The sequence below is a fragment of the Macrococcoides goetzii genome (genome assembly GCF_002742385.2).
Taxonomy (GTDB): Bacteria; Bacillota; Bacilli; order Staphylococcales; family Staphylococcaceae; genus Macrococcoides; species Macrococcoides goetzii.
In genome coordinates this window covers 576,715-634,385 of the sequence record NZ_MJBI02000001.1, presented here as the reverse complement: position 1 = coordinate 634,385, position 57,671 = coordinate 576,715, and the positions used below count along the sequence as shown (strand labels likewise).

General features: G+C 33.1%; 59 protein-coding genes (2 of these 59 only partly in view). 41 read left to right on the top strand and 18 right to left on the bottom strand.

Translation table 11 applies throughout. The features are described from left to right. Nucleotides 1–323 carry the 5' end (the start) of an oxidoreductase gene (locus tag BFS35_RS03385; protein WP_158554245.1) on the bottom strand. 541 nt of this gene lie to the left of the window's left edge, so only the first 323 of its 864 coding nucleotides appear in the window; its start codon is at nt 321–323; the stop codon falls past the left edge of the window. A gap of 112 nt (nt 324–435) precedes the next feature. On the opposite strand from BFS35_RS03385, the gene panB reads away from it, so the two are divergent. From panB to panD, 3 genes are read left to right on the top strand one after another with little or no spacing between them, the layout of a single operon-like run. Further along, a complete protein-coding gene (gene panB / locus BFS35_RS03380; protein ID WP_275068214.1) occupies nt 436–1,257 on the top strand; it encodes a 3-methyl-2-oxobutanoate hydroxymethyltransferase in 822 nt (273 codons plus the stop codon). 2 nt (nt 1,258–1,259) lie between these two features. Next, complete coding sequence (panC, locus tag BFS35_RS03375) at nt 1,260–2,114, top strand: pantoate--beta-alanine ligase (RefSeq protein WP_099577846.1); 855 nt, start codon at nt 1,260–1,262, stop codon at nt 2,112–2,114. Next, nucleotides 2,115–2,498 (top strand): aspartate 1-decarboxylase, encoded by a 384-nt coding sequence (gene panD / locus BFS35_RS13870; RefSeq protein ID WP_099577847.1) that lies wholly within the window; start codon nt 2,115–2,117, stop codon nt 2,496–2,498. Between the two features lie 26 nt (nt 2,499–2,524). On the opposite strand, the gene BFS35_RS03370 is transcribed toward panD, so the two are convergent. Together BFS35_RS03370 and BFS35_RS03365 are read right to left on the bottom strand one after the other, a co-directional pair. Further along, on the bottom strand, nt 2,525–2,842 hold the full coding sequence (locus tag BFS35_RS03370; RefSeq protein ID WP_099577849.1) for a hypothetical protein: 318 nt from the start codon (nt 2,840–2,842) through the stop codon (nt 2,525–2,527). A 74-nt stretch (nt 2,843–2,916) separates the two neighbouring features. Next, on the bottom strand, nt 2,917–4,356 hold the full coding sequence (locus tag BFS35_RS03365; RefSeq protein ID WP_099577851.1) for an amino acid permease: 1,440 nt from the start codon (nt 4,354–4,356) through the stop codon (nt 2,917–2,919). Between the two features lie 263 nt (nt 4,357–4,619). On the opposite strand from BFS35_RS03365, the gene BFS35_RS03360 reads away from it, so the two are divergent. Beyond that, on the top strand, nt 4,620–6,098 hold the full coding sequence (locus tag BFS35_RS03360) for a catalase (RefSeq protein ID WP_099577853.1): 1,479 nt from the start codon (nt 4,620–4,622) through the stop codon (nt 6,096–6,098). A gap of 404 nt (nt 6,099–6,502) precedes the next feature. Here the strand turns inward: BFS35_RS03360 and rpmG are convergent, their stop codons facing one another. Together rpmG and BFS35_RS03350 are read right to left on the bottom strand one after the other, a co-directional pair. Further along, nucleotides 6,503–6,652: a 50S ribosomal protein L33 gene (gene rpmG, locus BFS35_RS03355; RefSeq protein WP_096076614.1), complete on the bottom strand. Its 150-nt coding sequence runs from the start codon at nt 6,650–6,652 to the stop codon at nt 6,503–6,505. A 33-nt stretch (nt 6,653–6,685) separates the two neighbouring features. Continuing rightward, complete coding sequence (locus tag BFS35_RS03350; protein ID WP_099577854.1) at nt 6,686–7,882, bottom strand: GTP-binding protein; 1,197 nt, start codon at nt 7,880–7,882, stop codon at nt 6,686–6,688. 264 nt (nt 7,883–8,146) lie between these two features. Here BFS35_RS03350 and BFS35_RS03345 point away from each other — a divergent pair, with 264 nt between their 5' ends. The 8 genes from BFS35_RS03345 (at nt 8,147) to BFS35_RS03310 (ending at nt 14,093) form a co-directional block, all read left to right on the top strand. Continuing rightward, entirely contained in the window at nt 8,147–9,091 is a 945-nt protein-coding gene (locus BFS35_RS03345; protein WP_099577856.1) for a metal ABC transporter solute-binding protein, Zn/Mn family, read from the top strand. 131 nt (nt 9,092–9,222) lie between these two features. Further along, a complete protein-coding gene (locus BFS35_RS03340; RefSeq protein WP_099578592.1) occupies nt 9,223–10,422 on the top strand; it encodes a GTP-binding protein in 1,200 nt (399 codons plus the stop codon). Between the two features lie 15 nt (nt 10,423–10,437). Next, complete coding sequence (rpsN, locus tag BFS35_RS03335; protein ID WP_099577858.1) at nt 10,438–10,707, top strand: 30S ribosomal protein S14; 270 nt, start codon at nt 10,438–10,440, stop codon at nt 10,705–10,707. A 187-nt stretch (nt 10,708–10,894) separates the two neighbouring features. Then, on the top strand, nt 10,895–11,878 hold the full coding sequence (guaC, locus tag BFS35_RS03330) for a GMP reductase (protein WP_099577860.1): 984 nt from the start codon (nt 10,895–10,897) through the stop codon (nt 11,876–11,878). A gap of 83 nt (nt 11,879–11,961) precedes the next feature. Beyond that, complete coding sequence (locus tag BFS35_RS03325) at nt 11,962–12,972, top strand: CAP domain-containing protein (protein WP_099577862.1); 1,011 nt, start codon at nt 11,962–11,964, stop codon at nt 12,970–12,972. 31 nt (nt 12,973–13,003) lie between these two features. Next, nucleotides 13,004–13,420 (top strand): hypothetical protein, encoded by a 417-nt coding sequence (locus tag BFS35_RS03320; protein WP_099577864.1) that lies wholly within the window; start codon nt 13,004–13,006, stop codon nt 13,418–13,420. Between the two features lie 20 nt (nt 13,421–13,440). Then, nucleotides 13,441–13,821 (top strand): VOC family protein, encoded by a 381-nt coding sequence (locus BFS35_RS03315; RefSeq protein WP_099577866.1) that lies wholly within the window; start codon nt 13,441–13,443, stop codon nt 13,819–13,821. Nucleotides 13,822–13,841: 20 nt separating this feature from the next. Beyond that, entirely contained in the window at nt 13,842–14,093 is a 252-nt protein-coding gene (locus BFS35_RS03310) for a hypothetical protein (RefSeq protein WP_099577868.1), read from the top strand. A gap of 43 nt (nt 14,094–14,136) precedes the next feature. Here BFS35_RS03310 and BFS35_RS03305 read toward each other — a convergent pair whose 3' ends face one another. The 3 genes from BFS35_RS03305 to lexA form a co-directional block, all read right to left on the bottom strand. Continuing rightward, a complete protein-coding gene (locus BFS35_RS03305) occupies nt 14,137–14,919 on the bottom strand; it encodes a metal-binding protein ZinT (protein WP_099577870.1) in 783 nt (260 codons plus the stop codon). 405 nt (nt 14,920–15,324) lie between these two features. Next, nucleotides 15,325–15,534 carry a PspC domain-containing protein gene (locus BFS35_RS03300; RefSeq protein ID WP_099577872.1) on the bottom strand — a complete coding sequence of 70 codons (210 nt, stop codon included), beginning with the start codon at nt 15,532–15,534 and terminating at the stop codon, nt 15,325–15,327. A gap of 405 nt (nt 15,535–15,939) precedes the next feature. Then, nucleotides 15,940–16,557 carry a transcriptional repressor LexA gene (gene lexA / locus BFS35_RS03295; protein ID WP_096076603.1) on the bottom strand — a complete coding sequence of 206 codons (618 nt, stop codon included), beginning with the start codon at nt 16,555–16,557 and terminating at the stop codon, nt 15,940–15,942. A gap of 145 nt (nt 16,558–16,702) precedes the next feature. Here lexA and BFS35_RS03290 point away from each other — a divergent pair, with 145 nt between their 5' ends. The 4 genes from BFS35_RS03290 (at nt 16,703) to BFS35_RS03275 (ending at nt 19,684) form a co-directional block, all read left to right on the top strand. Continuing rightward, nucleotides 16,703–16,924 carry a hypothetical protein gene (locus BFS35_RS03290; RefSeq protein WP_099577874.1) on the top strand — a complete coding sequence of 74 codons (222 nt, stop codon included), beginning with the start codon at nt 16,703–16,705 and terminating at the stop codon, nt 16,922–16,924. An 88-nt stretch (nt 16,925–17,012) separates the two neighbouring features. Further along, entirely contained in the window at nt 17,013–17,249 is a 237-nt protein-coding gene (locus tag BFS35_RS03285) for a DUF896 domain-containing protein (protein WP_099577876.1), read from the top strand. A gap of 97 nt (nt 17,250–17,346) precedes the next feature. After that, a complete protein-coding gene (tkt, locus tag BFS35_RS03280) occupies nt 17,347–19,329 on the top strand; it encodes a transketolase (protein WP_099577878.1) in 1,983 nt (660 codons plus the stop codon). A gap of 124 nt (nt 19,330–19,453) precedes the next feature. Further along, a complete protein-coding gene (locus BFS35_RS03275) occupies nt 19,454–19,684 on the top strand; it encodes a YneF family protein (protein ID WP_099577880.1) in 231 nt (76 codons plus the stop codon). Nucleotides 19,685–19,740: 56 nt separating this feature from the next. On the opposite strand, the gene BFS35_RS03270 is transcribed toward BFS35_RS03275, so the two are convergent. After that, entirely contained in the window at nt 19,741–20,469 is a 729-nt protein-coding gene (locus tag BFS35_RS03270) for a hypothetical protein (protein WP_099577882.1), read from the bottom strand. 196 nt (nt 20,470–20,665) lie between these two features. On the opposite strand from BFS35_RS03270, the gene BFS35_RS03265 reads away from it, so the two are divergent. Both BFS35_RS03265 and BFS35_RS03260 read left to right on the top strand, forming a co-directional pair. Next, complete coding sequence (locus BFS35_RS03265; RefSeq protein WP_099577884.1) at nt 20,666–21,340, top strand: cytochrome c biogenesis CcdA family protein; 675 nt, start codon at nt 20,666–20,668, stop codon at nt 21,338–21,340. Nucleotides 21,341–21,354: 14 nt separating this feature from the next. After that, nucleotides 21,355–21,822, top strand: a complete 468-nt coding sequence (locus BFS35_RS03260) for a CcdC family protein (protein WP_099577886.1) — start codon at nt 21,355–21,357, stop codon at nt 21,820–21,822. A 39-nt stretch (nt 21,823–21,861) separates the two neighbouring features. On the opposite strand, the gene BFS35_RS03255 is transcribed toward BFS35_RS03260, so the two are convergent. Further along, nucleotides 21,862–22,359, bottom strand: coding sequence for a DUF2621 domain-containing protein (locus tag BFS35_RS03255; protein WP_099577888.1), 498 nt, complete (start codon nt 22,357–22,359; stop codon nt 21,862–21,864). Nucleotides 22,360–22,453: 94 nt separating this feature from the next. Between BFS35_RS03255 and BFS35_RS03250 the strand changes: the two genes are divergently transcribed. From BFS35_RS03250 to BFS35_RS03230, 5 genes are all read left to right on the top strand, one after another. Then, entirely contained in the window at nt 22,454–22,657 is a 204-nt protein-coding gene (locus BFS35_RS03250; RefSeq protein WP_099577890.1) for a DUF1659 domain-containing protein, read from the top strand. Between the two features lie 22 nt (nt 22,658–22,679). Beyond that, on the top strand, nt 22,680–22,904 hold the full coding sequence (locus tag BFS35_RS03245; RefSeq protein ID WP_099577892.1) for a DUF2922 domain-containing protein: 225 nt from the start codon (nt 22,680–22,682) through the stop codon (nt 22,902–22,904). A 100-nt stretch (nt 22,905–23,004) separates the two neighbouring features. Further along, nucleotides 23,005–24,120 (top strand): exonuclease SbcCD subunit D, encoded by a 1,116-nt coding sequence (locus tag BFS35_RS03240; protein WP_099577894.1) that lies wholly within the window; start codon nt 23,005–23,007, stop codon nt 24,118–24,120. After that, nucleotides 24,110–27,217: an AAA family ATPase gene (locus tag BFS35_RS03235; protein ID WP_099577896.1), complete on the top strand. Its 3,108-nt coding sequence runs from the start codon at nt 24,110–24,112 to the stop codon at nt 27,215–27,217. The genes BFS35_RS03240 and BFS35_RS03235 overlap by 11 nt, the downstream gene beginning before the upstream one ends. Before the next feature lie 109 nt (nt 27,218–27,326). Further along, the gene (locus BFS35_RS03230) at nt 27,327–27,827 is read left to right on the top strand and encodes an SCO family protein (RefSeq protein ID WP_240628347.1); all 501 of its coding nucleotides are present in this window, start codon (nt 27,327–27,329) and stop codon (nt 27,825–27,827) included. Between the two features lie 170 nt (nt 27,828–27,997). Here BFS35_RS03230 and mscL read toward each other — a convergent pair whose 3' ends face one another. Further along, nucleotides 27,998–28,366 (bottom strand): large conductance mechanosensitive channel protein MscL, encoded by a 369-nt coding sequence (mscL, locus tag BFS35_RS03225; protein WP_099577900.1) that lies wholly within the window; start codon nt 28,364–28,366, stop codon nt 27,998–28,000. 308 nt (nt 28,367–28,674) lie between these two features. Here mscL and BFS35_RS03220 point away from each other — a divergent pair, with 308 nt between their 5' ends. The 3 genes from BFS35_RS03220 to BFS35_RS03210 all read left to right on the top strand — a co-directional run bounded on the left by BFS35_RS03220 (nt 28,675) and on the right by BFS35_RS03210 (nt 33,629). Further along, nucleotides 28,675–30,228 (top strand): glycine betaine uptake BCCT transporter, encoded by a 1,554-nt coding sequence (locus BFS35_RS03220; RefSeq protein WP_099577902.1) that lies wholly within the window; start codon nt 28,675–28,677, stop codon nt 30,226–30,228. Nucleotides 30,229–30,390: 162 nt separating this feature from the next. Continuing rightward, nucleotides 30,391–33,099 (top strand): aconitate hydratase AcnA, encoded by a 2,709-nt coding sequence (gene acnA / locus BFS35_RS03215; RefSeq protein ID WP_099577904.1) that lies wholly within the window; start codon nt 30,391–30,393, stop codon nt 33,097–33,099. Between the two features lie 101 nt (nt 33,100–33,200). After that, the gene (locus BFS35_RS03210) at nt 33,201–33,629 is read left to right on the top strand and encodes an acyl-CoA thioesterase (protein WP_099577906.1); all 429 of its coding nucleotides are present in this window, start codon (nt 33,201–33,203) and stop codon (nt 33,627–33,629) included. 21 nt (nt 33,630–33,650) lie between these two features. Here BFS35_RS03210 and BFS35_RS03205 read toward each other — a convergent pair whose 3' ends face one another. Next, nucleotides 33,651–33,953: a HesB/YadR/YfhF family protein gene (locus BFS35_RS03205; RefSeq protein WP_099577908.1), complete on the bottom strand. Its 303-nt coding sequence runs from the start codon at nt 33,951–33,953 to the stop codon at nt 33,651–33,653. Between the two features lie 8 nt (nt 33,954–33,961). After that, nucleotides 33,962–34,549, bottom strand: coding sequence for a glycerol-3-phosphate 1-O-acyltransferase PlsY (gene plsY, locus BFS35_RS03200; RefSeq protein ID WP_099577909.1), 588 nt, complete (start codon nt 34,547–34,549; stop codon nt 33,962–33,964). 307 nt (nt 34,550–34,856) lie between these two features. On the opposite strand from plsY, the gene parE reads away from it, so the two are divergent. The 3 genes from parE (at nt 34,857) to BFS35_RS03185 (ending at nt 40,943) form a co-directional block, all read left to right on the top strand. Then, nucleotides 34,857–36,875 carry a DNA topoisomerase IV subunit B gene (gene parE / locus BFS35_RS03195; RefSeq protein ID WP_240628346.1) on the top strand — a complete coding sequence of 673 codons (2,019 nt, stop codon included), beginning with the start codon at nt 34,857–34,859 and terminating at the stop codon, nt 36,873–36,875. Then, nucleotides 36,875–39,286: a DNA topoisomerase IV subunit A gene (parC, locus tag BFS35_RS03190; protein ID WP_099577911.1), complete on the top strand. Its 2,412-nt coding sequence runs from the start codon at nt 36,875–36,877 to the stop codon at nt 39,284–39,286. Before parE ends, parC begins: the two co-directional genes overlap by 1 nt. 148 nt (nt 39,287–39,434) lie before the next feature. Next, a complete protein-coding gene (locus BFS35_RS03185) occupies nt 39,435–40,943 on the top strand; it encodes a glutamine transporter AlsT (protein WP_099577913.1) in 1,509 nt (502 codons plus the stop codon). A 72-nt stretch (nt 40,944–41,015) separates the two neighbouring features. Here BFS35_RS03185 and BFS35_RS03180 read toward each other — a convergent pair whose 3' ends face one another. Next, on the bottom strand, nt 41,016–41,990 hold the full coding sequence (locus BFS35_RS03180) for a DUF1002 domain-containing protein (RefSeq protein ID WP_099577915.1): 975 nt from the start codon (nt 41,988–41,990) through the stop codon (nt 41,016–41,018). 135 nt (nt 41,991–42,125) lie between these two features. On the opposite strand from BFS35_RS03180, the gene glcT reads away from it, so the two are divergent. From glcT to mprF, 4 genes are all read left to right on the top strand, one after another. Next, nucleotides 42,126–42,980 carry a glucose PTS transporter transcription antiterminator GlcT gene (gene glcT / locus BFS35_RS03175; protein WP_099577917.1) on the top strand — a complete coding sequence of 285 codons (855 nt, stop codon included), beginning with the start codon at nt 42,126–42,128 and terminating at the stop codon, nt 42,978–42,980. A 162-nt stretch (nt 42,981–43,142) separates the two neighbouring features. Beyond that, a complete protein-coding gene (gene ptsG, locus BFS35_RS03170) occupies nt 43,143–45,239 on the top strand; it encodes a glucose-specific PTS transporter subunit IIBC (RefSeq protein ID WP_099577919.1) in 2,097 nt (698 codons plus the stop codon). Nucleotides 45,240–45,412: 173 nt separating this feature from the next. Next, nucleotides 45,413–46,570 carry an AI-2E family transporter gene (locus BFS35_RS03165; protein WP_099577920.1) on the top strand — a complete coding sequence of 386 codons (1,158 nt, stop codon included), beginning with the start codon at nt 45,413–45,415 and terminating at the stop codon, nt 46,568–46,570. Nucleotides 46,571–46,690: 120 nt separating this feature from the next. Continuing rightward, nucleotides 46,691–49,234: a bifunctional lysylphosphatidylglycerol flippase/synthetase MprF gene (mprF, locus tag BFS35_RS03160; RefSeq protein WP_099577922.1), complete on the top strand. Its 2,544-nt coding sequence runs from the start codon at nt 46,691–46,693 to the stop codon at nt 49,232–49,234. Here the strand turns inward: mprF and msrA are convergent. Further along, the gene (gene msrA / locus BFS35_RS03155; RefSeq protein ID WP_099577924.1) at nt 49,231–49,746 is read right to left on the bottom strand and encodes a peptide-methionine (S)-S-oxide reductase MsrA; all 516 of its coding nucleotides are present in this window, start codon (nt 49,744–49,746) and stop codon (nt 49,231–49,233) included. The genes mprF and msrA overlap by 4 nt on opposite strands. Before the next feature lie 120 nt (nt 49,747–49,866). On the opposite strand from msrA, the gene BFS35_RS03150 reads away from it, so the two are divergent. Both BFS35_RS03150 and imm48 read left to right on the top strand, forming a co-directional pair. Continuing rightward, nucleotides 49,867–50,808, top strand: coding sequence for an LCP family protein (locus BFS35_RS03150; protein WP_099577925.1), 942 nt, complete (start codon nt 49,867–49,869; stop codon nt 50,806–50,808). Nucleotides 50,809–50,897: 89 nt separating this feature from the next. After that, nucleotides 50,898–51,350, top strand: a complete 453-nt coding sequence (imm48, locus tag BFS35_RS03145; RefSeq protein WP_099577927.1) for an Imm48 family immunity protein — start codon at nt 50,898–50,900, stop codon at nt 51,348–51,350. 43 nt (nt 51,351–51,393) lie between these two features. On the opposite strand, the gene BFS35_RS03140 is transcribed toward imm48, so the two are convergent. Further along, on the bottom strand, nt 51,394–51,579 hold the full coding sequence (locus BFS35_RS03140) for a 2-hydroxymuconate tautomerase (protein ID WP_099577929.1): 186 nt from the start codon (nt 51,577–51,579) through the stop codon (nt 51,394–51,396). 48 nt (nt 51,580–51,627) lie between these two features. Further along, nucleotides 51,628–52,632, bottom strand: a complete 1,005-nt coding sequence (locus tag BFS35_RS03135) for a cation diffusion facilitator family transporter (protein WP_099577930.1) — start codon at nt 52,630–52,632, stop codon at nt 51,628–51,630. A 213-nt stretch (nt 52,633–52,845) separates the two neighbouring features. Between BFS35_RS03135 and BFS35_RS03130 the strand changes: the two genes are divergently transcribed. Next, a complete protein-coding gene (locus BFS35_RS03130) occupies nt 52,846–53,238 on the top strand; it encodes a sporulation protein (protein WP_099577932.1) in 393 nt (130 codons plus the stop codon). Between the two features lie 240 nt (nt 53,239–53,478). Beyond that, entirely contained in the window at nt 53,479–54,423 is a 945-nt protein-coding gene (locus BFS35_RS03125) for a LacI family DNA-binding transcriptional regulator (protein WP_158554244.1), read from the top strand. A gap of 36 nt (nt 54,424–54,459) precedes the next feature. Here BFS35_RS03125 and BFS35_RS03120 read toward each other — a convergent pair whose 3' ends face one another. Continuing rightward, nucleotides 54,460–54,990, bottom strand: a complete 531-nt coding sequence (locus BFS35_RS03120) for a DUF402 domain-containing protein (RefSeq protein ID WP_099577936.1) — start codon at nt 54,988–54,990, stop codon at nt 54,460–54,462. Between the two features lie 92 nt (nt 54,991–55,082). Between BFS35_RS03120 and BFS35_RS03115 the strand changes: the two genes are divergently transcribed. From BFS35_RS03115 to BFS35_RS03100, 4 genes are all read left to right on the top strand, one after another. Then, nucleotides 55,083–55,541, top strand: a complete 459-nt coding sequence (locus BFS35_RS03115) for an NUDIX hydrolase (protein WP_099577937.1) — start codon at nt 55,083–55,085, stop codon at nt 55,539–55,541. 18 nt (nt 55,542–55,559) lie between these two features. Further along, a complete protein-coding gene (locus BFS35_RS03110) occupies nt 55,560–56,327 on the top strand; it encodes a hypothetical protein (RefSeq protein ID WP_099577939.1) in 768 nt (255 codons plus the stop codon). An 8-nt stretch (nt 56,328–56,335) separates the two neighbouring features. After that, the gene (locus BFS35_RS03105; RefSeq protein WP_099577941.1) at nt 56,336–57,214 is read left to right on the top strand and encodes an alpha/beta hydrolase; all 879 of its coding nucleotides are present in this window, start codon (nt 56,336–56,338) and stop codon (nt 57,212–57,214) included. A 155-nt stretch (nt 57,215–57,369) separates the two neighbouring features. Continuing rightward, nucleotides 57,370–57,671, top strand: the 5' end (the start) of a protein-coding gene (locus BFS35_RS03100) for a class I SAM-dependent methyltransferase (protein WP_158554243.1). 436 nt of this gene lie beyond the right edge of the window; only the first 302 of its 738 coding nucleotides appear in the window; it begins with the start codon at nt 57,370–57,372; the stop codon falls past the right edge of the window.

Genomic DNA, 57,671 nt, shown 5'->3' with positions numbered 1-57,671 from the left:
GGATGCGTTATTCGCTCTGTTTGAGAGTAACCATTCTGGCAAATGATAATAGTTGTTTCAGGGTGCGTTATATTATCAATATAGGGTATTATGTCTTTTAATGTATAAGCTTTTGTTGTAATAAATATGACGTCGTATTTTTTAGATGATTCTTTTAGCATTTGTGTTTTGTAGGGTAACGATATTTTTTTATTATCTATTTGTAAGTTGATGTCTCTGTTATTTGTCGCAAATATATCGATATTAAGAGATTTATCGTTTGATATTAGATGCAGTAAAATACTTCCGACAGCACCAGCACCAATAATTGCTATATTCTTCATCATAATTCTCCTCGTATAATAAATTATTTCATTAATATATTATTATATTAAACTATACACATACTCAATTACACACTATAATGTATATACTATGAAAAAAGGTGTGAAGAATTTGAGAACAACTCAAGATTTATACAAGATGAAACAGAACGGTGAAAAGATTACGATGCTGACTGCATATGATTTTCCAAGTGCAAGACAAGTTGAAAAAGCAGGTATTGATACGATACTTGTTGGAGATAGTCTTGGTATGACAGTGTTAGGATATGAAACGACAGTGCAGGTTACACTAGATGACATGATTCATCACGGACGTGCAGTAAGACGAGGAGCACCGAATACTTTTGTTGTTGTAGATATGCCAATCGGCAGTGTTGGAATTGATATGGCTCAGGATTTAAATCATGCATTAAAGCTCTATCAGACGACAAATGCCAATGCAATCAAAGCGGAAGGTGCACATTTAACCGAATTCGTTTCACGCTGTACACAAATTGGAATCCCAGTAGTTGCACATTTGGGTTTAACACCTCAGTCTGTTGGGGTAATGGGGTATAGTGTTCAGGCGAAGACAAAAGATGCTGCTGCGCAATTAATTGAAGATTGTAAAGCGATGGAGGCTGCAGGTGCCATCATGATCGTATTAGAAGTGATTCCAAGTGACTTAGCTGAAACAATTAGTCAAACGGTGAATATTCCGATTATCGGTATCGGTGCAGGAAATGGTACGGACGGGCAAGTACTTGTATATCATGATATATTACAATATGAGCAAGATCACCGTGCGAAATTTGTTAAAGTTTATGGTGACTTCTCGACAGGCGTAGATGCGATAAAACAATTTAATGAAGAAGTAAAATCAGGCATATTCCCGAGTGAGGAATACACATACAAAGCAAAAATAATGGATGAATTAAATAAAGGTGAGGTTTAAAATTGACAGTAAAAGTAAAGACGATAAAAGAAATGCAAAGTATCGTTAAGACATTAAAAAGAGAGAATAAAAGTATCGGATTCGTACCTACGATGGGTGCACTACATGAAGGTCATATGACGTTGATGAAACGTGCACAGCAAGAAAACGATATAGTTATTGCAAGCGTGTTTGTTAATCCTTTGCAATTTGGACCAAATGAAGATTATGATGATTATCCAAGACAAATCGATCAGGACCAAGCATTTTTAGCTGAGAACGGTATTGATTATGTATTTGCGCCAGAACCAGAAGAAATGTATCCAAGTCCATTGCAAATACAACTGACAGTAGGTGCGATGGCGCAAGTATTAGAAGGTGCGAAACGACCTGGACATTTTGATGGTGTTGTTACAGTTGTAAATAAATTATTTAATATAATTCAGCCAGATCAAGCTTACTTCGGTAAAAAGGATGCACAACAGCTTGCAATTATTGAACAGATGGTTGCTGAAATGAATCATCCGATAGATATAGTAGGCATTGATATCGTTCGTGAACAGGATGGGTTAGCGAAAAGTTCGAGAAATGTGTATTTAACTGAAACAGAAAGAATAGAAGCTGTGGCACTTTCACAAAGTTTACAGGTTGCAAAAACTTTATTTGATAACGGTGAGCGAAATGTTGAAGTAATTGAAGCTGCAATAAAAGAATATTTAACAGCGCATACAGCTGGTAAGATTGATGAAGTTGCAATTTATAGTTACCCTGAATTAAAACAAGTTGAAATAATTGATACACAAGTATTTATTTCTTTAGCAGTGAAATACAGTAAAGCACGTTTGATTGATAATATTATTTTAAAGGATGATAAATAAGTGATTAGAACAATGATGAACGGTAAGATTCACCGTGCACGCGTTACAGAAGCAAATTTAAATTATGTTGGCAGTATTACAATAGATCAGGACATATTGGATGCAGTTGATATTTTACCTAATGAAAAAGTTCAAATCGTAAATAATAATAACGGTGCGCGTCTTGAAACGTATGTTATTTCAGGAGAAAGAGGAAGTGGTGTTATTTGTTTAAATGGTGCTGCAGCCCGTTTAGTACAAGTTGATGATATTATTATCATTATTTCTTATGCACAATTAAACGAAGAAGAATTGAAACATCACGAACCTAAAGTGGCAGTAATGGATGAGAATAATAAGATTAAGTCATTGTTGCATGAAACTGCACATACAATCGTTTTATAAATAAAGAGACGTCTTTTGACGTCTCTTTATTTTGGAGTATGTGTCCATGTATTGCTTCCGCGTAGTCGTTTTGTATGCGCAAATAGATTATCAGCTGCATAATCTTCATTTGTGTATACTGAAATATCATAAAATACCATATGATCTTCAAATGGTTCAGAGAGATAAGTATCTTTTAAATGTTCAAATAGACGGTGCATTGCTGTACTATCTAAACTTGGATATTCTCTTAATATTTTTTTGATGATTTGTCCATTCTTTTCGTAGACACCTTGTACGACAATAACAAATTTTTCATCTGTTTTTAATACATTATCAAATAGGTTCGTTTGTCCTGCACTCATCCTAATCACTCCTTTGTTACTATAATTATACAAAGAAACCCTTTACAATGTACAGTACATTGTAAAGGGTGATTTTATAGCTGATGTTCATCTAAATTAATTTTTTGAGCTGGGATAACATTAACTTTACGTATAACTTTATAAGAGAAATATACGGCTAACGCAATAATTAACGGTAAGAATGATTCAAACACTTTAACCCAGTTCATTGCCTGAATATCAGCAAATGATTGACCAATCATCAAAAATGCAATTGTTATGAGAACAATTATCGGACCGACTGGATATAGTGGTGCTTTAAATGGTAACAGCTGATCAACACTTTTTCCTTGTGCTTTTATTGCCTGACGTAATCTTATGTGACTGATAATACTAATTGACCAAACAATCAAGACAAGTGAACCGACCATGCTTAGTAGCTTACCATAACCACCCATATTTATATTGGCATATATTAATATGATAATGATAAATGCTGTTGTTACAAGTAACGCATTGAACGGCATTTTATTCTTATTTAAATTCCCTAAGAAACGAGGAGCCTTACCATCCTGACTTAAAGAAAAGAGTAATCTGCTCGTTGCATATAAACCTGAGTTACCAGCACTTAATACAGCTGTTAAGATAATAGTATTCATAACTGACGCTGCAAACAGAATGCCGACCTTTTCAAAGATAATCGTAAATGGACTCATCGCAACATCGCTATTTTGATTTAATAATCTCGGGTCTGTATAAGGAATAATACAAGCGATAATAAATATTGAACCGATGTAGAATAATAAAATTCTCCAGAAAACTTGTTTGATTGCTTTCGGCATTGATTCTTGTGGGTTTTCTGATTCTCCTGCAGTTACAGCAACTACTTCAGTACCACCAAAAGAGAAACCAGCAACAACGAGTACCCCAAGTAAACCAAGAATGCCATTATGGAAAGGTGCATCTCCGATAGTGAAATTTTTAAATCCAATAGGTTCTCCACCGATAATCCCGAAGATTAATAATAATCCCATGATTAAGAAGATAATAATTGTAGTAACTTTAATAATACTGAACCAGTATTCAGCTTCACCAAATGATTTTACTGAAAATGCATTTAATGCAAATAATAAAGCTAAAAATATAAGACACCATATAAAAGGATGAAGACCTCCAAAAATTTTCCAGTAACTTAATACTTGTGAAGCAGTTAAAATATCAACACTTGTTACTAAACTCCAGATAATCCAATATAACCAGCCTACTGTAAACCCGGCAGCAGGATCAATAAAGCGACTTGCATAAGCATTAAATGCCCCAGATACAGGATAAAATGTAGCAAGTTCTCCGAGTGCTGTCATCAGAAAATATATCATAATTCCGATAATTGCATATGCGACGATTGCACCACCAGGACCTGCCTGTGAAATTACAGCACCACTTGCCATAAATAGACCTGTACCAATAGAGCCTCCGATCGCAATCATGGATATATGACGCGTTTTTAAATCTCTGTCCATCTGCTTCTTTTCCATAACAACACCTAACTTTCTTCCGTTGATTTATAAAGATAAAAGTAATATGTTTTATATTGTATGACTATTCTAAAAATTTATCAAGCAAAAGTTTTAATGCGTCTATGCTTTCATGTACTAAAGTATAGATAGATCGCTTAATGCCGGCATTTTCACTATTAAAAAATTCAAGAAATAATTAAATTGCTTTATTATATATTCTAGATTATAATAATTATAAATAAGACTTGTTCTTATCGTTATCAACAAGGAGGAAAAAATATATGACAGAAAATAATAATCATTTAAGAGGTTTGTTTGGTGCACCAGTTGGCGATAGAGAAAATTCTATGACAGCAGGTCCTCGTGGCCCATTAGTTATGCAGGATATTTTCTTTTTAGAGCAGATGGCACATTTTGATCGAGAAGTTATTCCTGAAAGAAGAATGCATGCAAAAGGTAGTGGCGCTTATGGTACTTTTACAGTAACGCATGATATTACTCAGTATACAAATGCTAAGATTTTTAGTGAAGTTGGTAAACAAACACAAATGTTTGCTCGATTTTCAACGGTAGCAGGTGAACGTGGTGCGGCTGAAGCAGAACGTGATATCCGTGGATTTGCACTAAAATTTTATACTGAAGAAGGTAACTGGGATTTAGTCGGTAATAATACACCGGTATTTTTCTTCCGTGATCCTAAGTTATTTGCTAGTTTAAATCATGTTGTAAAAAGAGATCCAAGAACAAATATGCATAATCCGGAAAGTAACTGGGATTTCTGGACATCATTACCTGAAGCTTTACACCAAGTTACTATATTAATGAGTGATCGTGGTATTCCAAAAGGATTCCGTCATATGCATGGATTTGGTTCTCATACTTACAGTATGTATAACGATGCTGGAGAGCGTGTATGGGTGAAATTCCATTTCAGAACTGAGCAAGGCATTGAAAATTTAACTTCAGAGGAAGCAGCACAAATTATTGCTACAGATCGTGAATCAAGTCAACGTGACTTATACAATGCGATTGAAGCGGGTGATTTCCCTAAATGGAAAATGTATATTCAGGTGATGACTGAAGAACAAGCAAGAAATCATAAAGATAATCCATTCGATTTAACGAAAGTATGGTATAAAGGTGAGTACCCATTAATACCAGTTGGGGAATTTGAATTAAATAGAAATCCTGAAAATTATTTTGCAGAAGTGGAACAAGCAGCATTTGCACCGACAAATATTATTCCAGGTTTAGATTTTTCACCTGATAAAATGTTACAAGGTAGATTATTCTCTTATGGTGATGCGCAAAGATACCGTTTAGGTGTTAACCATCATCAGATTCCTGTAAATGCGCCTAAAGCAGTTACAGGGGGATGTCCATTTTCTAGAGATGGTGCAATGCGTGTAGATGGTAATTTAGGTAGTCATACAAATTATTATCCTAATCAATATCAACACCATCAAGATGATGCAAAGTATAAAAAACCTGCATTAGCAATTGATAGTGCAGTATATGAATGGAACTTTAGAGAAGATGATGATAATTATTTCGAACAACCTGGTAGATTATTTAATATATTATCTCCAGAAGAACAAAAACGTTTATTTATCAATACAGCTAATGAAATGAAAGAAGTTTCAACACCAATTAAACACCGTCATATTAGAAACTGCTATAAAGCAGATCCATTATACGGACAAGGTGTAGCAGCTGCCATGAATATTGATATTAATGAAGTTGATTTAGTAGGGGAATAAAAGTATTTTTAAAGCCTGCACCCAATTTGGGTGCAGGTTTTGTTTGTATTAATTGAAAGTGTCGTCAAAAGAAGTTTGAAGTCACTTACTTAGTGAAAATGAAAAAGGGATTTGAGTAAGTGTCGTCAAAAGAAGTTTGAAGTCACTTACTTAGTGAAAATGAAAAAGGGATTTGAGTAAGTGTCGTCAAAAGAAGTTTGAAGCCACTTACTTAGCGAAAATGAAAAAATGGTTTGAGTAAGTGTCGTCAAAAGAAAATTGAAGCCACTTACTTATTAAATCTCTATAATTATGATCAATAATATGTTCAGACAGCATGAATGTAATTAAAATAGGCATCCGCAACCGGATGCCTTGTGTCGTATTGATATATAAACGCAAAAATATTGCACGTTTAACGATAATTATTTAGTTTCACGATGTAAAGTGTATTTTTTTAATCTTGGGCTGTATTTCATTAATTCAATACGCTCAGGATTATTTCTTTTATTTTTCTTTGTAATATAGTTACGATCTCCACATTCTGTACAAGCTAAAGTTACATTTACTCTCATTTTTATACTCTCCTTTAAATTTTATTTAATATTTTATAAAACAACATCGACTTCAACTGGTTCAGCAACTGTGAACTGTGGAAGCGGATCATTAAATGTTGACCAATCTTGTTTCATCTCATCATCAGTTAACAGGCAATCATCTAAATCCTGAATAATTTGTTCTTTATTCATCTCAATGCCAATGAATACGAGCTCAGTTTGACGGTCACCAAATTCATGATGCCATCTGTCTTTCAATGTAGGGTCTTCCTGCATTTCTACTTTAATATCTGCTTCATTATAAGTTGCAATCCATTCACCGGCACCTTGTATTTGCATAGAATTTCCTGCCTGAGAAAGTAAGCCGCACATATTATTTCGAGATGCTAGCCAGAAGAAACCTTTTGAACGAATAATATCTAATGAAAAATGTTCGAGGAAATGCATAAATCGCTCTGGATGGAATGGACGCTGCCTTCTATAAACAAATGAAGCTATCCCGTATTCTTCTGTTTCAGGTGTGTGTTCTTCATTTAATTCTTTTATCCAGCCTGCTGCCTGACTGGCTTTTTCGAAATCAAATAGACGTGTATTTAAGATGTTATCTAGCGCAATATTTGAATTTTCAGTTCGATAAATTTTAGCTTCTGGATTCAATTGATGGAGCAATGCTTCTAATTCTTTTAAATCTTCAATGTGTACGAGGTCACATTTATTTAATAGAATGACATTTGCAAATTCAATCTGATCGATTAATAAATCAATGACTTCACGTGTGTCAGATTCGTCATTCGCCATTTTACGATCAATTAGTGAATCACCTGATGCATAGTCGTCCCAGAATCGGTTAGCATCTACTACGGTTACCATTGTATCTAAAATTGTATTATCAGCTAAATTTATATTGAGCACTTCATCATTTAAAGTTAATGTTTGTGCAACAGGTACAGGTTCTGAAATACCTGTAGATTCAATAACGATATAGTCTAGCTGATTGTTTTTTACTAATTTATCAATTTCGATTAATAAATCTTCTCTTAATGTGCAGCATATACAACCGTTTTGAAGTTGTATCATTTTTTCGTCTGTACGTGACATGTGAACTAAGTCAGCATCGACATTCACTTCACTCATATCATTAACAATTACCCCGATTTTTTTATTTTCGTTATTGGTAAGGATATGATTGAGCAATGTCGTTTTACCACTGCCTAAGAAACCACTTAATACTGTAATAGGTACTTTCAAAATCTTGCCTCCAATTCGTAATCTTTACGATTTATAATGATACGCCTTGAATGAATTTTTGTAAAGCTTTTTTATTAATTTTTTCTTAATACTTTTCTTCAATATAATGGTGATGTTACTTGTTATAATAAATTGTATTTATATAGACCTTTATATTGGATTAAAATGACATAAGGATAAAAAATAAAAAATTAGTGATTGATTTCTTATTGAATAAGGTTTAGAATGTTAAAGCGTAATGATTACGAAATAGGAGATGAACGTATGAAGAAGTTATTTTCATTATTATTAATTGCAACATTAGTATTGATGGCTGCATGTGGTAATAAAAGTAGTGTGAAAGAGTCTGGCGATAAACTACAGATTTATACTACAGTCTTTCCATTTAAAAGTATGATAGAACAAATTGGTGGTGATCATGTCACTGTATCGAGTATCTATCCAAATGGTATCGATATACATACATATGAACCAACACAAAAAGATACGATGCGTATTGCAAAAAGTGACATTTTCTTTTATACAGGTGATGAATTAGATCAGGTAAGTGCTAAAATAGCACAAGTTATTAACAAAAAGGATAAGACAGTTCAACTTGCAAAAGATATCGATGATAATGATTTATTAGCAGGAGAGGAACATGATCATGATCATGAAGCGGAACATGAACATGAGCATGACCATGGCGCACATGACCCACATGTTTGGCTTGATCCAGAAATGAATAAATCATTTGCAAAAGTGATTAAAGATGAATTAGTTAAAAAGGATAAAGCGCATGAAAAAGAATACACAAAAAACTATGAAAAACTTGTAAAAGATATCGATGAAATAGATAAACAGCTAAAAACAATTATAAAAACTAAAAAGCAGGATACAGTATTTATTTCACATGATTCAATAGGCTATCTTGCTAAACGTTACGGCTTTAAACAGGAAGGAGTTTCAGGTATGAATAATGAAGAGCCGTCTCAAAGTGATATTATTAACATGATTAATAATATTAATAAATCTAAAGCAACAGTAATCCTATATGAACAAAATATTCCTACAAAAACAGTTGATATTATCAAAGATAAAACGAATGCTACTGCTGTGCCATTCCACAATATGGCTGTGTTAACAGATAAGGATAAAAAAGATGTAACATATCAGGATCTCATGAAAATAAATATTGATTCATTAGATAAAGCACTTAACAATAAATAATAGTTTTAAAAAGTATATTAATGATTGAAATTTGGGTTCGGTATATCCGAACTCAAATTTTTTATTTTACATGTATAATATGGTATGCTATATTATAAATCGTAATAATTACGATTTAGGAGATGTAGATGATGAAACAAATTCCAGTAACAGTTTTAAGTGGTTATCTAGGAGCAGGCAAGACAACGTTATTAAATCATATTTTAAATGAAACAAAGGATATGAAGTTAGCAGTTATCGTCAATGATATGAGTGAAGTAAATATAGATGCAGATTTAATTGCAAATGGTAGTGAGTTATCTAGGACAGATGAAAAGCTGGTCGAACTTTCTAATGGATGTATTTGTTGTACACTCAGAGAAGATTTATTAATTGAAGTTAAGAAACTAGCGCTAATGGGTGATATAGATTATATCATTATTGAATCAACAGGCATTTCTGAACCTGTACCTGTTGCTCAGACCTTCTCATATATTGATGAGACCTTAGGAATTGATTTAACTGAATTTAGCAGACTTGACACTATGGTAACAGTAGTGGATGCAAATCGTTTTATGAAACATTTTAAATCAGGAGATTCTTTGTTAGACCGTAAAGAAGCAGTAGGTGATGCAGATGATCGTTCTATTGCTGATTTATTAATCGATCAAATTGAATTTTGTGATGTACTTATATTAAATAAAATTGATTTAGTTGATGAAGTTGATAAGGAAAAACTAATCCAGGTGTTGAGAACACTTCAACCCACAGCGCGTTTTATTGAAACAAGTCATTCAAAGGTAGCTCCTAAGGAAATAATGAATACAAATTTATTTGATTTTGAAACGGCTGCTAATTCTGCAGGATGGATTAAAGAACTGACAGAAGGTGGACATCATACGCATACACCAGAAACAGAGGAGTATGGTATAAGTTCAATTGTTTATCATAGAACATTACCTTTTCACCCGAAACGTTTTTATGATTGGTCACAATCAATGGATGAATCAATTGTCAGAGCAAAAGGAATAGCATGGCTCGCAAACTATAATACTGTCGCATGTTTATTCTCACAAGCAGGGCCGTCAGTAGAAATTAATCCTGTAACATTTTGGGTAGCTGCAATGCCAAAAGAAGAACGCGATAGAATTTTAAGTGAACGTCCAGAAGTATTACAGGACTGGGATTTGGAATATGGTGACAGACATACTAAAATTGTGATTATTGGAACTGATTTAGAACAAGAAAGAATAACAGCAGAACTTGATGCATGCTTATTAAAAATGAATGAAATTGATGAAGCGTGGAAAAGTTTTGCTGATCCTTATGGATGGCAAATCAGAAAAATATAAACAAAAGGAGAAATTATGGCTAAAAAATCTAAAATTGCAAAAGAAGCTAAAAGACAAGCATTAGTAGAACAATATAGAGAGAAAAGGGAAGCATTAAAAGCAGCAGGAGATTACGAGGGTCTTCAAAAATTACCAAGGGACTCAGCACCTTCAAGACTTACGACACGTTGCCAAGTTACTGGAAGACCGAGAAGTGTTTATCGCAAATTCGGTTTATCAAGAATCGCTTTCAGAGAACTAGCGCATAAAGGACAAATTCCAGGCGTGAAAAAAGCGAGCTGGTAAGATTAGTATTTAATTAGAAGAAAGACGAATGAGTAATTTTATCTCATTCGTCTTTCTCATTGTATTTAACTTTACTTTTATTTTAAACAGTAGTAAAGTTTCCTTTGGACAAATGATAATAATAAAATTTTTTAATAAAAAATTACTATTATTTGTAAAATATTAAAATTGATTAGAGGTTTTATTTATGCAGGATGTATTTGATTATGAAGATATTCAACTGATACCTAATAAATGTATCGTAAAAAGTCGTTCGGAATGTGACACATCAGTTCAGTTTGGTCCATTACGCTTTCGAATACCGGTTGTACCAGCAAATATGCAGACAGTTATCAATGAAGAACTTGCTGAGATGTTTGCAAAAAATGGCTATTTTTATATAATGCATCGATTTGATGAGGCAGCAAGATTACCATTTATCAAAAAAATGCATGAAAAAGGTTTATATGCATCGATTTCTGTGGGTGTAAAATCAGCTGAGTATGATTTTATTAAAACACTTGCAGATGAGAATATTGTCCCTGAATATATAACAATTGATATTGCACATGGTCATTCTGATCAGGTCATTGAAATGATTCATCATATTAAGAAGTTGATACCGGAAACATTCCTGATAGCAGGTAACGTTGGTACACCAGAAGCGGTTCGTGAACTTGAAAATGCAGGAGCAGATGCTACTAAAGTTGGTATCGGACCAGGTCGGGTGTGCATTACAAAGATAAAAACTGGCTTCGGAACGGGTGGATGGCAAATTGCAGCATTAAGATTATGTTCAAAAGCTGCGCGTAAACCATTAATTGCCGATGGTGGCATTCGTACGCATGGCGATATCGCCAAATCGATTCGTTTTGGTGCTTCTATGGTGATGATTGGATCATTACTTGCGGCACATGAAGAATCACCAGGTGAAACGATAGAAAAAGAGGGTAAACACTATAAAGAATATTTTGGTAGTGCATCAGAATTTCAAAAGGGCATACGTAAAAATGTCGAAGGTAAAAAGCTATTCGTTGAACATAAAGGTTCCTTAAAAGAGAAACTCATAGAAATGGAACAGGATTTACAATCATCAATTTCATACGCAGGTGGAAAAGACCTTAAAGCAATAACAACGGTAGATTATGTTATTGTGAGAAACTCTATATTTAATGGAGATACAGATTATTAAACAATTCGTACAGAAAAAGAATTAAATTTGATATAATTAAAAACATACACGCTGTGTATGTTTTTAATTTATAGAGGTGTTACATGAAGCAAATATTGTCATTATGCTTAGTAATAATATTTATACTTATATTTCCGATTAGTTTTCTTCAATTATCCGATAATATTATTTTGAATATAAAGTCTGAACTACGTGAAATGATTAAAGAAAATCATTTACTGACTGAAAAGCCGGAAAAAGCAAAAAATATAAATGTCGGAAAAATTAAAATGGGGATGACCCAATCACAAGTTAATCGTATTTTAGGTAAACCGCATGAACAATTGTTAAATGAATACCAACAGTACTGGACGGTCTATCATAGAGATTATGATGACTTTATGCTGGTTATGTATTTAAATGGTAAGGTGAGTGGTGTCTATTCCAATCAGAATATGATCGTAACTGATAATGGTTTAAAATATGGTATGACACGTGAAAATGTTGAAAAGAAACTAGGTCAACCATTGAATGTTTTTCAAGGCAAAGATTATCAACTTGCTTTAGACAATAAAGAAAGTGCGATTTACGAGGAAGGACAGTACTTTGTTACAATTTATTATGATAAGTATCGTAATAATACAGTAAGTGGAATAAAAATTATTAATAAGTCAATTGATCAGTTAAAGCAAAATTATTATGCTTATCCAAATGATAATTTAGAGAAAGATTATGCAAGGTTACACTTTGAGTTAACAAATGCAACAAGAAAAATGTTTGGTAAGCAAATGCTGAATTTACATCCAGAAATTGCAAAAGTTGCATCTGCACACGCAAAAGATATGGCAGAACATCATTATTTCAGTCATACCAATAAACAGAATGAAACACCATTTGACCGTATTAAAAAAGCAAACTTAAATTATAGTGTCGCTGGTGAAAATATCGCTTACGGTCAAGTATCACCCATCGAAGCGCATCATGGATTGATGAATAGTTTAGGTCATAGAAAAAATATTCTGAAACAGGATTATATGAGCTTAGGTGTAGGAATAGCATTCAATGACAACAATCAGCCATACTATGCAGAAAACTATATTACGCAATACAAATAAGAACATCATTTATTTAAAAAAGGAGTTTCAAATGAAAGAAAAAATATCTGCATCATTATTAATAACAACTGAAGACAAAATTTTAGTACAGGATTTTGGTAATAAACAGATGAAATTACCGAGTGTCGTAAAATCAGGTCAATCAACAATTAAAGATACTGCAGAACAATTTGCACGTAAATTAAATCACGATATTAAAGTTGGGGGTATATTGTTTGTCGTAGAAGAGAAAAAAGAATTCAAGACATGGTTATCGAAAACGATGGCCAATGATACCGCATTTGTGTTTAACGCTAAAAATAAACAAGAATTTAAAGTTCGTGCACCATATGCCTGGTTAGACTTTGACTATTTAGATCAACTTGATATCGCAGATGAGTTAAAACATTTAATTGTTTCAAACCAAGTGATAAAATCAAGTGTGCCACTTATAAATTTACACAAATAAAAAGAGCAGAGGGAGAATAAATGAAATCATACTGGATTAATGTACCTGTTGCAGATGTGAAAGCATCAACTGAATTTTTTAGAAATATTGGTTTTGAGATTAACGAAGAACGTTCAAATGATGATACATTAGCTGGAATAATGGTAGGGAAACAAGTAATTTGTTTATTTAGAAAAGATGTTCTGGAAGGCTTTATGGGACGTGAAAGTAGAAGAAGCTCTGATTATCCTGAAACGATTATTTCTTTTGGTATGGAGAGTGAGGAAGCAGTTGATGAATTAGCAAGCTTAATAGAACAAAATGGAGGGAAATTATTGAGTCCTCCAGGTAAGAAAAATGGTTATTATGGTATAATGTTTGCAGATTTAGATGATCATTTATTCAATGTTATCGTAATGTAGAAATAAAGGCAGGAATTATTATGTATCGTTTTATCGTAATATTATTATTATTAATGAGTTCTTTATTACTGATATTTACACCATATATACATGGAAGAGGTCAAATTAATTTATACGTACAGATGCTTTTGTATGTCACGACTTTACTTGGATTATATATGAGTGCTTTATTTGGTAATGTAAGTCATAGAAAGTTATTTGTTGGATTATATCTTATCATTGTGATATTAATTATTTCAATGCATACATTCAACTTCTGGATAGCAAAATAAAAACCAGGAACTTATCATATTAGGATAAGTTCCTGGTTTCATATTAATGTGCTAACATTTCTTCTTTTACTTCTTCACCTTTTAAATCACTTGGATAATATGTTGGCCAATTATCCATTTCTTTGAGTAACTGTGCACGATCATTACCCATATATATATGGTAGTGTAATGCTTTTTCAGGTGCGATAATATGGTCGCTAAATTGTATAAATTTTGGTGCTGCTTCATCACCGCTCACTTTTTTAAAGATAAATCGTACACCACGGTTGCCTGCTTCATAAGTTAATATTTCTTTACCATCATATGTGTATTCAGCTGTCGATTTTTCTTTTCCTTTATAAAATGATATTGCTTTTTCACCGATATTAATTCGTGTTACATCAGTCTTATAGCCCTTAGTATAATATGCTTTATATTCCTTAGCAGATTTTGAATCATCTTCTTCTGCTTTATGTTTAAATACATCATCTAGCGTTCCATCTTTTAAATAAGGATATACGGATTGCCAATCGCCTTCCCAATCTGTTAATGGACGATCTTTAACTTGATCATCTTTAAAAATACCTTTATAAATATTTTCTTCTTCTTTCGTCATTGCATGACCACCATGTGAGTGACCGTGATCGTGAGCATGTTCACTTTCTTCATGTTCATGTTCATGTTCATGTACATGTTCTTTTGAAGTCGTTTTCTCATTCGTTGCTTTAGAAGTTGTCTCAGTCTTATGTGCTTGTTCTTTATCATTTTCAGTGTTAGCATCCTGACAACCTACTAATAATACACCTAATGATAAGATTCCTAATCCTTTTAACATACTTTGCTTCATAATATTTCTCCTTTTCGTAATCATTACGATTTAATACTAAAGCAAAGCGATATCATTGTAAATAGGAATTATTACTATTTAAACAAAAAGTTAAATAAATTATGAAAAGATGGTATGATGAACAACATATAATATAGTAAAGAAGGGTTGAAATGTCTAACTATCATATCAAGATACTCGTTTTGTTTATATATGCATTCATATTATTCATATGTCGTTATGGCTTAATGATCATTAATGATAAAATAACGATATTATTGCTCGTATTAGGATTTGGGGCTGTGGCGTTATTAAATAAGAGGGAATAAGTAGCAAATATTAAAAATGAATAAGCAGAAAAAAAGCTTAAGGAAAATGTGCGAATACACATTGTCTTAAGCTTTGTTTAATTTGATAAAATTTTAATTAGTAACGATCGATAACCTCAACGTCTTTTGGCATAAAGAGTGCAAGAATAAGATAGATTGTAAATGTTGGGATATGTACAGTTAAGAATGAAACAAGAATAAAGATAACACGGAGTAGTGTTGAATCCATGTTTAAATATTCAGCAAAACCGCCTAATACACCCGCCAAATATCTATCAGTTGTAGAACGTGTTAATTTTCTTTGCATGTTATTCGCCTCCTTAACTTCATTATATCAAGCATAAAGAAAGTTATAAAATTTCTGAAGTGAAAAAGTGAAATATTTGTATGTTCTCATGAATTGTTGTAAAATATTAGTAGCTAATTTAATATAAATTGTCACTTCCTGTATTAAAAACAAATACATCGATGTTTGATTCATTTCATTTTGGGTATATTTTATAAGTAAGCCTTTTATAATGGTTTGTCATTATAAGAATGAGATAAGGGGATAGTACGATGGAAACAAAATCAAAAGAACATAAAGACATATTAGAACAAGTAAAAGAAATCATTGGACGTAAATAATCGTAATAGTTAAAAAATTATTATCTAAATGTAAAATAATATAAACGAACATAAGAGCGAATGACATTAGTCATTCGCTCTTATTTTAAAATTCTCTAAACAACCCAACAACTTTACCTAAAACAGTTACAGAATCTAAATAGATTGGATCCATTGAACTATTTTCTGGTTGTAATCGGTAACGATTATTTTCTTTATAGAATCTTTTTACAGTTGCTTCGTCTTCTTCAGTCATAGCTACGATAATATCGCCGTTCTCTGCAATAGACTGTCTTCTAACAATCACTTTATCTTTATCATATATACCAGCCTCTATCATACTTTCACCGACAACATCTAAAATAAAGATGTCGCTATTATGACTACTTGTAAAGTGAGCAGGTAATGGAAAGTATTCTTCAACATTCTCTATCGCAGTAATAGGGACCCCTGCTGTCACTTTACCAATAACCGGAACGTGAATGGTTTCTGAATAATCGGCAGGTGTTTCATCCTGTACAATTTCTATCGCACGTGGTTTAGTTGGGTCTCTTTTAATATATCCTTTTTCTTCTAATCGTGATAAATGCCCATGAACTGTTGATGATGAAGCTAAACCAACCGCTTCTCCAATCTCTCGAACACTAGGTGGATATCCTTTAGTTGATACTACATGTTTTAAATATTCATATATTTCTTCTTGCCTTTTTGTTAGTTCTCTCATTTATAAACACTCCTTAGCATTGGTGTTATTTGTATTATAGCATATACGTTCGCATGTAACAAACATTTGTTCGTGTTTTTATTGACATAGAACAAACGTTCTGTTAAAGTATAAATACAAACAAATGTTCTAGGAGGAATTAACCATGACAGTTACTATTTCAAAGGAATTTATGATGTATTTTCTATTATTTATTGTAATTACAGTCTTCGGTCTTTTATATATGACGCAATCTCATTATATTTATGAACAAACTACACCAGGAATTACAGAACACGTAAGCGAACAAAATGATGTTCGTAATGATACAGAACAAACCATACATGATCCAGTACAAAATGGTGAAGTTTTAGGTGTTGTAAATTAAGACGCTATATAATTTTTTACTTAAGCGAGTGCGACCAGTTGGTTTCACGCGCTTTTTTTGGTATCTTTAAAGGGAAAGGAATGAGGATATGCTAGAACAAGAAAAAATGAATAGAATAAACGAATTAGCACAAAAAAAGAAAACTGAAGGATTAACTGAAGAAGAAGGTAGAGAGCAAACGTTATTACGTAAAGAATATCTTCAGACTTTTAGAAATAGCTTTCAAAAAACAATAGAGAACGCAAAAGTAATTGATCCTGAAGGCAATGATGTTACGCCTGAGAAAGTTAAAGAAATTCAAAGAAAAAATAATTTAAGAGATTAATAAATAGTATATTAATTAAGTAATTAATTAATATATTAAGTAATTGAGTATTAGTTTAGTTAAATAATATAAAATACTTTATAAAGGAGAAATAAATATGTTTACAAAAGAAGATCAACTTGCAATTGACACGATCAGAGCATTAAGTATCGATCAGATTGAGGCTGCAAATTCTGGACACCCGGGTTTACCGATGGGTGCTGCACCATTTGCTTATACATTATGGACGCGTCACCTGAACTTTAATCCTAGCTCAATGAATTTCTTCAATCGAGATAGATTTATCCTTTCTGCTGGTCACGGATCAGCATTATTATATTCTTTATTACATGTTTCTGGTGGATTAGCACTAGAGGAACTGAAAAACTTTAGACAATGGGATTCTAAAACACCAGGACATCCGGAATTCCGCCATACTGAAGGTGTTGAAATTACAACAGGACCTTTAGGGCAAGGTTTTGCGATGAGTGTTGGTTTTGCGATGGCAGAAAAACATTTAGCTGCTACGTATAATAAAGAGATTGATATTGTAGATCATTATACGTATGCACTTGTTTCAGACGGAGATTTAATGGAAGGAATATCTCATGAAGCTGCAAGTTTAGCAGGTCATCTTAAATTAAATAAACTGATTGCTTTATACGATTCAAATGATATTTCTTTAGATGGAGATCTTGACAAAGCATTCTCTGAGGATGTCAAAGGTCGCTTTGAAGCATATGGCTGGGAGCATATCTTAGTTGAAGATGGCAATGACTGTGAAGCGATAGATAAAGCGATTACGCAGGCAAAATCTTCAGACAAACCTTCAATTATTGAAGTTAAGACAATTATCGGATATGGTTCTCCTAACCGTCAGGGGACAAATGGTGTACATGGTGCGCCACTGGGTAATGAAGAGAGAATTTTAGCATTTGAAACATATGGATTAGATGCAAACTTAAACTTTGAAGTACCACAATCTGTATATGACATCTTTAATGAAACAATGTTAAAACGCGCAAATGAAGCAGAAGAAGCTTGGAATAAAAAATTTGAAGAATATAAAGAAAAGCAACCAGAACTTGCAGCTCAATTCGAATTAGCAATTAACGGTGAACTTCCGGAAGGTTATGATGCTGAATTACCAAAATATGAAGTTGGTAAATCTGCTGCGACGAGAAGTACATCTGGAGATATGATTCAGGCAATCGCTAAAACAGTACCATCGTTCTTTGGTGGGTCTGCAGACTTAGCGTCATCAAATAAATCGAATGTTAAAGATACTGCAGATTTCTCAGCTGAATCTCCTGAAGGAAAAAATATCTGGTTCGGTGTCAGAGAATTTGCGATGGGTGCTGCATTAAATGGAATGGCAGCTCACGGAGGTTTAAAAGTATACGGTGCGACATTCTTCGTCTTTAGTGACTATTTAAAACCTGCTGTAAGATTATCAGCGCTAATGGGACTACCTGTAACATACGTATTTACACATGATTCAATTGCAGTTGGTGAAGATGGACCAACACATGAGCCTATTGAACAATTAGCAGGTTTACGTGCAATCCCTAATCTAAATGTAATTCGTCCAGCAGATGGTAATGAATCTCGCATCGCATGGAAGATTGCTTTGGAATCAAAAGAAGTACCTACAGCGTTAGTATTAACACGTCAGAATTTAGACGTTACTGATGTTTCTGAAGATGCATTAGAAGAGGGTGTACGAAAAGGTGCTTATATCGTATATCAATCTGAAACACCTGAATATTTACTGATCGCTACTGGTTCAGAAGTTGGTCTTGCAATTGAAGCGGCAAAAGCTTTAGAAGCACAAGGTAAAGGTGTACAAGTTGTTTCAGTACCGAATACACGTGCATTTGATTTACAGGATGATAATTATAAAGAAGAAGTGATGCCAAGACATTTAACGAAACGTGTTGCAATTGAAATGGCTGCCACTGCTGCATGGTATAAATATGTTGGATTAGATGGTAAAGTGATTGGAATTGATAAATTTGGTGCAAGTGCTCCAGGCGAATTAGTCATGGAGAAATACGGATTTACAGTAGACAATGTTGTTAGAGAAATTTTAGACTTATAATTTTAATGATCGTTGTTAAAGAAGACTGAATAAGTTCAGTCTTCTTTATTCATGATAAATAACTATTGAAAATTAGACTTTAATCTAGTAAACTTTTAAAAGAATGAGAAAGTGGGTGAATTGAATGGCTACTTGGATTTGGATATTATTAATTATTTTAGCATTAGCAGCAGGTGCAGCTGGTGGTTTCTTCTTAGCACGTAAATACATGATGGATTACTTAAAGAAAAATCCACCAATCAATGAAGAAATGTTACGCATGATGATGATGCAAATGGGTCAAAAACCTTCACAAAAGAAAATTAACCAAATGATGCAAATGATGAACCGCAATATGAATCAAAATTTAAAATAGTAAGACAGTAATTTATTTTACAATAAAAAGCATGAGGAATTTCCTCATGCTTTTTATTATTGACCTGGCATCGGCTCGATAAATCCATCATTAGATGAAGGTGGCTCAGGTGTAGCCGGTTGTGTTGTAGCCGGTTGAGTCGTCGTCGGTTGCGTTGGTCTTGGTGTTGTCGTAGGTGCTGTTGGACGTGTTGTCGTTGGTGCCGTAGTTGTCGGTGTCGTTGGACGTACAGTCGTTGTCGGTGACGTTGGTCGTGTCGTCGGTGCTTGAGTAGCAGGACGCGTCACTGTTGGTTGCGACGTAATTGTTGCTGGTCGAGATGTCGTTGTATTTGAACTCGTATTAGTGCTAGATGAATTGCTTGATGATGTCGAACTACTTGATGCAGTCGATTTTTTCTTTGATGACGTTTTAGTAGACTCTTTTTTAGAATCGCTTTTACTTTCATAAGTAGCTTTTTCAGTTGTATCATTACTTTCTGATTGTGTTTCTTCATCTGCATCACTAGAAGTAATTTCTTTATTATCCGCTTCCTCAATATCATTTTTACTGTTTTTCTTTTTATTTTTACCGCGTTCTTTTGCGGCCTTTATTTTTTCAAGTGCAGCTTTAGATTTATTTTTATCTGTGACCTTTTTTTCTTCGTTAGTTGAATCTTCTTTTGTTTCAAATGCAACTTTTGCTTTATTGACTTCTGATTCATCACGTGCATCTTTTCCACACGCTGCTAACAAGGATACCGATAAAAGTGAAGTCATCGATAATAAGAGATATTTATTTTTCATAGCAAGTCCTCCTGTTAATGTAAATATAGCATTTTTTTCTTTATTTGAACATGATAATCTTCGAATGTTTAATGTGTATAGTGTGATAAATATTAATGAAATAGACTAGAGATTCTGTGAATGTCACATTTCGTTCAAAATCTTTGCATTAAGATGCGCAAATATTTGATAAAATGATTGAGAATGGAGGTTGATTATGGGGGATATTACGATAGCCGTTGCTTTCGGCGCTGGTATACTTAGTTTTATTTCACCGTGTGTTCTGCCGATTTATCCTGCATTTTTATCTTATATTACTGGTGTAAGTTATAATGATCTAAAAGATAAGAAAATGGATAAAAAAGCTTTATTACACACTGTATTCTTTTTAATTGGTTTTTCTATTGTCTATATTTCTTTAGGCGTGGGATTAGGTTTTGTTTCAGATTTTCTGCAGTCATATGATAATACGATTCGTATGGTTGGAGGTCTGCTATGTATAATATTTGGTTTAGTGGTACTAGGCATCTTTAATCCACAATTTTTAATGAAAGATCGCAAATTTGAATTTAAGAAAAGGCCTACTGGCTTTATCGGAACGTTACTGATAGGTATTGCATTTGCAGCAGGATGGACACCATGTATGGGTCCGATTATTGGAACAATTTTTTCTATGGCTGCTGTTAATCAATCGTTAGCACTGATTTATATGATTGCCTATGTTCTCGGATTTTGTATTCCATTTTTCTTATTGACATTCTTTATCACAAAAATTAATATATTAAAGAAATATAGTCAGATAATCACTAAAATTGGCGGGGTAATGATGATTATTATGGGATTGTTATTATTCTTTGATAAGTTAACAGCAATCACCCAATTTTTTAGTTAGAAAGAAGGATGGATATGTATTTTGCGATATCGATACTCGTAGCATTATTTATGGGTACGGCAGTTATTATAGTTAGAATGAAGGCTCAAAATTATCCCACAAATGTTAAGAAAATTATTCTTCCACCGTTTTTTATGTCTACGGGAGCATTGATGTATGTAGTACCTTACTTTAGATTGACACCGATGGAAATATTAGAAGCGGTTGTCGTCGGAATGTTCTTTTCAATTTTCTTAATCTATACTTCTAACTTTGTTGTTAAAGATAACTTAATCTATATGAAACGTTCGAAGTTATTTCCGCTCATTTTAATTTCTTTACTGATCATTCGTAGTGTGATGAAATTTTACTTAAGTAGTACGATTCATCCAGGAGAATTAGCTGGTATGTTCTTCTTACTGGCATTCAGTATGATCGTACCATGGCGTATTGCGATGTATATTAAATATAAGAAGTTAGAACGCACTTTAGTTAAAGATTGACATAAAAATAAGCCGAGTAGTGAATGATCACTGCTCGGCTTATTTTTGTTTTTCAGTTTTCACTATTTCTGAATGATCAAATATAGAGAATTTTTGTTTCTCATCATCCGCATACTTAAAGTAATCTTCATAGGGCGAATAATCAATTCCTAATTGATTGAGTTTCTTTTTCATAAAAGGGTGATCACGTTTTGGTGTAGCGATGATGTATCCGCGTAATATATGATCAAGTTCTATACTTTCGGCTTGTTCGTCTAAAGCAATTTTTGAGATACGTCCTGCAATACGTTCTTTTGCAACATCTCGAAATAGTTCCGGTACAGGAGAAACCAGTTCATTGAGTAAACTTTTAGCATCATCTCCCCAGAGTGGTAAAGCTTTATTAATGTAATATTCCTGCCAATCAAGCTCACTTTTACCATCTTCTTTTGGCATACGTTTTAAAAATTTACGGAACATAAAGAAACCACCGATTGCCAGTATAGAAATAAAGAATACTGTCCATAAGAAAATAAATATCATAAACCAGTCGTTCATGTCGTTCACCTCTAAACACATTATATAGAACTAAAAAATATGTGTCTATCTAATAATCTTTATTCGATATATAAAGTGTAAAGGAGGTGAGAACATGTTAAAAGAAGTTGTATTAAATCTTATGTATGTTACAGATGTAAAAGAAGATGGTAAAGAAGTATTTAAGACAAGACGTTTTAATCAAGTGCGAATGGATTTGCTTGATAGTGATTTACAAAACTTTGCAACATTAATGTCTGAATTGACTGGTGAAGCTTATGTAAAGATTGATAAAGTTGAAACGAAAGCAGTTATTTAATGATTAAAAAGGGGAAAAAATAATGAAAAGCTTACAAATGAACTTTTTAACGGATACCGGAAAAAACTACACATTTACAGTGAATCAGCCGAAACAGGATTTGACACGTGAAACGGTATTATCTGTAATGGAGAGCATCGTCAATAGTAAATATTTTATTACGACAGCAGGCGTGCCAGTATCGATAAAATCGGCAAAATTAATCGATAAAGTAGAAACAATTCTTTTTGATTTAGAGGAAAAGTAATAAGAGAATATTAATAAATGCATATAAGTTGAATACACCATCGGCACATCCCTATATCAGGGATGTGTTTTTTTGTATAATAAGTGCTGAGGTGAAAAGTATGAAGATAATGCATATCGCAGATTTACATATTGGACGAACAATCAATCAGTTTTCTTTACTGAATGATCAACAGATGATATTAAGTCAGCTCATAGAACGAATTGATGAAGAGGGCATAGAAGTACTAGTGATTGCAGGTGACATATATGATCGTTCAATACCATCAAAGGAAGCAATGCGAGTATATGAGTCATTTTTACTATCAGTAAATGTTGATAGAAAAATTCCGGTGCTTGCTGTAAGCGGAAATCATGATGGTGCTGAACGTTTAGGTCATGCAAGAAATTATTTTAAGCAGTTCCAATATTATCTTTCAACAACAATTGAAGATAGTTTAACACCTGTTATCATCGATGATGTTCATTTCTACTTAGTCCCATATATTGATCCGGCATATGCCCGTCAGTATTTTAATGATGAATCGATAAGGACGCATCAGGATACATATCAGAAGATAATTTCAAACATAGAAAACAATATGAATAAAAATAAGAAAAACATATTAATCAGTCATCTATTTGTTGCTGGTGGTGCGGTAACAGAATCTGAAAGAGAACTCGTTATCGGGACTGTCGAGCATGTGAATAAATCATTATTTGATGAATTTGACTATACGCTACTTGGTCATCTGCATACACCAGACGCAATAAAAGATGAGAAAGTTTTTTATAGTGGGAGTTTAATGCGTTATTCTTTCTCTGAAATTGGCCAACGTAAAGGTTATAGAATATTTGATTTAAATGAAAATGTAGTGCATTTTAAACCTCTAAAATATGAAAGAGATTTAGAGGTTGCACAAGGAACGTTTAATGAGGCGATGCAATTACAGCTTGAGTGTAATCAGCATGCATATTTAAGGCTTGAACTAAGTGAGATGGAAGCGATTAATGAACCGATGGCCAAATTAAAGCAGATTTATCCGAATTTACTCGAATTAAAACCGATATTGAAAACAAATAATACATTTACGATGAGTAAGGATGTTACAAGTCTAAATACAATGGATCTCATAGCGACATTCTATCAAGAAATGACGGAAGAATCGTTAGATGATCAACAAATTGATACGCTTCATTCATTACTGACAGCTGGAGGTGATTCTGATGAGGCCTAACACATTAACGTTAAAAGCATTTGGTCCTTTTAAGGAAGAAACAATTGATTTTAAAAGTCTACAAAATCATCAGTTGTTTCTAATCAGTGGTAAGACCGGTGCTGGAAAAACGACGATATTTGATGGCATGATGTACGCATTATTTGGTGTCGCGTCGACGAGTGATCGTGAGGAATCAAATTTAAGAAATATAAATGCCCAGGATGATGAGCCGACAGAAGTTATCTATAACTTTTATATGCAGGGCAAACAATATGAAATATACAGAGACATACCCTTTATAAAAAATGGTAATAAGACGAAGAAGTCAACCCAGCTCAATGTTTATGAAATCGATGCAAACGAGAAACGATTGCTTGCATCTGGACTAACTGCAGGAAAAGAAAAGATAAAAGATATTATAAAGCTGGATGCCCATCAATTTAGAAAAATATTTATATTACCACAAGGTGAATTTAAATCATTACTTGTCTCGGGATCTAAAGAAAAGTCCGATATTTTACGCACACTTTTCGATACGACGAACATTCAAAAATTGTCTGCACAACTGCGAGAAAAAGTTCAGCAAGATCAAAATGAAATGCTGGCATTAGAATCTGAAATAGGTGTTCAGCTTGCCATGTTCAATGGACTTATTGATCAAAATGTGTCCAAAACTTATACCGATAAACATGATGCAATTCAATCTGCTTTATTGACGATGAATGATGAAATAGAAAAGTCTAAAAAAACACTTGAAATTAAACGGAATTTGTTAAAAGAAAAAGAGAAAGAAGTAAGTGACGCAGAAATTTTAAATGATAGTATCATACAATTAAAGAACCATGAAGCGGAACGTAGTCGTTTAATGGAAAACGAAAAAAATATTACCGACAAGCAAAGTGATTTAAAACACCTTATTCAGTTTGATCATTATAAGATGATTGAAAATGATTTATTTTCTCATATTAATAAAAGTGAAACGGTAGAACAAAACATAAAGCACCTTAACATTCAATTTCAGGAAATAGAAAAAAGGTTGAAAGTATTACGTAAGCAACAAGAAACATTTCAACAAAGTTATGAAGATATCACTGAAAAGAAAAAATATGTTATTCAAAATGAGCGTTATACACATTCAAAATATAAAAATTTACAGCAAGATATTAATGAAAATAAAGAAAAAATAACCACTTTAACAAATAAGATTGAATCATTACAAGAAAAAGTAAACGATGCGCAAAACTATGAAAGAGAAAAACAGTTGATACATACGCAAGTACTTGAAAATGATTCAAAAATTAGCACACTGGACAATACAATTACAAAAGTTAAAATGCAAATTTCTACATTATCAAAATTTACAAAGCAATTAGACCGTTTGCTATCAACTAAGGAATCCTATCAAAATATCGATGAATCAATAAAGTCATTAAAAAGTAAATTAAATGATTTACAAAGTAGTGAGAAGGTACAGGATGTTGAACAAATAGAAAACATCAAATCTCAATTAAATGTTGGGGATAAATGCCCGGTTTGTGCGAATGTTATTCACAATCTAGATGATACATCACATATAGAAGCACATAAATACCAAATAGAACTAGAACAAATGAAACAACGTCAGCAAAAATTGAGTACTTCTATTGAAATTTACATAAATGAACTTGAAATGATCTCATCAATTACTCATATTTATGATGAAGATAAATCGAAATTTAATACAATAGAATTAGGTGCATTAAATGAATGGATTGATAATATAACAATCGAAAATATAGGTAATGCAGCGTATTTGGCATTTTATGAACAGATACAAGCTATATACGTGCAACTTTCTCAACAGCAAAAACGTGCAGATGATGAACTTCAGGAACTAAAAAATGTTAATTTAAAGTATCAAGAGCAATTAAATACGCTTGACGCAGCACAGGATGAAAAAGTTCAACTTGTTGAATCACTTAAATTAATTCAAGAGGAAGTTACAGTGGTCGAGAAACAATATCACAGAGACGCATCTGATTTTTCAAAGTTTCTGCAGGATACGAATACAGATGGTTATATGTCATTTACCGAAAGATACAATAATTATAAAGCTGAAATCTCTACTTATGAATCTTACTTTGAACAATGTAAAGAAAATATCGCACAAGACGAAAAAGAAAAGCTGCTTATTCATCAAAATGTTGAGAGTTTGAACAGGCAAAAAGAAGAACTCGTTCAATCAATTCAACTTTACAATGAAAGAATAGAACAATATCAAATCCCTGAAGCAATTAAATTAAAATATACTGATAAAAATATTAGTGTTATTATTGAACAATTTGAGAAAGAAATTAAAGCGTTCCATGATAAGCGACTCACACTATCCAATGAAATAGAACGATTAACTCAGATTATTGACAATCGAGAATCACCTAATCTGGATACTTTACAACAGGAACTAGAAACAATGAGAGAAATGATAGATGGACTGGTTTCAAATGTCGGTTCTATGCAGGAGAAATATCAAAATTATACAAACCAGTTTATAAAGCTTGAAGATAGACTTACTTATTATGAATCAACAATGAAAGATGTAAGATCACTTGTATTATTGAGCGATGCTTTAAACGGAAATAATGCTCAGAAGATTGATATTGAAACTTATGTGTTAATGTATTATCTGGAACAGACATTATTATTAGCTAATAATCGTCTAAGACAGATGACGGGTAATCGTTATGAGTTACGACGTCGTGCAGAAAAGCGAGGTGGCGGCAGACAAGGACTTGTTATAGATGTATTTGATTATAATGCGAATAACACGAGAAATATATCTTCATTGTCTGGAGGAGAGACGTTTATTGCTTCATTATGCCTAGCATTAGGCTTATCAGATTTTGTGATGCAAATTTCTGGGGGGATTCATCTGGAATCTGTATTCATTGATGAAGGTTTTGGAACGCTGGATGATGAAACTTTAGAAGTAGCAGTTAACGCATTAATCGATCTGCAAACATCTGGTAAACTTGTTGGAATGATTAGTCATGTACAATTACTCAAAGAAAGAATACCAGCAATATTAAAGATTGAGTCGAACGGTTTTGATAGCAGTGCCACATTTATCATTCAATAATTTCTGGAATCTTAAAAATTGTAATAATTATGACAAAACTTTCTTTGTATTCATATACTCATTACACCTATTATTTGTTATATTAATGTTTGATAAATAGGAGGGGCTTATGAAAAAATTACGTATTTTTACAATTATTTTAACGACTTTATTTATTTTTGCGGCTTGTAGTAATTCAAGAATAGTACCAAAGTCTTTATTTGGGAATACCATTACTGAATTTTCAGGGACAAATGAAGAAGGTAAAGCAATTTCTGAAAAAGATTTGAAGGGCAAAGTCTGGTTAGTAGATTTTATCTTTACTAACTGTAAAACCGTATGTCCGCCGATGACTTATAATATGAGTCAAGTTGCAGATGAACTTAAAAAAGAGGGTGTTTCATCTAAAGACTACGGTATTATTAGTTTTAGTGTGGATCCTAAGAAAGACACGCCTGAAAAATTGAAAAAATATATTAATCAGTATAATCCGCCAAAAGGTGTGTGGACAGCTGTTACTGATTATGATGAAAAGTTCATCCGTCAGTTTGCAGAAGAGAATTTTAAAACAATTGTTGTTCCACCGACTGCGACAATGATCAGGCAACACATGGTACATCGTTTTATTTAGTTGATCAGAATGGTGTAATTATGAAAGATTATGCAGGAAAAGATACTGGAGATAAAAAGTTTCCGAAAGCAGAAATTGTTGAAGATGTGAAGACGATGATTAAAGAAGGACCTTATAAAAAGTAAAAAAGATAAGAAAAAGAGATTGCGATTGCAATCTCTTTTTTAATATTATTTAGAACGTAATAAATCTCTAATTTCAGTTAATAATACAGTATTTTCTTCCACTGCTTCCTCAACTTCTTCAACATCGCTCTTACGTGTTAATTTATTGATTAATTTAACGAATAAGAAGATGGCTGCGGCAACGATTAAGAAATCAACGATAGATTGAATGAAGACACCATATTTAATACCTTTATAAGCCCAGTTTGAAGCGAAATCTGTATCACCAAAGATAAGACCGATAATAGGCATAATAACATCCGCTACTAATGAAGAAACGATTTTACCGAATGCTGCACCAATAACAACTGCAACTGCTAAATCTAATACATTACCTTTAATCGCAAACTCTTTAAATTCTTTTAATAATGACATGTATAGTCACCTCCTGTAATAATTCTATTTTACAATCAAAAAAATGAAAAATCAATCTCTATTTATTTATTAAATTAATTTTAATTAAATTTTTATCATTTGACAAATAATATCTCTTCCAATTATAAATAATATGTATATTTGAAATGATATGGTGAGAAATAAAATTTTTAGATTATAAAGAAATAGTAATGAAAAACGGTTTAAATTTTTCATTTTGATATTTTCTTAATATTTATTTATTTGAAATTAACTTTTCTCTTTGTTATACTGTAGACTGTTTTTAATAATTAGAGAGGAGTTTTTTGATGAAAGAAGGAAAAAAATTAACGTCAGTTTTTTACATTGCAATAACACTTGTTGCATTAACAGTTTTACTTGGTGTCACGATTCCAAAACAATTTAGTGAAGTGACAGGAGAGATCAATCAATGGATATCTGATTACTTTGGCTGGTACTATGTCATGATAACTTCGATTTTTGTCTTCACATGTTTATTCTTAATATTAAGTCCAATCGGTAAATTAAAATTAGGTAAACCGTCTGACAAACCAGAATTTAATACAATTTCATGGTTTGCAATGCTATTTAGCGCGGGGATGGGGATTGGTTTAGTCTTTTATGGTGCATCAGAACCTTTAAGTCATTTTATTACTTCACCAGTTGCTGAACCAAAGACGGATGAAGCGATGAAAGATGCATTTCGCTATACGTTCTTCCACTGGGGATTTCATGCATGGGCCACTTATGGTGTCGTAGCATTAGGACTAGCATACGCACAATTCAGAAAAGGTGAAGCGGGATTAATTTCTAAAACGCTTAGACCTGTATTAGGTAACAAGGTTGATGGATGGATTGGAACAATCATTGATGTACTTGCAGTATTTGCAACTGTAGTAGGGGTTGCAGTTTCATTAGGTATGGGTGCTCAGCAGATCAATGGTGGTTTACACTATCTTTTTGATGTTCCAAATACTTTTAACGTTAAGTTAATCATTGTTATTATCGTGACAATATTATTCCTTGCTAGTGCATGGAGTGGTTTATCTAAAGGGATTCAAATATTAAGTAATGCAAATATTGTGATTGCAACACTATTATTAATAGCAGTTTTATTTTTAGGACCAACGATATTAATATTAAATATGTTCTCAACATCAATCGGTAATCTATTACAAAATTTCTTAAGTATGAGTTTTGATGTTGCTCCACTTGATAAAGATAAACATGACTGGATGAATAGCTGGACCATTTATTATTGGGGCTGGTGGATGAGCTGGAGTCCATTTGTCGGAATATTTATTGCACGTGTTTCAAAAGGTAGAACGATTCGTGAATTTTTAATCGGTGTATTACTCGTCCCAACTATTATCAGTGCACTATGGTTTAGTGTGTTTGGTGTAACAGGCATTGAAGTATTCAAAGATGTGCCGAAAATTGGTGAAATGGTCGTTGAAACACAATTGTTTGCAATCTTTGAACATTTACCGATGGCGATGGGCTTATCATTGATAGCTTTAACGTTGATTTGTACTTTCTTTATAACGTCAGCAGATTCTGCGACGTTTGTATTGGGTATGCAGTCTACAAACGGCTCTTTAGAACCAGCAAACTATATTAAAATAATTTGGGGTGTTGCGCAATCTGTAATCGCGCTTGTGTTAATTTATGCAGGTGGACTTTCTGCATTGCAAAGCGCAGCGATCATTGCAGCTTTCCCATTCTCATTTGTATTAATGTTGATGTTAGTTTCTGTCTATAAAGACGGAAATAAAGAAAGAATGAGGCTTGGGTTAACGTTGAAACCCGATAAAAAGTTTAGAAATAAAACTTATGATGTCAATCCTCAGAAAAATAAATAATGGTAAAGACAGTTCAGGTTATTTTACTTGAACTGTCTTTTTATCATAAGTAAAACTTATAAACCGGTATAGCTTATTTGGAATGTGATAATATTTACTTCTCATTCTATTTTGATTAAAATAGGGATGTAAAGGCTTTAATAATCTTTAGGGGGAACGAAAATGAATTCAAATTTACAACAAACTGCAAAACAGACATTTGAATTAAATGGTAAATCGTACACGTTTTATAGTTTAAAATCTTTAGAATCATTAGGTTTAGGTGAAATTAAAAATTTACCTTATTCTATTCGTGTATTACTAGAATCAGTGTTACGCCAATATGATGGTCGTGTAATTAACGAAGATCATATTAAGCATTTAGTAAAATGGGGCAAAAAGAATGATCCAAACGCTGAAGTGCCTTTTAAACCTTCACGTGTTATTTTACAGGACTTTACTGGTGTGCCTGCGGTCGTTGACTTAGCATCACTTCGTAAAGCGATGGATGACGTTGGTGGGGATGTTACGAAGATTAATCCGGAAGTACCTGTAGATTTAGTAATTGACCACTCTGTACAAGTAGATGCCTATGGTAACGAAACTGCATTAAAACGTAACATGGAGTTAGAATTTGCACGTAACAAAGAACGTTATCAATTCTTAAACTGGGCGACAAAAGCATTTGATAACTATCGTGCGGTTCCACCAGCAACAGGTATCGTACATCAAGTAAACTTAGAATATTTAGCGAACGTTGTTCACGTACGTGACGTAAATGGTGAACAAGTTACTTTCCCTGATACATTAGTAGGTACTGACTCACATACAACGATGATCAATGGTATCGGTGTACTTGGATGGGGTGTAGGTGGAATTGAAGCAGAAGCGGGTATGCTTGGTCAACCATCATATTTCCCTGTGCCGGAAGTAATTGGTGTAAAACTGACGGGAGAACTTCCTGAAGGTGCAACTGCCACTGACTTAGCGTTACGTGTGACTCAGGAATTACGTAAAAAAGGTGTTGTCGGTAAATTTGTTGAATTCTTCGGCCCAGGTGTAGTGAACTTACCACTTGCAGACCGTGCGACAATTGCTAATATGGCTCCTGAATATGGTGCTACGTGTGGTTTCTTCCCAGTTGATGAAGAAGCTTTAAATTATATGCGTTTAACAGGTCGTGATGAAGCACATATCCAGCTTGTAAAAGAATATTTAGTAAAGAATGACATGTTCTTTACAACAGATAAGGAAGATCCTACGTATACTGATACATTAAATTTAGATCTTTCAACAGTGGAAGCTTCATTATCAGGACCGAAACGTCCTCAAGATTTAATCAAACTTAGCGATATGAAAAAAGAATTCGTGAAATCAGTTACTGCTAAAGCGGGCAATCAAGGTCATGGATTAGATAAAGCTGAATTTGATAAAACTGCATCAGCTACACTTGCTGATGGTAAATCTATCACATTGAAAACGGGAGATATCGCAATTGCGGCGATTACATCTTGTACAAATACATCAAACCCTTACGTTATGTTAGGTGCTGGATTAGTTGCAAAAAAAGCTGTAGAAAAAGGATTACAAGTGCCTGCTTATGTGAAAACTTCATTAGCACCGGGTTCTAAAGTTGTTACAGGATATCTTGAAGATTCAGGATTACAAACTTATCTTGATCAATTAGGATTTAATACTGTAGGTTACGGATGTACGACATGTATCGGTAACTCAGGTCCGTTATTACCTGAAATTGAAGAAACAATTTCAAAAGAAGATTTATTAGTAACATCTGTATTATCAGGTAACCGTAACTTCGAAGGTCGTATTCATCCATTAGTGAAAGCAAACTACCTTGCTTCACCACAACTTGTTGTGGCATACGCGTTAGCTGGTACTGTTGACATCGATTTACAAAATGATCCGATCGGTAAAGGCTACGATGGTAAAGATGTATTCTTAAAAGATATCTGGCCAACGATTGATGAAGTTAAAAATGAAGTTAATGCTGTTGTAACACCAGAATTATTCAGAAAAGAATATGAAAACGTCTTTAATTCAAATGAAATATGGAACCAAATTGAATCAACGGATCAACCTTTATATGATTTTGATCCGACTTCGACATATATTCAAAATCCTACATTCTTCCAGGGATTATCTAAAGAACCAGGAAGTATTGCACCACTTAAAGATTTAGCGGTTATGGGTAAATTTGGTGACTCAGTTACAACTGACCACATTTCTCCGGCAGGTGCTATCGGTAAAGATACACCAGCAGGAAAATACTTAAGAGAAAATGGCGTTGAAATCCGCGACTTTAACTCTTACGGCTCTCGTCGTGGTAATCATGAAGTAATGATGCGTGGTACATTTGCAAATATCCGTATTAAAAACCAAATCGCACCAGGTACAGAAGGTGGATTTACAACGTATTGGCCAACGGGTGAAGTAATGCCGATTTTCGATGCTTGTATGAAATATCAGGCAGATGGTAAAGGATTAGTCGTGTTAGCTGGAAATGACTACGGTATGGGTTCTAGTCGTGACTGGGCTGCAAAAGGTACTAACCTTTTAGGCGTAAAAACAGTAATTGCTCAAAGTTACGAGCGTATTCACCGTTCTAACTTAGTGATGATGGGTGTATTACCTTTACAATTCTTAAAAGGTGATTCTGCAGATAAATTAGGGTTAGATGGCTCTGAAACATTCTCAGTTGAAATCAATGAAGGGATCAAACCACGTGATGAAGTGAAAGTAACAGCAGTGAAAACTGATGGAACTGTTGTTGAATTCAATGCTTTAGCACGATTTGATTCAGAAGTAGAATTAGATTACTACCGTCATGGTGGTATTCTACAAATGGTTTTAAGAGATAAGTTGACGCAATAAAAATAATTGACCTATGAATATTTAATTCATAGGTCTTTTTTTAGTACCAAGTACTAAACATTTGGTACAATAGAACTATCATTTATAAGAAGGTGGACAATTTGTATTATACAGAAAAAGAAATAGAAGTGCGTTATGCAGAAACAGACAAAATGGATGTCGTTTATCATGCAAATTATTTAATATGGTTTGAAGTTGCTCGAACAGATTTTATTGCAAAAGCTGGATTCAGCTATGCTGATATGGAAAAAGATGATCTAATTTCTCCTGTATTAGATATAAATGTAAAATATAAACGTTCAATTACTTACCCTGAAAAGATAACAATCAAAACATGGATACATGCTTATTCAAAGTTAAAAACTGTCTATGCTTATGAAGTGATTAAAGAGAATGGGCAGATTGCTGCCACAGGAAAAACGACGCATGTCGTACTGAAAAAAGGTAGCGATCGACCAATACGATTAGATCGCTATTATCCAGAGTGGCATGCCAAGTATATGGAGTTTGTTGCAATGGGTGAACTTTAAAATATACAAAAGTAAGCCGGGTCAAGATTGACCCGGCTTTTTTGGAGCTATTCTATATTTAATTTCATCATTTACTGCCACAACATTCATCGTGTCATCTTTGTAATACCATAGATCCGTTTCTTCAACAAAGTAAACGAGTCCACCTTTTTCATCCTGATAACCTACATTTTGTAGTTTATCAACCATAAATCCTGGTGAATAGCCTTGTTTTAATTGAAATGAACCGCCGTAACGAATAAAAAACTTTAAACCTGAACCATCTGGAAAATCAAATTCTGATTTAAACCACTCAACTGCTGCATCATTTAAATTTATCTTCATGATAAACCTCACTTCTTCTTAAAATTTATTTTAGGTTCTGAACCGTTTATGATACGTTCTATATTTGATTTATGTCTAACGATAATAACAATCATAATAATAAACGATACACCCATTAAAATTTTATCATCAAAAAATAGTGAACCGATAAAATTTGCGATACTTGTTAGCATACTCGTAAGTGACACCATTTTCGTTGTAAACAATAAAGTAAAGAAGATAACAGCAATGATTAAGAATAGTACTGGATTTGTACCAAGGATTACACCTGCACTTGTAGCAACAGCTTTGCCACCTTTAAATTTTAAGTATATTGGATATACATGTCCGATAACTGCTGCAACACCGATAATAATGGGGTGAACACTCTGATTAAATATAACTGGGAAGAGTGCGGGAATCGTACCTTTTAAAACATCAAAGATCGTTACGAATATTCCTGCCTTCTTACCGAGTATTCTAAATGTATTCGTTGCACCTAAATTCCCACTGCCATGTTGTCTAATATCTATATTGTAAAATAATTTACCAATAATTAATCCTGTAGGGATACTACCGATTAAATATGCTGCGATTAACATCATCGCGATAATCATAAAATCTCTCCTTATATTAGTAGGTACTAATAGTTATTCATAAAATTATACTATTATTATAGCTCATTCAGAGGAAATAGAAAATAATTATCGAAATTCCACCACTATTATTTTATTTAATCTATGATAGTCCGTACCGTTTATATAATGTTTATGATAAAGTTGAATAGAGCACTACTATTTACTACTATAAATATATTATGTAAACTTTATTGTTTTTGTATAAATACTTGCAAAAATATAGGGATTAGATAAAATAGTGAATGTGTATAAATTAAACGAACGTATGTTTGTAGGGGGTAATATTTTGCCGAAAAATCAATATAATGATGAATCGATACAAGTTTTAGAAGGGTTAGAAGCTGTTAGAAAAAGACCTGGTATGTATATCGGTTCGACTGATACGAGAGGGCTTCATCATCTTGTATATGAAATTTTAGACAATTCTATCGATGAAGCGTTAAATGGGCATGGTAATAAAATAGATGTGATATTGAATGAAGATGATTCTGTAACAGTAACAGATAATGGGCGTGGGATGCCGACAGGTCTGCATAAGACAGGTAAACCGACACCTGAAGTAATTTTTACTGTATTGCATGCCGGTGGTAAGTTTGGACAGGGTGGATATAAAACAACTGGTGGTCTTCACGGTGTAGGGGCCTCTGTAGTAAATGCTTTAAGTGAATGGTTAGAAGTAACAATTCATAATAATGGTAAGATTTTTAAACAACGCTTTGAAAGTGGTGGTGTGCCTGTAACTACTTTAGAAGAAATAGGGTCATCCAAAAAAACAGGAACGAGTGTAACATTTAAACCGGATCCTTCAATTTTTAAGCAAACGACGAAATATAATTATGAAACATTAAGCGAGCGTCTACGTGAGTCAGCATTTTTATTGAAGGACTTACATATTTCGATCACGGATAATCGAGTAATTCCGGAACGTCACGATGATTTTTATTTTGAAGATGGTTTAAGTGATTTCGTAAAATTCGTTAACGAGGGTAAAGAAACCTTACATGAAGTGGCGCACTTCAACGGTACATCAAATGAAATTGAAGTAGAAGTTGCCTTCCAATATAACGATCAGTATTCAGAGACAATACTTTCTTTTGTTAACAACGTTCGTACTAAAGATGGCGGGACACATGAAGTTGGTATGAAGACAGCGATGACTCGTGTATTTAATGAATATGCGAGAAAAATTGGCGAATTAAAACAAAAAGATAAAAATCTGGACGGTAATGATATTAGAGAAGGTATGACTGCGATTATCTCCGTTAAGATTCCAGAACATCTTTTACAGTTTGAAGGTCAGACGAAGTCTAAGCTTGGGACAAGTGAAGCAAGAAGTGCAGTTGATGCGATGCTTGCTGAACAGCTACCGTATTATTTTGAAGAGAATGGTAAGCTGAGCCAGGTTCTTGTGAAAAAAGCTGTAAAAGCAGCACAGGCAAGGGATGCTGCAAGAAAAGCACGTGAAGAAGCTCGAAATGGTAAGAAAAATAAGCGTAAAGAAACATTGTTATCAGGTAAATTAACACCTGCCCAAAGTAAAAATACTGAGAAAAACGAACTGTACTTAGTTGAGGGTGACTCAGCCGGTGGTTCTGCTAAACTAGGACGCGATCGAAAATTTCAGGCCATACTGCCATTACGTGGTAAAGTCATAAATACTGAGAAAGCTAAGCTTGAAGATATATTAAAGAATGAAGAAATCAGTACGATTATTCATACGATCGGTGCCGGCGTCGGCAACGACTTTAATATTGAAGATAGCAATTACAATAAAGTGATTATCATGACGGATGCAGATACAGATGGTGCGCATATCCAGGTATTATTACTTACATTCTTCTTTAAATATATGCGACCTCTTATTGAAGCAGGAAAAGTTTATATAGCGTTACCACCTTTATATAAAGTTTCAAAAGGTAAAGGTAAATCAGAAGTGATTGAATATGCATGGACGGACGATGAATTAAAAGATGTACAGAAAAAAGTAGGTAAAGGATTTATTTTACAGCGATATAAAGGTTTAGGTGAAATGAATGCCGATCAGCTTTGGGATACAACGATGAATCCTGAAACACGCACATTAATTCGTGTTGAAATTGATGATGAACTAAGAAGTGCTAAACGTGTATCAACATTAATGGGTGATAAAGTTGAGCCACGACGTGACTGGATTGAACAAAATGTTGAATTTGGTATGCAGGAAGATGCCAGTATTCTTGAAAGTGATGAGTTATTGTTACTTGAAAAGGAAGAGGATGTTGCTGTGATTAAAGATGTAGATTTATCTGAAGGAGGTACAGCGTAATGCAGGAAAATATACAAAGCTTACCTTTAGAAGATGTTATAGGTGATCGATTTGGACGCTATAGTAAATATATTATACAGGATCGTGCGATACCAGATGTCAGAGACGGTCTAAAACCAGTACAACGTCGTATTTTATTTGCGATGCACGCGGAAGGTAATACTTATGATAAGAACTTCAGAAAAAGTGCTAAAACAGTAGGTAACGTTATCGGTAATTATCACCCACATGGTGATACTTCAGTATATGATGCCATGGTCCGTATGAGTCAGGACTGGAAATTACGTCACGTCCTCGTTGAAATGCACGGTAATAACGGTAGCATCGATAATGATCCTCCTGCAGCAATGCGTTATACAGAAGCAAAATTATCTAAACTTGCCAGTGTATTATTACGTAATATTAATCAGGATACTGTTGATTGGGTACAAAACTTTGATGATACTGCGATGGAGCCTATGGTGCTACCTGCAAATTATCCTAATCTATTAGTCAATGGGTCAACAGGTATCTCTGCAGGTTATGCCACTGATATACCACCACATAATTTGAGTGAAGTAATCGATGCCACATTAATGATCATCGATAATCCTAATGTTACTACTGAAGAAATTATGACAGTCATGCCAGGACCAGATTTTCCGACAGGTGGTATTATTCAAGGTAAGTCAGGTATAAAACAAGCATATGAAACGGGTAAAGGTAAAGCGATTGTACGTGGTAAAGTTGAGATTGAAAAATTACGCGGTGGCAGAGAAGAGATTGTTATTACTGAAATTCCGTTTGAAGTGAATAAAAGTACGCTTGTTAAACGTATTGATGAATTAAGAGCAGATAAGAAGATTGAAGGCATTCTTGAAGTTCGTGATGAAACAGATAGAAATGGGTTGAGAATTGCCGTTGAGCTTAAGAAGGATGCAAATGCAGAAGGTATATTAAACTATTTATATAAAAATACTGATTTACAAGTTGCCTATAACTTTAATATGGTAGCAATCAGTGACAGACGCCCAAGTCTTTTAGGCGTCAAAGCGATGCTACAAAGTTATATCAAGCATCAACAGGAAGTTATTTTACGTCGTAGTCAGTTTGAACTAGATCAGGCTAAAAAACGAATGCACATTGTTGAAGGGCTAATTAAAGCATTGTCGATTTTAGATGAAGTGATTGAAACGATTCGTCAGTCTAAAAACAAAAGCGATGCAAAAGAAAATTTAAAAACTAAATATGACTTTACAGAAGCACAAGCTGAAGCCATTGTGATGTTACAGTTATATCGTTTAACGAATACGGATATCGTGCAATTAGAAAATGAACACGATGAATTAAAGGCAACTTTAGAAAAGCTTGAAAAAATCATTAACGATAAAAAGCACTTAATGTCGGTGATTAAACGTGAACTTAAAGCCGTACAAAAAGACTTTAGTGAACCTAGATTAAGTACTATTGAAGACGAGATTCAGGAAATTAAGATTTCTAAAGAGATTTTAATTCCTAGTGAAGAAACGATTGTAAGTATGACGAAAGACGGTTATATTAAACGTACGTCTCCAAGAAGTTTTGGTGCGAGTGGATTATATGAGCTCGGAACAAAAGATGGTGACGTTTTACTTGATTATAAAGAAAGTAATCTGCAGGATGTACTGCTCGTATTCACAAACTTAGGACATTATATCTATATCCCTGTACATCAGTTACCTGATGTGAAATGGAAGGATCTTGGTACACATTTATCACAAATTGTCCCACTCACGCAAAATGAATATGTTGTAGGAATGATCAATGTTACTGACTTTAATCAGGAACAAAGTATAATGATAGCGACACAAAATGGAATGATCAAAAAGACATTGCTTATTGATTTTAATGTGACGCGTTATTCAAGACCGATTGTCTGTATGAAGTTAAAAGATGATGATCAGGTAATTACTGTACAATCTATCACAGGTGAAGAACATATACTTGTAGTTACTCAAAACGGTTTTGCATTACATTATTCCTTAGCTGAAATCAATAATATTGGTATTAAAGCTGCGGGCGTAAAATCAATTAATCTCAAAGATAATGATAAAGTTGTTTCAACTGAAATTCTTTATCCGGAGAGTGATCTCATTATTGCGACGCATCGTGGAGCAATGAAAAAGATGAAAATAGATTTATTTGAAGAAAGTAAGCGAGCGAATAGAGGCGTTGTTATCTTAAAAGAGCTCAAATCTAATCCGCATAAAGTAGTTAATGCATATATCATAACAGATGATTTAAACTTTACATTATCATCTTCAAATGAAACATATCAGTCTAATACAAAAACGATACGTAATGCTGATCGATATACAAACGGTAGTTTTATCGTAGATGAAAAAGAATTTGGACAGATTGATGCATTTAATCTTTTGATTGCTGATGAGTAAGCATTAAATTTTACGGTTAAATATTGTTTTATAGCATATTAATATATAATAAATAATTTTATATATAAAAAAATAAAAATTGAAACCTTCATATTCTATGATAAAATGAACTTTGTATTATTTTTATTAAAGGATATGGAGGTTTTATATGTTTTCGAATGTTGATTTTGATGCAATGATACCGGAGTGGTTTAAATCGATAGTCACTGCTGGTAATGATTTAATATGGACTGAATTTTTAATCGGCTTATTATTACTTGCTGGATTCTTCTTTAGTTTAAGTTCAAGATTTATTCAGTTTAGATGGTTACCTGAAATGTTTAGGGTAATCGGTGAGAAACCTGAAACACTTGAAGACGGAAAAAAAGGTATTTCATCTTTTCAGGCGTTTGCTATAAGTGCAGCGAGCCGAGTAGGTACTGGTAATATCGCTGGTGTTGCAACTGCAATTGTCTTAGGGGGTCCAGGTGCAGTTTTCTGGATGTGGGTCATTGCATTCTTTGGTGCTGCAAGTGCATTTTTTGAAGCGACACTTGCGCAAGTATATAAAGTTAAAGATGAAAAAGGTGGTTTTCGCGGGGGACCAGCTTACTATATGGAACATGGATTAGGTCAAAAATGGTTAGGTACTACATTTGCAATACTTATTACCGTAACATTTGCGTTTGTCTTCAATACGGTACAATCAAATACGATTGCTGCGAGTTTTAAAGAACAATATAATTTTGATCCATTCTGGACAGGAATCATCCTGGCTGTGATTACTGCACTTGTAATCTTTGGTGGGGTACGCTGGATTGCTAACGTGTCAACAACAATTGTTCCTTTAATGGCGATTCTTTATATCGGTATCGTATTGTTTGTATTAATCACACACATTGGTGATGTTATACCGATGCTTATGAAGATTATTAAAGGAGCATTCGGTTTAGAACCAGCATTTGGTGGTGCATTAGGATTTACAATCATGCAAGGTATTAAACGTGGATTATTCTCAAACGAAGCAGGTATGGGTTCTGCTCCAAATGCTGCAGCTACTGCAGCAGTAAGTCATCCGGTTAAACAAGGATTAATACAATCCCTTGGTGTATTCTTTGATACGATGTTAGTATGTACGGCTACTGCGATAATGATTTTATTATATGGTGGTTTAGAGTTCGGTGATAAAGCACCTCAAGGGATTGAAGTTACTCAAGCAGCTTTAAACAGTCATATCGGTTCATTTGGTGGAGTATTCTTGACGATTGCAGTATTTTTATTTGCATATTCATCTGTGTTAGGTAATTACTATTATGGACAATCAAACATCGAATATTTGACAACAAATAAAACAGTAATGTTTATTTTCAGATTGTTAGTAGTACTTATGGTATTTTTCGGAGCTGTAATTAAAGTTGAAACGGTTTGGTCTACAGCTGATTTATTTATGGGATTAATGGCCATCTTAAATATTACAGCGATCATTGGATTAGCACATGTTGTATTCGAAGTTGCAAAAGATTACGGAGAACAACGCAAAAAAGGTTTAAACCCTGTATTTAAGACAAAAAACGTTAAAGCAGATTTATCATCTGTGGAAACATGGGGAGAGAACCCTTATGAATTTCATCCTGAACATGATAATCAAGAAACGAAAGTAATTAAAAAAATTAAATAGTAAATCAATTTTCTAAATAAAGACAAAAAGAATCAGCGAATGAAATCACCCGCTGATTCTTTTTATATAACATTATTTAAATAATCCCATAATCGCATCGATAATGGATTGAATAAAGTTCATAAATTTATCCCATACGCCTTCTTTTTCAAGAGAATTCTGGATACTTTTCCCCATATCTTTTGCTTTATCAGTAGCTTGTTTAAAGCCATCTGAATTTTTAATCTCATTGATATAGTCTTTTGCACCATTGATAAACTTATCTTTATTTTCTCCACTGAATACACCAGAATTTTGTGCATTATTAATGAAGTTAACGATGATGTTAATTTGGTTGTCAGAAATAATATTATTCAGTCCATTGCTTTCAATCTTCTGTACAACGATATTTTTAATTTCAGTCGTATTTAAGTTAGCACCTTGCTTAGCAATTTCTGCTTTTGCTTCAGCGATAGCTTTATTTAATTGTTCTTGAGAGAACCCTTCTTTGCCGGCATTTTCTGCATTAATATTTGAAATTGAATTCAATTCATTTTGAGCGGCTTGCGTCTGTGCAGTGTCAATTGTTTCGCCTTGTGCTTCAAATGCTTTGTATACGCCAGCTAAAGCACTTTCACCGGTAACATCTTCTGCGGCTGCAATCGTAACTTCAGCATCCGTTACACCAGCAGTGAGTAAAGCATTTTTGTAAGTATCTTCGGTAATTTTAGTGATTTTACCTGCTGATTGGTTTATATTTAAAGAAAGACCAGATCCAGCTGATAATTTTTTGATGCGAATACTAGATTTTAAAACACTATCGTTAGATTGTAAGCTTAAATATTTCGTTAAATCTGCAGCATGGACATATGTTGTCTTATCACTATCATCTGTGCCGAGTAATGATTTAGTTTTACTTTGCAGATCACTATTTTGTTCAAGGGCAGCACCGTAAACTGTAACAGCTTCAGACCAGGCTTCTTCAGTAACAGCGTCAGCATTTTCAAATGGAACTACAAGTAGTAATAATGCTATTGAAATGAATAATAACTTTTTGTATAATTTCAACTTAATCCCTCCAATTTTTATTTTATATTAAGTTTTACTATATTTATATATAATATAGCAGCTATATATATAGCTAACATTATTTTACCATGTAACTAAATTGAACACATAGGTCTTTGGAATGAGGTATTTAATATGGGACAATATATTGTCGAAAAAGTGTTGAATAATAATGTATTAATTGCACTTAAAAATAATAAGGAAGTTGTATTGATCGGTAAAGGTATAGGCTTCAATAAGAAAGCTGGGCATACAATTATAGATCAGGATTTAAACAAGATAGAAAAAATGTTCGAACTTAAAACGGAACAGGAACAAGAACGCTATAAAGATTTAATGACGTTAACAGATGACCATGTTATTGCAACAGTAATCGAGATTGTGGAATTTATCGATAAGCGAACAGATGGACAGATGGACGATAAAATTATTTTATCATTAACGGATCATATCATTTTTGCTCTGAAACGTTATAAAGATGGTATTTTTGTTGCAAATCCATTTTTGAAAGAGACAGAAGCACTATATCAGAAAGAATTTTTAATTGCTGAACAAGTTGTTCAAATGTTAAATGATAAGCTACAAGTTAATTTTCCAAGAACGGAAGTAGGTTTTATTGCGTTACATATCCATTCATCCGTTAATAATCATTCGCTTCGTGATATGAATATGATGGCCGAAGTGATTACTAAAGCGATTCATATGATTGAACAGGATTTGAAAGTTAATATAGATAAGGATTCTATAGCTTATTCAAGATTTGTTAGACATATTAGTTTTGCAGTACAACGCGTGATGGCTGATGAACGTATGCCTGAACAAAAAAAGTTAGAAAACCTATTGAAAGTACAATATCCATTGTGTTACAATACGGCTGTAAAGATTGTTAAGATGATGCAGACGCATTTACACAAGCCGGTTTATGAATCAGAGCTTGTATATCTTACAATGCATATTCAAGCATTTAATACTGAAGTAGATAACGTGTAACTGATAAAGCAGGCATGAGTTATTACTGGTACAAAGGGACCAGTATATACTTATGCCTTTTTTGTGTGCTTAGTATTTTATGAATATGTATGTAAATTTGCTTTTATCTTCTTCTTATCTTATCTAGCAATCTAAACAAAACATTTTTAGGAGGAAAAAATTATGTTCAAAACGTTATTCGGTCAATTACAACGTATCGGTAAAGCATTGATGTTACCGGTTGCTTTGTTACCAGCAGCAGGTATTTTACTTGCATTTGGTAACGCGATGCACAATGAACAACTTGTGCAGTTTGCACCTTGGTTGAAAGCTGATTTCTTTGTAATGTTATCAGGTATTATGGAAAGTGCAGGACAAGTTATTTTCGATAACTTACCTTTATTATTCGCGATTGGTACTGCACTTGGTTTAGCAGGTGGGGACGGTGTTGCCGGACTTGCAGCTTTAGTAGGTTACTTAATCATGAATGCCACAATCGGTAAATTCATGGGTATTACGATCGACAATATTTATTCATATGCTGAAGGAGCGGAAACTTTAGGTCAGTCAGCTAAGTTACCTGCACATGCTTTAATTTTAGGTATCCCGACACTTCAAACTGGTGTATTTGGTGGTATCATCATGGGGGCAGTTGCAGCATGGTGTTACAACAAATTCTTTAATATTAATATGCCGGCATTCCTAGGTTTCTTTGCGGGTAAACGTTTCGTTCCAATCATCACTTCAGTGATGGCAATAATTGTGGGTGCGGCATTAGCAATTATCTGGCCACCAATCCAAGACGGATTAAATACTTTATCTGAATTCTTATTAAATAAAAACTTAATTTTAACTACATTTATTTTTGGTATTATTGAGCGTTCATTAATTCCATTCGGATTACACCATATCTTCTATGCGCCATTCTGGTTCGAGTTTGGTAACTATACGAATGCAGCAGGTAACTTAGTACGTGGTGACCAAAGTATCTGGATGGCACAAATGAAAGACGGCGTTCCATTTACAGCGGGTATGTTCACAACTGGTAAATATCCATTTATGATGTTTGGTTTACCAGCAGCAGCATATGCCATCTATCGTCAGGCACGTCCAGAACGTAAAAAAGTTGTAGGTGGTTTAATGCTTTCAGCAGCATTAACATCATTCTTAACAGGTATTACTGAGCCATTAGAGTTCTCATTCTTATTCGTAGCACCAATACTTTACGGGATTCACGTGTTATTAGCAGGTACTTCATTCTTAGTAATGCACTTATTACACGTTAAAATTGGTATGACATTCTCAGGTGGTTTCATCGATTATACTTTATTCGGTTTATTAAACTGGGATCGTACAAATGCGTTATTAGTTATTCCGGTAGGCTTAGTTTATGCAGTTGTTTATTATTTATTATTTACATTTGCAATTAAGAAATTTAATTTAAAAACACCAGGTCGTGAAGATGAAGAAGCGCAATCATCAACTTCTACAGCTGGTGAATTACCATTCAATGTGTTAGATGCAATGGGTGGTAAAGAAAATATCAAACATTTAGATGCTTGTATTACACGTCTTCGTGTGGAAGTTAAAGATAAATCTAAAGTTGATGTACCAGAATTAAAAGCGTTAGGTGCTGCAGGGGTATTAGAAGTTGGAAACAACATGCAAGCTATCTTCGGTCCAAAGTCAGATCAGATTAAACATGAGATGGCACGTATTATGTCTGGTGAAGTTACACGTCCAGAACAAGTGCATATCGAAGACCCAGGTGCTGTAAAAGCAGAAGAAACAATTGAAGCTGTTCCAGCAACATCAAATATTTCAACATCTACATCAACTACAATTTATGCACCAATTACTGGTGAAGTGGTTGAACTTTCAACGGTACCTGATCAAGTATTCAGTCAAAAAATGATGGGTGACGGGGTAGCAATTAAACCAGAAGAAGGATTAGTTGTTGCACCATTTGACGGTGAGGTTAAGATGGACTTCCCGACAAAACATGCCCTTGGTCTTGAAAGTAATGATGGTATTGAAGTTTTAATCCACTTCGGATTAGAAACAGTTGGATTAAAAGGTGCAGGATTTGAAATGTTAGTTAAACCTGGTGATCATGTAACGAGAGGTCAATCTTTATTAAAAGTAGATTTAGACTATATTCGTACAAATGCTGATAGTGATATCACACCAATCATTTTCACAAACTTAACAGACAAATCAATGCATAATATTAAATATGGTCATACAGTTGCAGGAGATGCAATTTTAGATATCAAATAATTATATTGAAACGATTAGGGACTAGCATGCGCTAGTCCCTAATTTGCATTTTTAGGATAATTGTGGTTAAATTTGATATTATATTCACGATTTAAGAATACAATAATTTGATTATGTAAACTTTATTATGTTTATCAAAATTTACAAGAATAAATATAGGGAGGAGCTAACCCATGCAGGATAACAATTTTATGCGCTTTTTAGGTGGTAAAAATCTCATTTTTTCTTTATGTATTCTCATATTGTTAGGGATATTAATCTTTGTATTTTCTAAAATATCATTTATATTCGAACCACTTCTAATTATCTTTAATACGATTATTGGCCCAATCATTTTAGCTTTTATACTTTTTTATCTTTTAAATCCAATCGTAGATTTTCTTGAACGTAATAGGGTCAAAAGACTTTATGCGATTATTATTTTGTTTTTATTGATTATCGGTGTATTCACAATACTTATTACTGTATTAATACCTTTAATTGAACAGCAAATATTAAGTCTAGTAGCAAACTTTCCGGATTATATGAAACATCTCCTTAATAAGTTTAATGATATTGCTTCTAATTCACGCATTGCTCCATATATGCAGGATATTCAGAAGTGGGTGAATACAAATTTAAGTGATCTTCCTAATAAAGTAGGGGATTATCTCGGTAGCTTTTCATCTCGCTTAAAATCTATCATCGGCACAATTGCGAGTGTTGCAGTTGTTATTATGACATTTCCTTTTGTATTATTCTTTTTACTTAAAGACGGTAAACAATTTAAAAGCTATTTGATCAAATTATTACCACCACGCTATCGCAGTGATTTCAATGAAATTCTGGAGAAGATGAATGTTCAGGTAGGTTCATACATTCAGGGACAGATGATTGTTGCTTTTTGTATTGGGGTGTTACTATTTATCGGTTATAAAATTATTGGACTGGAATATGCACTTATCTTAGCATGTATTGCTGCAGTTACAAGTGTTGTACCTTATTTAGGACCTATTATTGCCATCAGTCCGGCAATCATCATCGCACTTGTTGACTCACCACTTATGCTATTGAAGTTAGCTGTAGTGTGGATGGCGGTACAATTTTTAGAAGGTCATTTTATTTCACCGAGTATCATGGGTAAAACGATGAAAATTCATCCGCTTACGATTATCTTTGTCTTACTCTGTGCAGGAAACATGCTCGGTATCATCGGCGTTATTCTAGGCATTCCGCTATACGCAATTATGAAAGTTCTAGTACAATTTTTCTTTCATAAATTTAAAATACGATATAACAAATATTTTCAGGACGTCCATGGGTCTTATGAAATCAAGAAAAATGAAGCATAACACTTGTTTATGCTTCATTTTTTGTGATTTTGCAAAAATATTATTTACATGTACAATAGTAGTATCATTTTTACATAAACAATATTTAAATACAGTTTTTAACATAGAAAGTGGGTTAGTATGAAAGCATTTATAGTGCAGCATCAAAACAAAATAAAAATAGTTTTTATATCACTTCTTTTAACTTTTATATTTTACAAATTAATCGGAGAATTATCATCTATTGATTATAAAGCAACATATTCAGCTTTTAAATCTATGCAATCATTTGAACTCGCTGGTTTGATTCTTTCTGGACTATTTGCTGTAATGTTACTCTCGCTTTACGACTTTGTATTGGCAGGAAATTTAAAATTAGCTATTTCTAAAAGAAAGTTATTTAACACAAGTTTCATTGCAAATGCAATGAACGCCGTAATTGGATTTGGCGGTATAATAGGTGCCGGACTACGTTTACTCGTATATCGAAACTATGCAGAAGACGAAAGAAAATTAATCAAAGTGATTTCATTATTATTATTATCGATGATTTCAGGAATGAGTTTTTTAAGTTTAGGTATCATATTCAATTTATTTAATAACACTCATGCCTTTGATCACTACCCATGGTATAATATCGCATTAATTATTACAGCATTATTTTTGCCATTATTTTTAATTTATACTTTTATTAAACCGATTAATCAGGATAAATTATTAGGATTAAAATTTACTTTAGTTTCTGCATTAGAATGGATTGCAGCGAGTGGCGTAATGTACTTAATCTTTAAATGTATTGATAGTCCCGTGCCATTTGCGATTGTCATCGGCATATTTGTGGTAGCAGCTTTAGCTGGATTAATATCACTCGTACCAGGTGGATTTGGTGCATTTGACTTAATGATTCTCGTAGGATTTAAAGCTGTTGGCATTGCAGAAGAACAAGTATTACTTGCACTACTCATATATCGAGTTGTTTATTACTTTATTCCATTTCTGCTTGCTCTTGCATTATCGACTTTCGAGTATAGAGGTGTGGCGAGAAAACAATTTGAAGATCGGTTTGAAGATCATAAATATGTTGGACCAGCAATTGAGACAAGTAATTTATTTTTAAGTATATTACGGGACTTAATCGTGAAGTTACCGGCAATTGCATTAGGAGTTATTGTAGGTATTACGGGACTCTTATTATTTTTAAGTAATGGTTTAGTAATCATTGAAGCCATCTATGATGTGAAACATAATACGTATTTATTTCTAGCGGCATTGTACGCTGTGGCTGCACTGATCTTAATCATCAATGCTAAGGGAATCATGCATGACACACGACGTTCGCATGTAATGAGTATGGTCGCAGTAAGTATTTTACTGATTGTCGTATATCTGACATATGGAAACTTTCTCATTTATATCTGGCTATTTATTGTGTTAATACTATTGTTTATCGGCAATCGAAATGTTAGTTCGATTAGAAGACCAATAACATTAAAAAGAGCTGGATTAACCATTCTTTCATCAATCGTGTTATTATCAATCAACGGATGGTTACTTTCATTACAATTAGAAGATTTGATCCGCTCAGAAAATATTGATTTCGATAGTAACTTACTAAAATATTATTTCCTACTTTTAATCGTATTATTTGCAGGTGTGACGTATACACTCTCTTATCTTTTCAATAAAAAATTTAAAACTAAAATTGATATGCAAATGTCAACAGAGGAGATAGACAAAATTATTCAGTCTTATGGCGGGAATTTTGTAAGTCATCTGGCATTCACTGGAGACAAATTATTCTTTACAAATGATGAGCGTGATGCATTTGTCATGTTTCAATTTAAAAATGATAGTATTATCGTATTAGGTGATCCAATAGGGAATAAGGCATCTTTTCAATGTTTACTGACACAGTTCTATGACAAGACAGAATATTATGGTTATGACGTGGCATTCTATCAGGTTCAACCGCATCTGTTACCGATGTATCATGATTTCGGGAATATATTCTTTAAACTAGGTGAAGAAGCAGTCATTCCACTTGAAGACTTTACGATCAGTGGAAAGAAAAAACGTGCATTTCGAGCAACTGTCAATAAATTCGAAACAGAAGGATATCGTTATGAAGTGCTGGAGCCACCTTTTGATGATTATTTAATTGCTCAATTACAAGAAGTTTCTAATGAGTGGTTAAATGGGCGTAACGAAATGAATTTCTCAGTAGGGCAGTTTAATCGTGATTATTTAAACAAAGCACCAATCGGAGTTATTAGAAATGATGCTGAAATCATTGGCTTCGTCTCATTTATGCCAACACATTATAATCATTCATTCTCAGTAGACATGATACGCTGGAAAGATAATGAACTCCAAATGATGGATGGTCTATATTTAAATACAATGCTATTAATGAAAGAGAAGGGCTATCATTCATTTAATATGGGGATGGCACCACTATCAAACGTAGGCAGTCATAAACATGCATTTTATCGTGAACGATTGGCAGGGAAGATATTTGATTCTATCTCAAGACTTTATAGTTTTAAAGGATTACGTAGATATAAAGAAAAGTTCGATCCTGACTGGCAATCAAGATATTTAGTCTACCGAAAAGATAGTTCACTCATCACACAGATGATTCGTATTAATGCAATCATCAATCGATCAAAAAAATCTGAGCATTAGCTCAGATTTTTTTGTGTCTTTATGTAATTTTCACGATCAATTTGTTCCTGTTTGTAACGTTCAGGGTTTCTTTTATAGAAGTCCTGGTGCTCATCTTCAGCTAAATAGAACACTTCAGCAGGACGTATTTCAGTCACAATCGGCTTATCAAATCTATCTTGAATACTTTCTATGTAATTTACTGTTTTCATTTTTTGTGTTTCATCAGTATAAAATACAGCAGTTCTATATTGTGTGCCTCTGTCCATATATTGTCCCCCAGCATCTGTCGGATCAATTTGAGCAAAGAAAATCTCTAATAATTTATCAAATGAGAATACAGCATCATCATAAATTATTTCAACGACTTCAAGGTGATCTGTCGTACCTGTTTTCACTTGTTCATAGGTTGGATTTTCAATATGTCCACCCATATAACCACTCTTTACACTTTCAATACCATCAAAAGAATCAAAAGGTTTTACCATGCACCAGAAGCAACCTCCGGCAAAATATATCGTTTTCATTTCAATCTACCTCCTTGTAATTATTTTACGATAATAATGTACAATTACCATAGGTATTTGCTTGCAATTTAGTCTTATTTTTTATAAGTTTAATATACTGGAGTATGGAAAGTAGGGTGTTTAATTATGGATGGACAAACGCCACCTATACGTCGACGAAAAAAACGTCGTATTCGTAAGCTACCGTTTATATTATTATTTATTATTTTTATATTATTAGGATGTTTTTTATACATAAAATCGAGTTATGAAAGTGGTTTAAAACAAGCAGAAAAACACGCACCGAAACATGAACAATATGAATTTAATGGTGTAAATAAAAAAGATGGGAAAATTAATATATTAATATTAGGACAAGACCGTGCGGTTGATGGATCTGCAAGGACTGATTCAATCATGATTGGCCAGTATAACTACTTAAATAAAAAGATGAAAGTTATTTCCGTGATGCGTGATATTTATGCTGAAATACCAGGTTACAGAAATTATAAGATTAATACAGCATATACATTAGGTGGACCGGAACTTTTACGCCAAACGATTAAAAAGAATCTAGATATCGATATTGATCATTATGCGATTGTTGATTTTAAAGGATTTTCTGCAATGGTAGATGAAATATCACCAAATGGTGTACCCATTGATGTTGAAAAGGATATGTCAGAAAAAATAGGTGTCACGCTGACGGAAGGAAAACACAATTTAAATGGCAAAGAGTTACTTGGCTATGCACGATTCAGAAATGATGCTGAAGCTGATTTTGGTCGCGTTAGACGTCAACAGCAAGTAATCCGTGCTTTAAAGAAAGAAATGGTTAATCTACCAGTTATCTTAAAAACACCTAAACTTGCCGGTATTGCAAGAGGGTATATCAATACAGATATGACTGATGGAGAAATATTTAGAACAGGCACTTCGTTTGTAATCAGAGGGAGTAAGGATCCAAATACATTAGTCATTCCGGTAAAAGATAGCTTTACTCAGATGAGTTATCCTGAAGCTGGTGCAGTGTTAGAAATTGATAAAGAGAAAAATAAAACAGCTATTAAGAAATTCTTAGAGGAATAAAAACTCAGTCAGATGACTGAGTTTTTATTATATGCATTCATAATATAACAATGATAAAATAAATTATGAATTAAATGGAGGGATTTAAAATGAATGATTTAGAAGCAATGTACCAGTATGCTGTGAAAGTTGCTGATACATTACAAGCGTCACCTGTATACGATGAACATAGTGATGCTGATGACCAGGCAATGGTGGCATATACATTTGGAGTGTTAAATGGATATGCACAAAAAAATGACTTTGGGGCTGAAGAAATACAAGTTGTTATGGTTAGATTAATCTCAGAATTTATCGGTTATCCAGTTGATTACGCTGAAGCTTTAACACAATATATTATCTCTTGCACAAACAAAGAAGAAAATGAATCAATCTATATCATTATCCATAAAGGACTCGATCAATATTTAGATGGGGGACGCGTTGTCGACTTCCAAAATGATTATTCGATGATACTAAATGATATAAAAGCAGTTGTAGAACCTGAACCTGCTCCGAAACGTATTAATATGGCTGCAAGAATCAATCCGAATGAACAATAAAAACCTGCTTGTCCGCTAAGGACAAACAGGTTTTTTCTTTGAATTAAGATTCTGATTTTAATTTACCAGCCACTGCATAACGCTCTTTTTTCAATTCTTTAATAAATACATGAATATTTTCTTTCGGTGCGTTCGCATTTGTAGCAACAACTTCTGTTACTTCTTCAACGATTTTCTTTAATTGTTCTTCTGAACGACCTTCTAGTAATTCTACTGTAATAAATGGCATAAACATTCTCCTTTACATCTAAAATTTATTACTCAAAGCTATTATATACTATTCATAAATATTACGGTTAATAGATGAACCGTTACCACTTACCCAGTCATCCATGTCATCATCTTCCATGATTTCTATGTTGACATCTGTAACGTGTGGCTGCTTTAATAATTCATTCGTTACTGATTTTTTGATTTCTGTTAATTCTCTTAAATTAAATTCATAGTTTGATACTTCAATCAAAGCTTCTACGTGCTTATCTTCGCCTTCTTTCATTACAACAAGACGTTTGATGTCTGAAACTTCTGGGTGCTCTAAAATAACTTTAGAAGCATGAACTTCCATCTCTTCATCAGCTCGACCAATCGCTCCAGCTGCGTTCTCCATGAAAACTTTATATACAACATAGAACATCGCTAATCCGATGATAACAGATACAATACCTTCAATTTGAACAAATCCTGTATACCTTGCAATTATGATTGCTAATAATGCGATAACACCGCCACCAGTTGCGACAGTATCTTCCATGAATACAAGTTTAGTGGCTGGCTTAGCTTTCGCAATGTTTAAGTAACTTGTAGTAAGTGGGTGTAAACCAGTTGTTGGTTTATGAGCTTCTTCTAAAACTTCCTTACCAGCTTTATAAAGCACTGCAACCTCTAAGATGATACCAATTAATAAAACACCAGCAGCGATTAAGAAATGATTTAATGGCTGTTCATGGTGAACTGGGTTTGTGATGTGATGAATACCTTCCAATATTGTTTCATAAGCTAAAATTGCAACGATTAATACTGCAAACAAACAAACGATATTAACAAGACGACCATAGCCAAATGGAAACCTTTCGTTTGGCTTTTTCTTTGAAACAGCAGATCCTACGAAAACAAAAAATTGGTTCGCTGCATCACCGAATGAGTGCATCATTTCTGCAAACATCGCAACGTTACCGGTAATAACATATGCTCCAAACTTTAAACAACCTAGAATAAAATTTACGATTGCTGCAATTAATGAAGACTTACTACCTTTTTTGAGTAAATTAAATAAACGTGACATAGAAAACTCCTTTATTCATTTTATTATTATATTATAACCGAAATTAAAGTGAAAAACCTTAATAATCGTTGTATAACTGTAACCATAATTGAAAAGAAATAAACATTATTTCAATAGAATTAGGATATTATTTTAAGTCTAACATGCATTATGGTACGATTAATTTAATTTAAGAGAGATTATATTAAAAATTCATATACGAGGAGGTATATCATGTTTAAAGAACTTCTTACATCAATAGGATTTGGAGACGCGAAAGTTGATACACTTGTTAAAAAAACAACATTTCATCCTGAGGAACAGATTGCTGGTATCGTAAAATTAGAAAACTTAGCTGAGCAAGATATTGATCGTATTGAACTTATTTTAATCGAAAGAAAAGAAAATACTGATGAAACAAGCGACTTCCACACAATCGATTTACCCATATCAAAAGTGATTCTACAGCATGACGGAACAGAAGAAGTACCATTTATATTTGATACACACGAAGAAATAGAAGACTATAACCATGAATTCTATATCATGACACACGTATTTGTTGATAATGCAGTAGATTATTATGATGAAGATCAAATTTACTTTGAAAGTGTGCAATCAAGCTAACATCAAATAGACAGGACGCAACTCAAATATTGCCGCCTGTCTATTTTTATTATCAATTAAGCCTTATACATACCTTCATAAGCCTTAATATTTATCTTCAGTTTCTGGTACAATACTCACAAATAAGAGTTCAATGGCACATAAAATAATCAGTGATAAACAACCATACATTACAATCACCTCTTTCTTAAGTCGATTGTAATGTATGAAACTCGTTTCATAGCAAGGGGGAATTGCTTCATGTCAAATATTCGTGATATCGCAAAGGAAGCAGGTGTATCAGTAACCACTGTATCCAGAGTAATAAATAATCATCCATATGTTAAAGAAGAAAAAAGGAATAAAGTCATGCAGGCAATGAAGACATTAAACTATATACCCAACCATCTGGCGGTAAATCTATCACGTGGTAAGAGTAGAGTGATTGCAGTCGTATTTCCATGGATTACAAATCCATATTATTTAAGAATTTTGGAAGGTGCGATTAAGCAGGCTTCACTACATCAATATCATATTATTGTCATTGAAACACACTATAAAGAAGACGAAGAAATAAAGGCATTAGAAATGCTGAAACATCGATCAATTGATGGCATCATATTTATTACGAAACAACTACCGATTGATGTAATATATGACTATGAAAAATATGGCCCAATTGTATTAATGGAGAAGAATGATCATCTCCCGTATATATTTATCAATCAATACGCAGCAATGAAAAAAGCATTGAATCATCTCATGAGTGAAGGTTATAAAAAAATAGGGTACACAGTACATAGAAATAATGGATTTAGTGCAAATGAACGCGCAAAAGCGTATGCGACATTGCCTGAAGACATGCAATACAAGGAATTTATCTATGTCAGTGGATTATCTTTAACGGAAGGGAAACAACTCGCACAAAAAATATTAAAACAAATGAACTTACCAGATGCGTTAATAGTGACCAATGATGCGCACTGTGCAGGTCTATATGCAGAGTTTCAGAATCGAGGCATTAAAGTTCCGGAAGACATTGCACTCATATCCTACGAAAACGGGGAACTCTCACAGGTGAATAACATAACAAGTATTGATCTGCCATTAGCACAAATGGGAGAACGAAGTGTTGAATTAATACTGTCTGACTCGGCGACATCAGAGGAATTAACGTCAAAATTAATCATTAGAAAATCTACATAAAAATTCGGTCAAATAGACGAAAAAAAGTTATTTCGTTTATTTAACCGAATTATTGTTTAAATCATTCATTATAGTTTCAACATGTTTTAATAGAAAACCATCAAAAGGGAACTCCTTAGAACGATATAAAGATTCTAATTTTTCTTTCAAGTGACTAACCTCTGTTATTAAGTTATCTGGATATTGATATTTTATTATGTTAATTTCAAATTCGTCTTCATCTACAAAATAATATTTACCTTCTTTATCGATAATCATATCAATATCTAAATCAACAATATCTATATTATTCTCTTTTGATATAGGCAGAGAACATATATTACAGTAGTATTCAATATCACCATTACGATAAATGTCCGTATTTATTGTAAAACCGTCACTTTTTGATATGAACTCAAGAGAAGCATTATCATAAACAAATGTTTGACCACGTGTATGATGAATAAGCTTTCTGGGTGGCAGAGACTTAAGAAGAATGTATGATTTATTCTCCTCTATAAGTTCTGATTTCCACGAATAGTGAATAGTATGATCGTATTTATATGTATTAACATTATATTCTTTCATTTAAACCTCCGTTGTAAATTTATTGATTTAATTATATGATATATTAATCAGAAAATTCTTTAAATAAAATTATATTATTACAGGAGTAACTTATGGACATCACATTTACTAAAGATAATAAGCGTTTCAAATACAGAGCTTCAGCTTTAATTATAGAAAATAATCATATTTTACTTCAAAACATCAAAGATTACTGGGCACCACCGGGTGGCAAAGTTCAAATGCTGGAAGATTCTAGAATAGCGTTGAAAAGAGAGATATTTGAAGAACTTTCTACTGACATAGCGATTGAACAAAGTGCTATTTTCATTGAACAAACATATCATTCACAAGAAAAGTCATTCCATGAGCTCGGCGTTTATTATTTTTGCCATTCTAAATCATTATGGGATAGAGGAACATCTATAATCGGATGTGAAAATGGAGAAGATATGGAGTATCGATGGTTTCCAATAATTGAAATCGAAAAGATTAATCTTCAACCTGCCGTATTAAAAGACAAGTTGTTAGGTGAGCATAAAATTTTTGAGCATATTATTAATCATGAATAGATCTAAGGAGGAGAGCAGTTGTATACATATAAAGAAAGAAAAGAGATATATGATAAATTATTAAATCAATTAATACATCTTGGAATTGAAGGTGCTGTGCAAATTGGATCAGGCGTTAATGGCTATACTGACGACTTTTCCGATATAGATATGATGGTAGCAGTAAATCTACCTGTAACAGAAAACAAAGAAAAAATAAAAGAGTTACTTTTAGATTTGGGAGCAATCTATATTCATGAAGGCATGTTCAGGGAAGATATTTATTTATTAATTCCGTTCTTTGAAAATGGTCTGGAAATGGATATTTCAATCATGCCTACTGAATTATTAAGTGTACAATCACCACTTTGGAAAGTGGTCTATGATTCAGACGGCTCTGTATTAAAGAAGATGAATGAACTGAATGAACAATTTCTAAACAAACAACAACCATATCGAACAACGCCGAATATAGCTTTTCAATTTATTTATCGTTACCGTAAAGCAATCATCGACTTAAAAAGAAATAATTTAATTGGCGCCTTAGCTCATATTGATATAATGAAAGAATTTATTCTAGAAATTCAAATATTAAATGAAAATCAAAAATTACATCAATTTAAGCAATATCAACTCCTAGACCTATCTTTCCAGGAAGTATTTCTAGAACTATATCAAATGGATATTAGTATCGATGGTGCAGAAGAACTTTTAGAGAAGACCATGCAATTATTTAAAGATACCATCAGTAAAAATAAAAGCATAAAATATGACGAGGATATTTATTCTATTATAGAGAATTTGTAGGTGATACATTGAAGAATTTAAATCATTTGTTAAAAGAAAATCATTTAGATTATAAAACAGTAGAAACAACTAATGGAAAAATTAGCTATTTTGAAACTGACAATAAAAATAACAAGTTTGAAACTTTATTGCTTTTACATGGATTTGGTGCAAATGGTTTAGATTATTTACCGATGATTAAACTACTTAAAGATCGGTATCATATTATTTCTGTAGACCTACCTGAAAGAGGAGAATCAAAATTAATCAGTAATAATGATTTCACACCAGAAACGATTGCTAAGTGGCTATATTCATTTATCAATAAAATCCAAATAGATAACTTTCATTTAGTTTGTCATTCAATAGCAGCACACTACGGATTATTCTATGCGAGTAAATACTCGCTAGAAACTTTAATACTGCTTGATGGTGGATATTTAGTTCCTAAATACTTTGATGGCTATAGTCTAGAAAAAGAAATCAATGATACGCGAAGCTTAATTCGAACTTTGAGTTATAGTTCAGAGCAAGAGTTATTTGAAAGTTTAATCACTCAAGGAAACACATTTGAGAAGAATATCATTGATAGAAGATTATTTAAAGAAGAAGATGGTAAATTAGTGTTTACTTTATCAGAAGAAGTAGGCGTACAAATGACTTTAGATGTCGTAAATTATCCTGATTATGATTTAATACGAACAATTGATAAAGATATTTATATGATACGAAGTGACAAGCCAGAAGAGATTAATGATATCCGTGAAAAATGCATCAATCAGTTTATTAAAGCAAGGGATATAAGTATTACAATTTTGAAAGATAGTAATCATAGTTTATATCATGATAAAGCATCTGAGGTTTCAATCCTAATTGATAATTGGATAAAACAAAACAGCCATCGATAAACGATGGCTGTTAAAATATATGTAAATTTTTGTAAAATTATTTTTGCTACTTCTATAATACATCATACATATTTTTATAATATAAGTCTATTCTTTTTTATATAGTTTTATAAAATATAATTACTGGGCCCAAGTATAATTAGGAGATGAATAGAATGTCACAAAATATTTATGATAATGAGCATTTCTACAAAGGTTACACAAAAATTCGTAACAATAAGTTAAGTTATAACGAAATGATCGAAATGCCGATAATGAAAGAAGAGTTGCCAGATATAAAAGGGAAAATGGTATTAGACATTGGTTGTGGTATGGGAAAATTTATTCAATATATGCTCGAATTGAACCCAAAACAGATTGTAGGGTTAGATATTTCTAATAACATGATTTCATATGCGAAAGAACTTGTTGATGATGAACGCGTATCATTTGTGGTAACAGATATACTTTCATATGA

Coding starts and splice junctions, on each gene's coding strand:
- BFS35_RS03370 (WP_099577849.1), bottom strand. CDS start 2,842: ATGAGTGCAGGACAAACGAACCTATTTGATAATGTATTAAAAACAGAT.
- BFS35_RS03365 (WP_099577851.1), bottom strand. CDS start 4,356: ATGGAAAAGAAGCAGATGGACAGAGATTTAAAAACGCGTCATATATCC.
- BFS35_RS03360 (WP_099577853.1), top strand. CDS start 4,620: ATGACAGAAAATAATAATCATTTAAGAGGTTTGTTTGGTGCACCAGTT.
- rpmG (WP_096076614.1), bottom strand. CDS start 6,652: ATGAGAGTAAATGTAACTTTAGCTTGTACAGAATGTGGAGATCGTAAC.
- BFS35_RS03345 (WP_099577856.1), top strand. CDS start 8,147: ATGAAGAAGTTATTTTCATTATTATTAATTGCAACATTAGTATTGATG.
- BFS35_RS03340 (WP_099578592.1), top strand. CDS start 9,223: ATGAAACAAATTCCAGTAACAGTTTTAAGTGGTTATCTAGGAGCAGGC.
- rpsN (WP_099577858.1), top strand. CDS start 10,438: ATGGCTAAAAAATCTAAAATTGCAAAAGAAGCTAAAAGACAAGCATTA.
- guaC (WP_099577860.1), top strand. CDS start 10,895: ATGCAGGATGTATTTGATTATGAAGATATTCAACTGATACCTAATAAA.
- BFS35_RS03325 (WP_099577862.1), top strand. CDS start 11,962: ATGAAGCAAATATTGTCATTATGCTTAGTAATAATATTTATACTTATA.
- BFS35_RS03320 (WP_099577864.1), top strand. CDS start 13,004: ATGAAAGAAAAAATATCTGCATCATTATTAATAACAACTGAAGACAAA.
- BFS35_RS03315 (WP_099577866.1), top strand. CDS start 13,441: ATGAAATCATACTGGATTAATGTACCTGTTGCAGATGTGAAAGCATCA.
- BFS35_RS03310 (WP_099577868.1), top strand. CDS start 13,842: ATGTATCGTTTTATCGTAATATTATTATTATTAATGAGTTCTTTATTA.
- BFS35_RS03305 (WP_099577870.1), bottom strand. CDS start 14,919: ATGAAGCAAAGTATGTTAAAAGGATTAGGAATCTTATCATTAGGTGTA.
- BFS35_RS03300 (WP_099577872.1), bottom strand. CDS start 15,534: ATGCAAAGAAAATTAACACGTTCTACAACTGATAGATATTTGGCGGGT.
- lexA (WP_096076603.1), bottom strand. CDS start 16,557: ATGAGAGAACTAACAAAAAGGCAAGAAGAAATATATGAATATTTAAAA.
- BFS35_RS03290 (WP_099577874.1), top strand. CDS start 16,703: ATGACAGTTACTATTTCAAAGGAATTTATGATGTATTTTCTATTATTT.
- BFS35_RS03285 (WP_099577876.1), top strand. CDS start 17,013: ATGCTAGAACAAGAAAAAATGAATAGAATAAACGAATTAGCACAAAAA.
- tkt (WP_099577878.1), top strand. CDS start 17,347: ATGTTTACAAAAGAAGATCAACTTGCAATTGACACGATCAGAGCATTA.
- BFS35_RS03275 (WP_099577880.1), top strand. CDS start 19,454: ATGGCTACTTGGATTTGGATATTATTAATTATTTTAGCATTAGCAGCA.
- BFS35_RS03270 (WP_099577882.1), bottom strand. CDS start 20,469: ATGAAAAATAAATATCTCTTATTATCGATGACTTCACTTTTATCGGTA.
- BFS35_RS03265 (WP_099577884.1), top strand. CDS start 20,666: ATGGGGGATATTACGATAGCCGTTGCTTTCGGCGCTGGTATACTTAGT.
- BFS35_RS03260 (WP_099577886.1), top strand. CDS start 21,355: ATGTATTTTGCGATATCGATACTCGTAGCATTATTTATGGGTACGGCA.
- BFS35_RS03255 (WP_099577888.1), bottom strand. CDS start 22,359: ATGAACGACTGGTTTATGATATTTATTTTCTTATGGACAGTATTCTTT.
- BFS35_RS03250 (WP_099577890.1), top strand. CDS start 22,454: ATGTTAAAAGAAGTTGTATTAAATCTTATGTATGTTACAGATGTAAAA.
- BFS35_RS03245 (WP_099577892.1), top strand. CDS start 22,680: ATGAAAAGCTTACAAATGAACTTTTTAACGGATACCGGAAAAAACTAC.
- BFS35_RS03240 (WP_099577894.1), top strand. CDS start 23,005: ATGAAGATAATGCATATCGCAGATTTACATATTGGACGAACAATCAAT.
- BFS35_RS03235 (WP_099577896.1), top strand. CDS start 24,110: ATGAGGCCTAACACATTAACGTTAAAAGCATTTGGTCCTTTTAAGGAA.
- BFS35_RS03230 (WP_240628347.1), top strand. CDS start 27,327: ATGAAAAAATTACGTATTTTTACAATTATTTTAACGACTTTATTTATT.
- mscL (WP_099577900.1), bottom strand. CDS start 28,366: ATGTCATTATTAAAAGAATTTAAAGAGTTTGCGATTAAAGGTAATGTA.
- BFS35_RS03220 (WP_099577902.1), top strand. CDS start 28,675: ATGAAAGAAGGAAAAAAATTAACGTCAGTTTTTTACATTGCAATAACA.
- acnA (WP_099577904.1), top strand. CDS start 30,391: ATGAATTCAAATTTACAACAAACTGCAAAACAGACATTTGAATTAAAT.
- BFS35_RS03205 (WP_099577908.1), bottom strand. CDS start 33,953: ATGAAGATAAATTTAAATGATGCAGCAGTTGAGTGGTTTAAATCAGAA.
- plsY (WP_099577909.1), bottom strand. CDS start 34,549: ATGATTATCGCGATGATGTTAATCGCAGCATATTTAATCGGTAGTATC.
- parC (WP_099577911.1), top strand. CDS start 36,875: ATGCAGGAAAATATACAAAGCTTACCTTTAGAAGATGTTATAGGTGAT.
- BFS35_RS03185 (WP_099577913.1), top strand. CDS start 39,435: ATGTTTTCGAATGTTGATTTTGATGCAATGATACCGGAGTGGTTTAAA.
- glcT (WP_099577917.1), top strand. CDS start 42,126: ATGGGACAATATATTGTCGAAAAAGTGTTGAATAATAATGTATTAATT.
- ptsG (WP_099577919.1), top strand. CDS start 43,143: ATGTTCAAAACGTTATTCGGTCAATTACAACGTATCGGTAAAGCATTG.
- BFS35_RS03165 (WP_099577920.1), top strand. CDS start 45,413: ATGCAGGATAACAATTTTATGCGCTTTTTAGGTGGTAAAAATCTCATT.
- mprF (WP_099577922.1), top strand. CDS start 46,691: ATGAAAGCATTTATAGTGCAGCATCAAAACAAAATAAAAATAGTTTTT.
- BFS35_RS03150 (WP_099577925.1), top strand. CDS start 49,867: ATGGATGGACAAACGCCACCTATACGTCGACGAAAAAAACGTCGTATT.
- imm48 (WP_099577927.1), top strand. CDS start 50,898: ATGAATGATTTAGAAGCAATGTACCAGTATGCTGTGAAAGTTGCTGAT.
- BFS35_RS03140 (WP_099577929.1), bottom strand. CDS start 51,579: ATGCCATTTATTACAGTAGAATTACTAGAAGGTCGTTCAGAAGAACAA.
- BFS35_RS03135 (WP_099577930.1), bottom strand. CDS start 52,632: ATGTCACGTTTATTTAATTTACTCAAAAAAGGTAGTAAGTCTTCATTA.
- BFS35_RS03130 (WP_099577932.1), top strand. CDS start 52,846: ATGTTTAAAGAACTTCTTACATCAATAGGATTTGGAGACGCGAAAGTT.
- BFS35_RS03125 (WP_158554244.1), top strand. CDS start 53,479: ATGTCAAATATTCGTGATATCGCAAAGGAAGCAGGTGTATCAGTAACC.
- BFS35_RS03120 (WP_099577936.1), bottom strand. CDS start 54,990: ATGAAAGAATATAATGTTAATACATATAAATACGATCATACTATTCAC.
- BFS35_RS03115 (WP_099577937.1), top strand. CDS start 55,083: ATGGACATCACATTTACTAAAGATAATAAGCGTTTCAAATACAGAGCT.